Here is a 57671-nt window from a genome sequence, read left to right on the forward strand (position 1 = left end):
TACGGGGATAGCCTGTGGAGATAATGTAAGACGTGTTTTTTGCGCAACTATCTATGAAGCAGGAACCCCGCGACTTTAGTCGTGGGAGGTTCAGGGGGCATATAATTAATGCGTTAAAAATAGCACAGGTCGATAAAAAAGATTTAACAGCGATTGCTGTCAATATTGGGCCGGGGTCTTTTACCGGACTTAGAATCGGTTTGGCAGCAGCCAAGATGATGGCTTATAGCTTAAATATTCCGTTGATAGGTGTGGATATTGGCGAATCTTTGGCATATCATTATCCAATAGAAAATATCTATAGTGCTGTATTTATTGATGCGCAGAAAAATAATGTATATTTTGCTATGTACGAATGGGTAAATGGCAAGATGAATACTGTAAATAATATGCAGGTCTTGTCATTGCAGGAAGCAATAGCGATATGTGCCAATGCACCTAAAACGGTAATTGCTATGGGTGATATTGTACAGAGAAAACAGCAGGTTTTTACTGAATGCAGCAATATACATATTGCACCACCGCATCATATAATGCTGCGGGCAGCTAATACGGCTTATGCGGGGCTGGCTAAATTAGCAGCTGGTGAAACAGCCAATATTATGAATTTGGAACCTTTATATATAAGGCGCTCTGAAGCAGAAGAATTATGGGAAAAACAGCAGAAAGAACAGCAAAAATGACAATATCGTTTAGAAAAATGGAACCTAAAGATGCTGCCGCGGTAGAGCTGGTAGAAAGGGCGTGCTTTGCTATTCCCTGGTCAAGAGAGTCATTTTGGGAAGAGGCTGCTAAAAAAGATGCCTATTACTTATTGGCAGTAGATGATGAAGGAGATAAAGTTATTGGTTATGTTGGGGTATGGTTGATATTTGATGAGGGACATATTACCAATGTGGCACTTATTCCTGATTATCAGGGACAAGGTATTGCTTCAGCAATGATAAAAAATATTATTGCTATAATAAGAGAAAAAGGGATAAATTCCATGACTTTGGAAGTTCGTCCTTCTAATAAGCCCGCCTTAAAATTATATGAAAAATTTGGTTTTAAAAGTGTAGGCCGCAGACCACATTATTATGAAGATAATGATGAAGATGCTGAAATAATGTGGTTGATTTTTAAAGGAAAATGATATTATCTGAATGGAGATGAAGCTGATGCATCAGTATTTATTTTATATTGGAGATTTTCCAGTGCGTTCATATGGGCTGGTATTGTCTTTGAGTATAATTTTGGCAGTCGGTGTGGGTTATTTTTTAGCTAAACAGGATGGCCGCTGGCAGGGTCATGTTGTTGATATGGGTATTTATTGTGGTTTAGCTGGTATTTTAGGTGCGCGGCTTTGGGATGTATTCTTTTTTGACTGGGAATATTATGGCAACCATATCACAGAAATATTTAATGTTTGGCAAGGTGGTATGGCCATACAAGGCGGTATCTTTTTGGGAACAATTACCGGCATAATATATGCCAAAAAACATAAAATAGATGTTTTAGCAATAGCTGATATTTTGGCACCAGCGATGATTTTAGGACAGGCTTTGGGACGTTGTGCTAATTTATTAAATGGTGATGCATTTGGTACGCCTACAGGAACAGGCTATGGCCTTGTTTATCCAGTGACGACACTGGCTCATCATGTTTATGGCAGTCAGCCCTTATGGCCGGCTGAAGTATGGGAGGGACAGCTGGATTTTGTCATTTTTGCGTTATTGTTAATATTTCGTTCCTTTAAGCATGGTCGTGGCCAGGCGTTTACGTTATACATAATGCTTTATTCAGTAGCTCGTTTTTGTTTGGAATTTTTACGCGGTGACTATAGTGAACCGGTATTTGGCTTGTGTACATCAGCACAGATGACCAGTGTGATAGCCTTTATCTTGGCATTTATAGGTTTTATTTATTTTGGCTGGCGTGATCGTAAAACCAATAGTAATAGTGATGGTATAGTGGAACAAATACCAATAAAAACAAAAAAACGCAGACATAAATGAGAATTCTCGGAATAGCAGAGGAGGCGTAAGGATGAGATGTAAAAAAAGTATAATTGCTATATTGTTTTTCATATTGATGCTGGGAAATTCTGTGGTATCAGCTGCAGAAGAGCCAAATATTCGGGTAGGGATATTAACTAATCAAAGCAATGTATATGTTACAGCTAATGAAGATTTTATGATAAAGGATCCGGGAACAAATGATGTTTTTGGTAAATATGCGGCCAATGAGAAAATTCTCATTTCAGAGAAAAATAATCGTATGTACGTGGGGAAATTGCCGATAAATAATCGTACGATAAGTGTAGTAACGTCTGATAAAGATGCCCGTATACAAGTTAATCAGACAAAATATCGTGGCAGTATCTTATTTAAAAATATAAATAATCATATGAGTGTTATCAATGTTTTGCCACTAGAGAAATATTTGTATAGTGTTGTCCCGCAGGAAATGTCATCATCCTGGCCAATGACGGCACTTAAGGCTCAGGCAATAGCTGCGCGGTCCTATGCGTTATATAGTATGCATCGTCATGAAGCGGAAGGGTTTGATGTTTGTTCGACTTCGCATTGTCAGGTTTATGGCGGCAGTGATGCTGAAACCAATATTGCTATTACAGCTGTTGATGAAACTAAAGGGCAGGTGCTGTTATATGACCATAAACCAATAGCTGCAGCTTTTCATGCCAGTGCTGGCGGTAGGACGGAAAGCAGTAAAGATGTTTGGGGAACAGATGTTCCTTATTTGCAGTCAGTTGCTGATTTTGACCAAAAATCACCGGTTTATCATTGGCAGATAAAAATTACGCCGCAAATTCTTAGTGAAAAGTTAGCACATGCAGGATATATGATAGGAAATTTACAGTCAATGGCTTTGTCATCCTTAGATAAGCCGGCGGCTGACAGAACAACTGGCGGTATGGTAAAATCCATTGTATTTACAGGTGATAAAGATACGGCAGTAGTCAGTGGCAGTAAGCTGCGTGCGATATTAGGCTTAAAAAGTGCTAAATTTGCTGTAGCTGTTACAACACCAACACAAAAAACAGTAAAAGTTGTTTTGGATAAAAAGTCTAATTACAGCAAAGATATTGAAGTGGAATTACCGGATCGTAAATATACTAGTTTTTCCGTCGGCAATAAAAATATTTATAAAATAACTGGCGGTATAGGCGAACAAATAATTATCGATGGCTATGGTTCCGGACACCGTGTCGGCATGTCACAATGGGGAGCTAAGGCACTGGCGGAAAAAAATTATACCTACCAGCAGATTTTATATAACTATTATACGGAAGTATCAATTGGGCAATGGTATTAAAATTTATAGTTGCCAGAAAAAAGGAGATTGAACGATAACTTATGTTATTAACAGATTTTGATTATGATTTGCCGGAAGAACTTATTGCTCAAACACCGGCAGAAAAACGTGACCATTCCCGTTTGATGGTTTTAAAAAAGCAGGAACAGACAATTGAACATGAGCATTTTTATGATATAAAAAAACATTTAAAAGCTGGCGATACGTTAGTATTTAATAATACACGGGTTATACCAGCCCGTCTTATCGGACATCGTGATAAAACCGGCGGCAAGGTAGAAGTGTTTTTATTGCGTCGGGTTGAAGGCAATAAATGGGAAGCATTAGTTAAACCAGGTAAGAAAGCTCGTGTTGGTAATATCATAAAATTCGGCGATGAACTTAGCTGTGAAGTATTGGATAATACTGATTTTGGCGGTAGAATTGTTGAATTCAGCTATGATGGAATATGGGAAGAAATACTGGATAGATTGGGGCAAACACCATTACCGCCATATATTCATGAAAAACTCGATGATAAAGAACGTTATCAGACAGTTTATGCTAAGGAAAATGGTTCAGCAGCAGCACCGACAGCTGGTCTGCACTTTACCGAAGGATTATTGCAGGAACTAAAAGATATGGGCGTTAATTTGGAGTTTGTTACGCTTCATGTTGGACTTGGTACCTTTAGACCTGTTAATGAAGATAATATTGAAGACCATGTTATGCATACTGAATATTTTCATATTGATGAAGCAACAGCTCAGCGCATAACAGCAGCAAAAAAACGCGGCGGCAGAATAATTGCCGTGGGAACTACCTCGATACGTACATTGGAATCGGCAGGCTTATCTGATGGAACATTGCCGGCTAAAAGCGGTGAAACAGATATATTTATTTATCCGGGATATAAATTTAATATAGTCGATGGTATTATAACAAATTTCCATCTGCCTAAATCGACACTTATTATGCTTATAAGTGCCTTTGCTGGTCGTGAATTTGTCCTGAAAGCGTATAATACGGCTGTACAGGAAAAATATCGTTTTTTTAGCTTTGGTGATGCCATGTTGATTTTGGATAAATAATTTCTAACATACAAATGACCCTGAACAATTTTGTTCAGGGTCATTTGTATACTAATTCAACAAATAAATAATTTAATTATACTGTCGTTTATTGAACAGTAACTTTAGGTAATTGCTGCCAAAGACGACGAAAAGCACTTTTTTGAACTTCTGGTGTACGGATAATTCTTTGTTCTAACTCTTCTTCGCTTTTTATATTGAACATAGTGACATATAAATCATCTAAATTTTTAAAATCCTGCATCTGTAAGGAGTTTAAATAGGCATATTCAGGAATAGCATCCATTTGTTTTTGCAGGCGGTCGCGGAATGCATCGGCATTAGCATTATGTACCCCATTTACTATTTCTGCTGTTTCTTTCAAATCGAGCATTTCACGCATAGAATCGCTCATCATAACAATATCAAATCCTTTCGCACTTATTAAAATATATACAGTAATTATACAACGTGCATTTATCATCTGCAATGTTTATTGCAAATAAAGTAGCATTTATAATAAACAGATAAAAAAATTAAAAACAGAGCTATTGTTATAATAGCTCTGTAAGCAGATTAAAATTGGGAAATGTTTTAATTTTATTTCATGTTGTTATAAGCGGAGATTACTTTATTGAATAAAGCATCAGCAGGAGTTAATTCGGAATATTTTTCTACAGCTTTTTCAATAGAGTTTTCTTTGATGAAAGCTTGTATTTCTACAGCTTGTTCATCATCCTTGCAGTCAAATAAATAACCGGCAGCGATAGCAGCTGCTAAATGGTCATTTGGCAAATTGTATTCCTGAGCCAATAAAGCTGGTCCGACCAAACGATCTTTATTGTTGAGCTTACGGATAGGTGAACGACCTACGCGAATGACTTCATCATGTAAATCTTCCAAAGAAATACGTTTAAGGATTTTTTGAATAAAAGTTTCTAGTTCTTCCATGCTGAACGGGAATTTTTTTGTCATCATTACAGCGGCTTCACGCATAGCAGCGATAACATTAGCATATATTTCTTTGTCGTTAAGGGCATCAAAGATAGTAGGCAGATTTTTATGATAGCCTAAATAAGCGGTTGCAGCATGACCGCAGTTAAATACGTATAATTTTCTTTCGAGGTACATGCCAAGATTTTCCGCATATTCAGCGCCTTTAATCGGTTGACTTGCCGGGTCGTTCAATTTGTTTTTTTCGATTACTAATTCGAAAGAAGTTTCGATTTGCGGAATACGGATACCATCCTGCTCGGTACTAAGAGCAATACGGTCAACAGCTACGTTAGGGAAACAGCCGATTGCATCAAGGTCAGCTTCACTAACGGCATCCTTGCATTCCATTAGAGTTTTTTTGAGCATATCAGTGGCATAGAAGGCATTTTCACAAGCCATAATATTGACCTTGTCTTTGCCTTGGGAAAGACGTTCTTTTAGGCCTTTAGCCAAGGTGTTGGCAATTTTAGGTAAATTATCAACACAGACCGAAGTGGTAATGATATCGGCAGCAACAATGGCTTCGATGGCTTTTGCTTCATCAGTTATGGGAGAAACAGCACATACATTATCGATAATTTCTTTACGGTAATTATCATTTATGATATAAACATCATAATTATTATTTTTATTAATATAGTCAACAGTTTTTTTGTCGACTTCTACAAAGGTAATTTCAAAGCCGGAATTATGAAGTAGTTCTCCAATAAATCCTCGACCAATATTACCAGCACCAAAATGTACAGCTTTCACTATAAATTCCTCCTATAAGTTTGTGAATATATTAATAACTAAGGCGCGTGTATCAATAAAAGAAAATTTATCAATACACGCGGATTAGTTTGTAAGACTAATTTTTATTTTATATATTATTTAGTAAATAAATCATATATTTCTTGGGCTGATTTAGCATTTTTTAAGATATTAACAGCATTTTCATTTTCATCAAGCATTGTGGCAATATTTGATAAAATAGTTAAATGTTCATTGCCGATGCCAGCAATACCAATTAAGATATAAGCTGTTTCATCGCCAAAATTTATGCCGTTAGGGAACTGCAGTACAGAAAGCCCGGAAGCTTTAATTTCGCCTTTGGCATCATTATCACCATGCGGAATGGCAACACCTTTGCCGATATAGGTGCTGACTTGTTCTTCACGACGCAGCATAGCATCAATATAGCCGCTGTTTACATAGCTGCCATCAACAAGAATTTGACCGGCCATCTTTATGGCATCTTCTTTCGCAATACTATCAAGACCAATTTTAATATTGCTGAGCTTTAAGAGATTGCTGTCGAAAACAGCAGGAGTGTCATCGACAATTTCTTCGGTGGAAATTGCTGATGCAGAGTCATTTTTTATGCGTTCGGAAAGAATATCAAAAACATTGTTTTGCAGGAAATCGGTAACAAAAATATGTTCAGCTTGTGGTGAAGCTTTTTCAGCGCGTTCAGCTAATTTTTCATGTGAAACTACTATTTGGGCATCAGCAGGGATGTTTTCAATAGCACAATTTGTAACAGAAACGTTAGCAAAACCAGCTTTTTTGAATTTATTGCGGAGGGCACTAGCTCCCATAGCGGAAGATCCCATACCAGCATCGCAGGCATAAATAATCTTTCTGATTTCAGAACCTTTGATGGCAGTGGATTGTGCAGTTCCTTTAGCGCGGCTTTTCATAGCTTTCATATCAGCCTGAGCGGTTTCTAATGAAGTATCATCATCTTTGGACGCTTTTAAAATTACTGAGGAAATAGCAAAGGAAACAGCTGTGGCAATAACGACAGCTAAAATATTGGCGAAATAGGCACCTTTAGGTGTCATAGCCAGTACGGCAAATATACTGCCAGGAGAAGCCGGAGCAATAAGACCACCATTTAATACATTTAATGTGAATACGCCGCACATACCAGCCGGAATTACAGCTAAGAGAAGTTTTGGACGCATCAGGATATACGGGAAATAAATTTCATGGATACCGCCTAAGAAATGAATGATTACAGCACCAGGGGCGGAACCTTTAGCAGCGCCCTTGCCAAATAAGCAGTAAGCCAGAAGCATACCAAAACCAGGGCCAGGATTGGCTTCAATAAGGAAGAATAATGATTTGCCAAAGTTTTGGGATTCTTGAATTCCGATAGGAGTGAATATACCATGGTTGATAGCATTGTTTAAGAAAAGAATTTTAGCAGGTTCAACGATAATTGAAACAAGCGGAATTAAATTAATACTAACAAGAACTTCAACCGCATTTTTTAGAACAGTATTTAAGGCAAGTACGATAGGGCCAATAACAACATAGGCCAATACTGCTAAGATGGCGCCTAAGATACCAGCTGAGAAATTATTAACAAGCATTTCAAAGCCAGCGGGAATTTTTTCTTGGAAGGCATCATCAAATTTTTTAATACAGTAACCGCCGAGGGGACCGACAATCATGGCACCTAAAAACATTGGAATATCAGCACCGGCGATAACGCCAGCTGTAGCTATGGCACCGACAACACCGCCGCGATGATCATAGATAGCGCGGCCACCAGTAAAACCAATTAATAATGGTATAAGCCATTGTACCATAGGACCGCTGGCCTTGGCCAGATAAGCATTTGGCAGCCAGCCGGTAGGAATAAATAAGGCCGTTAAAATACCCCAGGCGATAAAAGCACCGATATTTGGCATTACCATTCCACTTAGAAAACGGCCAAATACCTGTACTTTTTCCTGTACACCGTTGGATTGTGCATTTTCGTTCATAATATTATACCTCCATTACATTGAAATTTATAATATTGCTGTAAAAACCACTATTGCTTTAATTTAACAATAGTTTGTGTTTTTCTTTCAAAAATTTTGTTAATATATTTTCTAATATTGTTTGTATTTCAGGGGATGAATTATTAATGATTGTTGTTGCAAAAAGCCAGTTATCAATCAATGATTCGGAAATTGTGCCCATTGTTTCTCGGACTTCATCGGCACAGCTATCAGGGATTATCATGATAACTGCGGCAATAAAATTATTGTGTGTGTCGTCAGAAACTGCAGCAATTCCAGTTTTGCTGCGGATTACAGCAAAATGAGTTTGGGTAACAGCGGCTTGACAGTGTAATAAGATGATTTGTTGTTCATATAAAAGCGTGCTGCCGTATCGTTCCCGTTGTAATAATGCCGCAGCAATATTATTGGCAGTGGTTTTATCAGAACTAATTTTTTTACTTATAAACTCAATAATTTCTGCGATGGATAATGATTTTGCCAAATCATCAAAGATAAAATTATTTAATATCTGAAAAATACTATTTTGATATTGGATAAGATGGGGCAGATTTTCTGTTAATGATGTTTTTGCTATGAGCGGTAAAAAGTCATGATGATTTTTTTGCTTAAATACCGCTAAAAATTTATTTATTATTTCGATGTCGTTATTTTTTAATAACGGATTGATTACAATTACGGGAATTGATGTGGCAGGAATAGGAACGGTAGAGATGATAAAATCAATTTGCTGTTTAATAAGTGTTTCAGCATTGATACGCAGTGCTGAAATAACTGCCGTAATTTCTATATTGGTAAATTCATGCTTCAAACGTGCAGCTAAAAGTTTGGAGGAACCAAGCCCGGTAGGGCAGGCAATTGCTGCATGATAATATGTTTGCTGACGTTTTTTCAGGTTTATATCTTCCAAAGCGGCACCGAGATGCATGGCAATATAGGCTGATTCTGATTCAGGAATAGGTTTATTAACAATGGGACTTAGTACGGCACTGCAGCAGATTTTGCTGAGCTGCATAAGGGGAGCATATTCTTCCTTGATATCATCAAGCAATGGATTACGAATTTCCATACCCATATGCAGACGGCTGATGGAAGGTCCCAGATGATTTACCAGTCCGATAAGAAGTTTATCGTTATGTTCCAGTTTTTGACCTGTCTCAGCTTGGGCGATTTTGATGATCTTTTTGGCAATTTGTACTAATTGAAAATTGGGAATAAAGGGAGTTGCTCCCGTATAGTATAAATTTCTTGTACCCAGTAAATGCATGGTAATATAGCCCATTTCTTCTACGGGTACGTCTAGGTTGAATATTTTTTTAATGCCAGCGGCGATTTTTTTACTGATGGTAAATTCATGTTTGGTAGAAATTTCCTGCAAAAAAGCATCATCAAAAGTAATTTGTTCATGCTGCTGCATACGCTGAATTGCCAAAGCTAAGTGAATTAATAGTGCTACATAAGCGTTGTCGGATAATTTGAATTTATATTCAGTTTCCACATTATGGATAACAATTTCTAATTTTGCCAGTATCTGTGTATCAACCAGATTTAAGAGACGTTTTTCAGACTGTATCTGGGATGAGTTTTCGGCCGTATTATGCGATAAAAGCTCATGCAATACTTCAACCAGATCGGCCTCGTTTATATTTTCATAGATATAATGCAGAATTGCTTTGCGAATATCTTTTTCCCTGCCGGTAATATATACGCCAAGACCAGGTTTTCTTATAAGCGTAAGACTATGGTTGGTAAACCAGGCATCCAGTTTATCAAGATCAGTACTTATTGTGCTTTCTGCTACATTAAGCTGGTTGGAAAGTTCAAATAATTTTATTGGTTCCTGATTTTGCAGTAAACGGGCAATTAAGAAATGGGCACGCTCCTTGGGTTCGTAAGCTATAATTTCAGGAGCATTAGTAAAAGCTTTTTTCAAATTACCAATAGCGGCAGCATTACCTGTGATGCAGATGCCTACACCTTGTTTTTTTTCTAGAAATACATTATATTTTGCTAATAATTTGTCAATTCTTGCAAGTTCACGAGTGATAGTCTTAGTACTTACAGATAATTTATTAGCAATATCACCAACTGTGATAAAGTCTTTTTGCTCGCATAGGATAACAATAATGTTTTTTATGCGGCGGCTTATTTCTCCTCTATGCAATTTTACCCTCCTAATGATCAGTTAGAAGTAACCAGTTAAAAACTTAATTAAGTTACTTTTATTATACGAGATAAATTTATGCTATACAATTAAAAGACATATTGATAAGTACTAATCTATTTAGGACAAAACTGAATAATGCTATTTATTACTTATGGATAAAGAATAAATAGCATTATAAATAAAGGACTTTATGGAATTGTGCTTATAGTATAGAGATGTCTATATCGTTGACATCGTCAACAATTATATCAGTTATGCTAAGATCCTGGATACCGCTGCCGGGATTTTTAAAGCCGATACATTTCATGCCGGCACTTTTAGCAGCGGTAGCGCCGTTATGAGAATCTTCAAGAACAACGCAATCCACAGGAGTAACTGTGAGACGTTTAGCTGCTTCAAGATAAATATCAGGAGCGGGTTTGCCATGTTCTACTTCATCGCCGCTCAAAAGAAATTGGAAATAATGCGTTAAATTCAAATTGTCAATGCTCGCTTCAATGAATTCAATTGGTGAGGATGAGGCAACAGCAGCAGGAATATTGGCTGCCTGCAGCTGCTGCAGTAATTCGGGAATGCCAGATATTGGAACTAATTGATTGGCATGTACATGGGCAACTAATTTGCCATTGTATTTTTTTACAGTATCATTAACCGATATGTCAAGATTGTAGTCACTTTTTATTTTTTCAAAAATATGGTCGATGGTGAGACCGCATAATGAGGCTAAATAAGGTTCTTCAGCCTTAAGACCAAAGAGTGTCATCATTTCTACAATGATTTCATTATGCAGTGGTTCACTGTCCATTATTACGCCGTCCATATCAAAGATAAAAGCTTTCATTAAAAATCCTCCTAAGGATAATAAAAATAAAAGACTGCCGTAGAAAACTGCGGCAGTCTAAAAATAACAAGAAAATTGAGCACATGTAACATTACAAAACAGTTTGATTAAAATATACTAAAAAATATTATCAATTAATATATATAATGAAGTATTTGAACAAAATAGTTTGATTGAATTTTTACGGATATAAAACAATATTATTTTGTACAAATAATATTGATCAATACAATACGATATTAGGCCACATTAATATAGTATTGTTATTTAATTATATTACATCAATATAATATCGTTATTTAGTTATTTTATCAATCCTATTTCGGATAAAAAACGAGATGTTTTTTTATTCCAACCATAATATGATTTTGAATATGACAAAAATAAACTTTTTTTAGTTCTAGTAATTGCTACAAAACAGTTTCGTCGATCTTCTTCCATTTCTCTGCTTGAATTTCCCTTTTTTATACTTTGAAAAGAGGGGAGTTCATCTTCTACTAGACCAATTAAAAAAACATAACAAATAGTTATCTCTATAAGTTTTGCAAAAGGCTATTATTTTGTCTAGATTAATATCTATAGATGTGGTTATCTAATACATATCTTTGGGATTGATACTTAGAGAAATAGCCTGTTGACCTTTTTGTAAAGTGAATGATTTTATCAACTGGTACAATGTAAATATTATTTAATTATTCTATTAGAGAACTGGATTTTTTTCCTGAAGTTGGAACAGAGATTGGATTAGTTCCATTAACCGTAAGGTGACCTGAGATACTAATGGTTTTTGCTACTATTGAACCATTAACCGTTACATTTCCTGTTATTTTTACATTTCCTTTAGGTGCATATATAATTCCATCTATAGTTGTGTTCCCACTAATTGTTATTGCATCATTAGCATTGGACAAAGAATAAATAGCTAACTGCTGTTGGTTAGTGTTATCTGCAGCTGTTAGATTTCCACTAATCGTTATTGTTCCATTTACTAATAATTGACCAGTACTACTAATTGTATTGTTACTACTTATTTTTACATCGTCATTAACATATATTGCCCCAGATAGTGTGCTGTTTTTCCACTTTGGATCTTTCGTATAGGATTGTCCAACTGCTTCTGCATTTGTTTGTATTTCGTTTGCAAAATCTGGCATAGGAATATTAGTTACATTACTACTATTTTGTGTGGATGAACTAACGGTTGAACTACCGGATATTAGAATATTTCCATGGGCAGTTACAGAAGTAACAGAAGAACTACCACCTAATGTTATATTACCAACTGCTTCTGCATTTCCCAAGAGAGATGCATTCCCAGAAATTTCTAAATTTTGATTAGAGTGAGCATTTCCAGTTACATGGGTATTGCCAGATATTGTTAATGGATCAGTTGAACTCCCAGAAAATAAAGAGTAGGCAAATGGTCCTGATGGAATATTTGTCATTTGGGCAGTCGCTCTAGCTGAAATAGTATAAGTGTTAGTACCTGTAAGTAGCTGAATAAAATAAGTTTTAACATTTTTACTAACATTTACAATAATCATTGTACTAGGATCATATGTTGTTCCTGTTTTTTTTATAGTAGTAGGATAAGTAACTGTAATACTTTCATCGGACTTACTGTTTAAATTAATATATTTTTGAGCTTCTGCTTCAGCTTCAATATGATTTGTAGCAGAAACAATATACATTGCACCAGCTGCAGCACCTGCATCAGCCATGTTCTGTAGGTATGATTTTTGATAATATAAATTCCCTAGATCTATAGCTAATCCTGCCATGCCTAATAAAATAGGAAGTGTCAATGCAAATAATACGATCATTTGTCCATTTTTTTGTTTCAAATATTTAAATATATTCATAATATTTACTCCATATAATTAAAAGTTAACTATGTAGGTATATTAATAAAATGTATTTTAACTGCAATATATTTTGTTGCGACCTGAATTTTTTGCTTTATATAAATTTTCATCAGCTATTCTAAGTGCATCTAGTACATTAATAGTTTCATTTTTTAAAATATAACCACCAAAACTAGATGTTATTGATATGATTCCGGCAGAAGTATCAAATTTTTCATTTTCAATAGATTGTCTAATATGCTCAATTAGTGAAGGAATCGATTCTTTTTTTGCATATTTTATACAAATTAAAAATTCTTCGCCACCATATCGTGCAACCCAATCTTGATTTTTACGTGTATTATTAACTAATATATTAGCAAATTTTTTTATAACCTCATCTCCTACTAAATGACCATAATTATCATTTATTTTTTTAAAATAATCAATATCAGTCAAAACTATTGCTAAAGTAAATTTGTTTTTTATGGAATCAAGTATATCTATTGGTAATCTTTCAATGATATATTTTCTGTTATATACTTGAGTAAGCTCATCACGAATAACTATATCATTTAATTTTTCAATAGTTTTTTTTAATGAATAATTTTCCAATGAGCCTATATTTGCAGGAGAAATACTATCTAATAATTTTTGTCCAGTGATATCTTTAACCAATTCTATCACTAATGAAGAATTATCTAATTTTAATGGTATTGCTGTAATGATAAAAATTTTTCCAGAATTTTCTTCGAATTTAATAAGAGAAGTGTCTTCATTAATTGCTCTCATTGATATACAATTTTTGCAAGGGGAATAACTGTTCCAAATTGCATGACATGGTAGTTTATTACTTGAATGTATATCATTTTTATTTTCAATATTATATATTTTTTTTTCCACAGGATTTATTATTCTAACTGTATCAAAATAAAAGTCTAATGTTTTTATGTCATCTAATATTTTTTGAGGTATTTTTATCATAAAATGCTTATCTCCTATCTTTGCATAGAGTTTAAATATATTTAAAATTCTATAAGAAAGCATTAATACCTGCGTAATTTATGTATATATTTAGTTTTCCATTTTTTGTTATTTTCTTTATTTTAGAGGTATATCACTTTTCTTGAAGAAAAAGGATATAAGTAAAAAAAATTAATTGTTTTCTTTAAAAGGGAGAAAATACTTTGAGAAATAATTTTATTGCGCGACAGCCAATTTTTAATAAAAACAAACAGGTTTTTGGATATGAACTATTATTTCGTTCTTCAGCACATTCTCAAAATGATAATATATTTGATAATGATAGAGCAACTTTACAAGTATTAGAAGATAGTTTATTAGGAACAGGGATTACTAGGTTGACTAATAGAAAAATTGCATTTATCAATTTTCCTACTAATATTTTATTGGCTCCATTTATATTAAATTTACCAAAAGATATACTAATAATTGAAATATTAGAAACCGTATTACCTTCTACTGATATTATTATTCAATGTAAAAAATTAAAAATGGCAGGATTCTCTTTGGCATTAGATGATTTTTCTACATTATCAGTAAACACAGAGTTGTTGCCATTCGTTGATTATGTAAAAGTCGATTTTCGAGTTACTAACCGTCATGAACGTAGAGAATTTATAAAAAAATATAAACAGTATAATATTGTTTTTTTAGCAGAAAAAGTTGAAACTTATGATGAATTTAAAGAAGCAATTCATGATGGTTATAGTTTGTTTCAAGGTTATTTTTTCAGTAAACCTGAGGTGCTTATTACTAAAGCAGTTAATTTAATTAGTAAAACTACCTTTCAATTTATGCGTGAGCTAATGATGGAAGAACCGAATTTCAATAAATTAGAATCTATTTTATCTCATGATGTTTCGTTATCCTATAAAATTTTAAGATTTATTAATTCTTCCTATTTTGGGTTTAGTAGAAAAATAACATCTATACGTCAAGCATTAATGCTTTTAGGCAAAGATGGACTTTATAAATGGTCTTCTTTATTTATTCTTAGTAGTTATATAAAAAATAAACCATCGGAATTACTGGTACTTTCATTAGTACGAGCTAGATTTGCGGAATTAATTGCTGAACAATTACAGCAAGAAAATCCAAATGAATTTTTTCTTGCTGGAATGTTTTCACTTTTAGATGCTTTTTTTGATTGTCCTTTAGATGTTATTCTAGAAAATTTGCCAATACATGATGAAGTAAAACAGGGAATAAAATTTAGTAATAATATTATAGGTAAAGTTATGAGTTTAGTAGCTGCTTGTGAAAAGGCAGACTGGAATAAATGTGCTCAGTTGAGTGAGAAATTACATATTCCTTATCCTATTTTACTAAACAAATATAACCAAGCACAGCAATGGAGTTATGTTGACTCTATTGTCTTAAATATTTAACTATATAAAATATAAAAAGGAGAGGTAAAAATGCAACTACCATCACGATTTTCAGGAACCAGCATTGGAGCTCATATAAAGTTGCAAAAAATTTATTTGAAGCAGCATATATTGTAGATAAAGAAGGCACTGTTTTATTTTGGAATGATATGGCTACAGAAGTTACAGGATATGATTATGCTTCAGCAATTGGGAAAAAATGTAAAGATCATTTATTAATGCATTTTGATGAAGATGGCAACTCTTGCTGTGAAAATAAGTGTCCTGCAAAGAAAGCACTAGAAATACAGGATGTATTTCAATCAAACTTTACAATGCATCATCAAGATGGACATGTTATTCCTGTAGAAGTAAGATGTATTCCATTAACGGATGACTCAAATAATATTATTGGCGTTATAGAATTATTTAGGAAACTACAAAGTGCAACATCGACAGTAAAAGATTCTGTTGTAAATGGTTTAGTTCAAATTGCATATACTGATCCAGTTACAAATATTCCTAATAGACAATATATGGATCAAAAATTACGAATGCTTTTATTAGAATCGATAAAATCTACAAAGGACATATCTCTAGGTATATTAATTATTGATATACGAAATCTCGTAGATTTTAATAGTTATGGGGGAATAACTTTAGGAAATTTATTATTAAAAGTTGTAGCTAAATCAATTTTTGAAATAATCCAATTAGAATCTGGTAGTTTTCTTGCTCGTTGGTACGGAGGAACTTTTATAGTATTTATTAATACAAATAAGAACACTATATTAATGAATTGGGCAAATAAATTAAAATTAGCACTTGATCATTCTTTTGTCCCTGCTTGGGAAGATATTCAGATTGATTCACGTATTTATGGGACAATTGTAAATAATGGTGAAACTTTTGAGAAAATAACAACTCGATTGGAAAAACAATGGTCTAAATGTAAAAATAGTACAGAAACGATAAATGTTTTTTAACTGATGAATTATCAAGTTAAGTGCGACAGTTCGTGTAAAAAAGACAGGAATAGGTCTTTTACAACCAAATATTTTCTTGGTTGTGAATTAATTAAAAACATTTTTCTATTAAATCAGAAGTTTCTACTTTATAAAGGCCTGTCTTTTTAGAACATAACGATCATAGTAATTTGTTAGTCTTTTCATTATTAGCAGCTCTTAGGAGTGGTAAGAAACTGCAAAATATATAACAATTCCGAGAGTGTTGTTGAGTTTCTGATGGCAGGTGAATTCCGTGCCGCAAGCTGTTTTAACTGTTTTAAAAGATTACAAAGATAATAATGAACGAATATAAGAAATTGATTTTTGCGTACTATGTTAAGAATCATTTGGTATTTTTAATTAGGTATATTTTTATGGATGCTTTTTTTTCTTTTTTGCCGAAGAATAATCTTCATTTTATATGAAGATTATTCTTTGAGCGTTTTTATTTGTCATACTTTATTTTACAATCTAAGATTCAATAAAATAAACTTATAATTCAAGTCAAAATAATTTATTAAAAAGTCTTTCTTCTTTTTTTTCTATCGTAATATTAGTATGTTTTAAACGGTAACATACTAAATAATTAATTTTTTCTAATTGAGGCCATGTACCTGAATTTATAATAAATTTTTTTATTATATTATGACATATTTTATCCCAATTTAGTAACTGTTTAGATATACACATTAGTGTGGAAATTGATAAGTGTTGGCGTTGTATTTCAATGATAATCGCATTAGTGTTATTTTGGGTTTTTATTTTTCCAATGAGATATTTTCTAGGGGTAACTCCGTCATCAAGCGTACATATTGATCTATAACGCCAATGATTATTTAATACCCCAATATATTGGGTAATACTATCTGTTTTGCTCCGTTTCCCCATTAGCTGTAGCACTGCTTGAATATCTGCAAAATCATCATCTAAATTATCTTGCATTATATGCGCAAATTCCAGTTGAGGAATTGTTTCTAAGCCTCCAAAATCACCTGTTGTTCGCTGATTTGTATCAGAAATGATATTACATTTTGTACTTTTTGATGTCACACATTCTTTATTTATTTTGATTCTGTTGATTTCGGTAAATGTACTATATTCAGAGAGAATATCCTTATCATCTTCAATATCTAGAAAATTATTAGATGCCGTCATATTAGCTATTAAATCTTTTGTATAATCACTAGATAATGTCACTATTTTTCTTTTTGATTTGTTTAATTCTCTGTTTTTACGATCTTCTACTTCTTCATAAGTCGCTAATCTTGGATGAGTAACCTGAATTGCATTACATTTTAATCTTTTTTGTTTACAGGCTATAATCTCTCTGATGTATCTTCGACCATTTCTTTCTTCAAAGCGTATTGTGAGTGTCAAGTCATTAAATAAAAATTCAAATAAAATCCCCTTATTTTCTTTAATATTTTTATAAAGCAGATTCAGCATACTATAAATTTCAGGATTAGAAAGTACCCAGGCGACATGTTTAATTGCCGCATTTTGCTTTACATAGTTGACAGGTACATCCGTACTGAAATTCAGTTCTAACACATCATTTTTTAATGCATGTAAAATTCGAGTATCAATGGAATCAAACTGTGTGATTTGATTTAACCAAAATACATCTGGTGCTAATATAGCCCGCATAATTTCAAAAAGTGAAATTATATAATATTTATAATTTATACTGATCCCAAATGTATAACAATCAAACCTGTGATCCCTTCCATTTTTTAGTAAATATGGTTCAATTGGTTTCCGATGTAACACATCTTCCACTATAGAAATATCGGCTTCGACCCATTTAGACATATCTTGTCGTACCCCATCTATATATACAGCAGCTACTATTAATAAATGCAAATCTCCAAAAGACCGTCGGAGTGTTTTGGGATAATTATGTTCTATGGATAAAAATAATGCATCGACAAACCAGCGGCCTTTTGCGTGATAAGGTTTACTGATTTTTATTAATTTTGCTTTTTCACCTTTTTCAAAAGGCCACTTATTTAACCGGATGATTGACTTTGTCATTTCTTGTAAATATACCACCTTGCGATGAATTCCAATTTAGATAATTTTTAATTAAGTTATAATCTTTGTGCCGTAACCCTGCTTTACGCCATACTTTCCATTCAGGTAAAAATATTCCTTCTGCATGCATTTCTTTAATAATTTGCTGGCATCTTCTAATTTGAAATTGCTGTGTTGTTTCTGTAACTCGTGCAATAAAAGCTTGACTAAGAGGCAACTTGTCTTTTTTTTTGTTTAAAATCGACAATTCTGCAATTTGTTTTCCCAATGAAGATTTACATATGCGAATTATTTTATTCTTCTGAAGCAATATACTATATGCTCTTTGCAACTGTACTAATATCTCTAGGTCGCGTTGTTGCCAATCAATATATCCATTGTTGCCACTCGGCGCCTTAGCAATAGGAAGTATTTTCATTAGCCATGCTTGATCATGCCGGTATAAAAACATATATTCTTTTGGACAAATTTTACGAATTTCAGTGCGTGATAATTCTGGTTGTTCTCTCATTATTTGTTGGAATCGTTGTTTATAAGATTTGTGATACTGAGTCGCTTGTTTTTGTAAGATGTCTAGTGGTGTATGCCCTTCCTTCATAGTTTCGTTTTTCATGCTAGCTTCGAATTTCTGAACGGTTTTAACATCACATCCCAAGATTCTTGCCATTTTGCGATAGCTTAAATCATTTTTCTGGAGTAATTCGCGTAATTTTCTTTCCCAAACGGCACCAAATACTTTTATGCGTCCCTTACGGTATCGATCTTTCTCTGATTGATCTGGACCAGTACGTGAATAGCAATATCCGCATTTACAAGTAAAGGTACCAACAGGTCTTCTTGTTTTCGAATCTGCTGTAATAATAACCTGTTCAATCATAGCTTGCTGATAATGTTCAGCTGCTTGGTTTAAACATGGCCAAGGACCAGCGCCAAAAGGATTATAACTTGTTGACATTCCCCTAAAAAAATTGTCCATATTACCAGATAGCAAAAGAATGAGCAATATATGTCGTAGTGGATGTACGGTTCTTTTTATATCTCGCGTGACAATACGTAACCAATTGTATTCATTATGCCGATCTATATTTGATTCGAGAAACATCAATAACGGTTTTCCATAATGTCCAACTACAAAGTCATGTAAATTCGCTTGCCGAACTCGCATCCCATTCGTCAGTAAATCTTTTTGATACAATAAGTTTTTATATCGAGCTAGTACATTCTTTTTTTCGATGTTCGAAAAATGATGTGTCAATAAATAATAAGCTGCTTTTGCTATACGCCATAAAAGCCCATTAAATTTTTTTTTATAACAATAAGTACTTGATAGATCAATTCGATTTTCTTCTAGGCGGACATACTCAATCCGACTACAATCATTTGTTGTTATGTCATACGCTTTCAAATCACAGCTATGATGAGGACAGACTACTACTCCCTGCAATTGATGCTCACGATGAATGTAGGGTTCACCCACTGTTGCAATCTCTGTACTTGCACACATGGGGCAATAATATATCGCTTTTTTAACACAAATACTCCCTGCAATAATTCCTAATTTGTTATACACGCCTTGTCCATTTCCCAATGTTATAGCCTTTCGAATATCAACTTGTCTGTATTGTGGCAGGAATGGTGCATAAAAAGGAAAAATTGTATGTTGTTGAATCAATGATTTTGGTGTATACGAATTACCTAATTCATTACAGAAAAATTGCAAGTAATTTCCCATTTCAAAAGTAGGAATTATGGTTTTTTTGCCAAATAGCTCCATTAACGTATCTTTAAAAACAATATTGCCAGAATAAAAATGATATCTGGCAAACGCAGAATATAATAACTCATCAGGATAAGGATCTGTGAAGAAGGATAGCATAGTATCACTCCACTTTTGTAAATTCCTCAAATGGATTTTTTATAAGCCCTTTTTTCTTAAATAACTCATAGGGATGTTCTTTTTTGCGAATTGCCTCATCATAGATTTTTAAAAGACTGAAAGTTTTATTAGGAATAGCCTGTTGTTTTTTCTTTTGTTGCTGTTGATTTTTAGTTTCAGCAAAAATACGTTGCATAACTAGCATTTTTAGCTCATCTTCTGGAATATTACTATCTGTAGTACTAACAACTGTGTCAATAATATTTCGAAGGACATCTTGAGTGAAATTTGGAAAAATATTGGATGAACAAATACTAAAATATAAGGCATCATGGGATGCTTGGCGTTTATTTTTCATTTCTTGCCGTTTATTAGCAATGGCTTCATTAACACGATCTTCCATCTCAATATCATGCTGTAAATTTCGCCAAATGATTTCTTCATTAATAGATATATCATCAAATTCAGCAATTTTTAGAGGATCACCTGAGCGTAGTGCTGTAATCATCGGTTGTGTAAATTTCAAATCATGCTCTGTAGCTTCTTTAATTATCGCAGGTGTCATTTTATTCACATTATGGAGCAAAGCACGGCTTTGGGCACACATAAATAGCATTACAGCTAATGAAATAACTCCTTGGCATTGATCATAAAAGAAATCCTTTATCGTTTGAGTTAGTTCAGTATCTTCATCCAACACATTAAATTCCCATAAGGACTCTAACAGAGTATCCCACTCAGCACTATTTTGTTTTAAAGGACCCATTTCAATATAACCACCAGATTGCACTCGACGAGCTAACCTGAAATTATGCTGAAAAAGACTACGTGATTTACTAGTCCCAATAAAAATAAGGGGAACCGAAAACATATTTGTAAGTGTGACCAAAAAATCCAGCATATCAGCTGCTTCTTTTTTCAATTTACTCAAATGTTGAATTTCATCAATGACTAGAACACCAACATTATAATTAATCAATAAGGTGGTCATATGCATCAGCATTGTAGATGTAGAACGAGTTAAATAACCATACTTTTCTAACCATCGTTCATTTGTTAAACGATCAATTTCTGCAAATATAGACCGGCATAATGTTGCAAAGTTGCCATCATAAGGGCAGTCTATTTTTAACCAAACAATCTGTGTCCTAGTAAGTGGTTGTCCTTTATAAGAGAAATGTTTGATTACCTGCGGATATAAGTGCAATGTGCGATTGATAGCTGTTGTCTTTCCTGCACCAGAAACGCCATTTATCATGACACATTCTGCGGTTGTGTTTCCAACTTGATAATTGGTTTCCAACTCTTCAGTCGTACACTCTTTTAAATTTTTCATTTGATTTAGTATCTGCATCTTATGCTTGTATTGAGCATCTAGTGGATTTCTTGATTGATAAGAATGACGAATCAATGTTGAAATAATAGATTCCAAACGAATATGAGCAGGCAGAGGTTGCAAAAAGCTTTTTACACGCCATAAGATATGTGACTTTATACGGGGACTCAATCTCTTTTCCTCTTCACTGATTATTGGAAAATGATAAAAGGCATCAATAACCTCTTCTTCTGTCTCTAAAATTGGTGGCAGAGCTTCAATTAAAGGATTGCCATCATAATCACTAATTTTTTGTGCGCGATAAACAGCGGATTCATATGCAGAATAACTATTACTATGATTTTGATTTTTCATGCTTAGCCTTCTCCTTCCGCTGTCTGATCTTTTTCATCATTTGGGCATTATAATCCAAGTTTTTATTATCTTGATCTTGGAAGTCCATTGGGGATTGTTCTATAGGAAAGGGGACGATTCCTCCTGAGTTATCATTACATGGCATAAATGCTTCGATTTTACGATTTCGTTCTTTTTCTTCGGCACGATTATTTCCAATATTTTTTAACCGCTTTGTCTTAGAAATGTTTGCATTTATATCTGTATTAGTTTTTTTCCTAGCATGCTTTGCAATCTTTAAGATCCTTTGATCTAGTTCCGTTTCCTGTTGTAATTGTGACTTACGTGCCTCATGACGTAAGGAGGCTGCTTTTTTATGAGTTGCAATTACATCTTCTAAATACATATCTTTAAAATGACGACTTTTATCTAGTAAATTCAGAGTGATATACTGATGTCCGTCTTCTTTAAGCCAGTAAATTTGTTCCATATTGCGCGGATCATAGACAATTTCTACAGTTTTAATTTTATGTTGTTTATATATATGTTCATTTAACAACTCAGTCGCACCATAGGAAAGATTTTTAAAAACAATAGTTCCTCGGCTAATTGTACCTTTGCCTCGTGGCATAATGTTAAGCCTGAATATCTGCCGATCGACTTTTCGTAAGATCCCCTTTTTATGTGCTGTGCCCCAATTCCACAAATCTAACGGAACAGGTTTCACATTATCTTTAATCATTGCGGGTGTTAATGGATATTTTTCAATTTCGTGGATATTATGCAAAAGAACGCTGCGAAGAATAATTTCGGTAATTTCTTTTAACGTAAGTTTTGAGTCTAACCGATAATCTGGATCGCCACGTTTGCGATAATCTTTCATTATGGCTCCGGGTAAAAAGCTTTTAATCCGGGCATTTACTGTACGAAAGAATCGTTCAACAATCCCTTTATAGTCACCACGATAGGGCGAGGTGTTTTCGATGGTTATATTCAAATTATTAATTAAATTTTTTACGCCATATCCCTCTAATTCACCGCGATCAGCAATAATTGTTTTCGGCAAAAAACAGCAGGGCCAATCTTCTGATTCAATTTGTATATTGTATTTTCTACATAATTCTACTTTATCTGCCACCATCGAATCGAGTACCATCATTGCACCATTCCAAGAAGGCGATTCTAAGCCGACATAACATCCTGTTATCATACGTGAAAAAACATCAATTATAATATACACAGTTGGTCTACCAATAATTTTACTACGATCAACTTCACTAACAATATAAAGATCTGCTACTGTAGCATCAATTTGAAAGCGAAAACCTGGACCAGGGGATTCTATCGTCGAGTTACTTAACAGAGAACGATGTTTTAATTCAAATTCTTTTTCTCCCTTACGCATCTTAATATCTAATTCCGTGTTTTCATTTTTTTTGAACCAATAATAGTATTGGCGAAAGGTGGGAATCATCCCTTCATCACGTATAATTTTTTCAATCTCATTATTTTTTTTCACAGTAATAGAATAAAAATCAGCAAGAATTAATCGATATACTTGTCGCAATGATTTTTGCTGATTTGTCCGCCAATACTTGTTAGTCCCTGCTTCAAATTGTTTTTTTATACACTCAGAAATAATAATACCATTTGCTTTATTATTGCTATATATACGACGGCGTCCATTCTTTTCTTTTAAAATTCGTTCTTGCCCTTTTCCGCCTGATTTTGCATAATCAGGTAGCAGAGCGTTGCGATTCATACCTCGTTGCCAAAAGCGGCTAAAAATGCGACGTACTCTAACCATAGGGATATTTTCAATTCTGCTTATTTCTTTAAATATTGCAGTTCTTGTATGTTTTGTTAAAATTGCCATTTTTTTATTATCCCAATATACTTCTATGATTCTCCAGGCTTCATCTCTTTTTGCAATTTCTGAAGCCTTCAAGTTTTTATCTGACTTAATCATAAAGTATGGATCAGCGATTTCAACAATATCTGCATTATCAGATTTTATTTGCATGTCGTTAATACTTCCCATTATAGGCATACTAAAAGCTTGCTCAAGATATACATATAGGCAAATATCAGATGTTACATCTAAATGAATAATTCGCATTCGTTTTCCGTCATTTACAAATTGATACACACTATTAAAATTTATCATGATATCCCCATTCCTAACATCCTTGATTTTTTCAGTAATTCAACACGAATATACTGATCTATATTTAATGGTTGCAACAAATCAATTGTAATATACTTCTGTGCTATAAGATGTTTAAAAAGAGCTATACCTGCACCTTTCGGCAGATGAACATCTTGCTCAAACATGCGGGATATTTGTCGTACTGTTTTATCAGAAACAAGTAGTCGTTTTAAAAATTCAATAACAAGATCTTCTTTCTCATCTTCGTCTATATCAGAAAGTCCTGCGTAATCTGATAAATCATAATATGCTAAAGCATCGGCAATATTTTGGCTATAAATTTTATCTATTTCAACTTCGGTAACTATACCCCAATTAATTTCTTTACGATGCCAATATGTTTTTTCAATTTGGAATTTTTCAATAACCCTACGCGATAATAAATCTTGTTTATACTTTGTTGTACGGATAATATCTTCCGTTGTATCTCCTTTTTTTAGAGTAATACAAAAATCTGACGTCATTGTAATTGGTTTTTTAGTTATTGGATGTATCGGATGCTTAATGCCTAACTCTTCAGCTATTAACAAGGTTTCTTTTAACTCCAATGGAAATTGTTCACGTATATCAACAACAAAGGCAGAAAATTCTAATAATATAAAGTAGTTTCGCTCTAAGTCAGAGAGAAATTCATGTTGTCGTCCTGTTTTTATACCACGTAATCTTGATGAACGTCCTAATGATGGTACATCTTGAATAAGAATAAATGGCTTATATGCGTTACCATGAGGAATAAGATTATAATTTTCTTCATTTCCGCGATGGATGTTAATTCTGTTTCGTTTTGCCATAAAAAACCACCTCCCGCAATAAGTATATTACGAGAGGTGGTTTTAATCAATTTTTATTGAATGGTTTAATCAAACTGTTTTGTCTTTGATCAAACTTATTTATAAATGATCAAACTATTTTGTAATGCTACAGCAGTCTGAAAATAACAAGAAAATTGAGCACAGTAAAATTAAGAAATATATTATTCAACTGTTACTGATTTAGCTAAATTACGAGGTTTATCAACATCGCAGCCGCGGGTAATAGCGGCATAATAAGCAAGCATCTGTAAAGGAACAACAGTTAGAAGCGGTATTAATAATTCATCAGTAGCTGGAACTTTAATAACATGGTCAACGTATTTAATCAGTTCATTGTCAGTTTCAGCAGCAATACCAATAACTACCGCATCACGTGCTTTGATTTCTTTGATGTTACTGATAGTTTTTTCATAAACACTTTTCTGGGTAGCAAGGGCAATAACTGGAACTCCCTTAACGATAAGAGCCAGGGTGCCATGTTTTAATTCGCCAGCAGCATACGCTTCAGCGTGAATGTAGGAGATTTCCTTTAATTTTAAAGACCCTTCAAGGGCAACATTATAATCAAGGGAACGACCGATGAAGAATACATCTTCATTAAAACCATATTGTTTGGCAAAGGTTTTAATCGGTTCGGTATCTTCTAAAGTGCGGCTGATTTGATCAGGCAGCGCACGCAGCTGTGTTAAAAGATCTTTTGTTCGTTCAGGAGCAATAGTCTTTTTGATGCCAGCCATGTACATAGCCAGCAGGAACATTGTTACTAGCTGGGTAGTATAAGCTTTAGTAGAAGCTACAGCTATTTCCGGACCAGCCCAGGTATAGATAACTTCATCAGCGTCACGGGCAATGGAAGAACCTACAACATTAGTTATAGCTAGTGTTTTGCCGCCAAGACGTTTGGTTTCCTTTAAAGCAGCTAATGTATCACTGGTTTCACCTGATTGGCTTACAATGATGACTAATGTATGTTCATCGACAATTGGATTGCGATAACGGAATTCTGATGCAATATCAAGTTCAACTGGTATGCGGGCCAGTTTTTCAATATAATATTTGCCGACAAGACCAGCATGATAAGCTGTACCACAGGCAACAATGAAGATTTTATGGAATGATTCAAGATATTCTTTATTCCATTTTAATTCATCGAGAATAACGCTGGAATTATCTTTAGCAAGACGCGGCATTACAGTGTCACGGACAGCTTTTGGCTGTTCATGGATTTCTTTAAGCATGAAGTGTTCATAGCCGCCTTTTTCAGCAGCTTCAGCATTCCAGTTAACTTCAAAAACTTTTTTGGTTACAGGAATACCTTCGTGATTGGTTATCCAAATGGAATCTTTTTTAACAACAGCCATTTCACCGTCATTGATTATATAATTACGGCGAGTATAACCGATGATAGCCGGTATGTCGGATGCGATGAAGTTTTCACCATCTCCAAGACCGATTACCAATGGATTGTCTTTTTTAGTGCAGATTAATTTATCAGGATCTCTGCGTGACATGAATAATAATGAGTAAGAACCTTCGATGCGTTTTAATACTTCGCGAACAGCTCCTTCGAAATCACCATCATATAAATCTTCTAATAAATGGACAACAACTTCTGTATCTGTTTCGGAAAGAAATTTATGACCTTTTTCGATAAGGTCTTCTTTAAGGCTCATATAGTTTTCGATTATGCCATTATGAACGATAGCAAAATCACCTTTGCAGTCCATATGAGGATGAGCATTTAAATCGGAAGGTCCGCCATGAGTAGCCCAACGGGTATGACCGATACCGATGCTTCCTTTAGGTTCATGACCTTTAATCTTGTCTTTCAATGCATCGAGGCGACCAACGCATTTTTCTAAATTAATTTTATCACCATCAAATACCGCGATACCTGAAGAATCATAACCACGATATTCGAGCTTAGTCAGGCCGTCAATCAAAAAAGACTGAGCCTGCTTATTTCCAATATAACCAACAATACCACACATAATGAGATACCTCCAAAATAAATAATTATTAAAGATGTATCTGCCAATCCTTACTCTTTGTATTGTGTCCTGGGTTGCCCCAAGGTTTTGACAAATTTTATCGACCGGATTACAGCCGAGAGGCATCCGCTGATTACTCGACAACCTCTTCCTCGTCCTCTTATAAAGAGCCAGCGCTAAGCAATATGCTTTTCAGTAAAATAATCTATCCTCCTTTTTTCTATCTTGGTTATGGCAGATTATAACGGATAGACTATAGTATACAAAATGATTATTTCGCATCCTCCATATTCTAATATATACTTGCCATTTGGTCAAGTTATTTATGTAATTGTTATTGTAATGAAAAAATACGACGAATTTTGTTTTCATCGTATTTTAATAAAGCTTATTAAATTAATGATGTGGCTGACAAAGTAAAGCAAGAAGTTTATCATCATGAAAATCTAAATTGTTATTGATGCCGCTGCCAAGTTTTATGTCTGGTTTAACTTTTTCACCATGAAAATCGCTGCCACCAGTTATTAATAATGAGTGTTTTTGGGCTAACGCTAATGATAGCTCAGTATCCTGCGGCGTGTTTTCACTATGATAACATTCAATGCCGGCAAGCCCTAATTTTTTAAGTGGAATAATAAAAGTATCTAGTTCAGCATACGCTTTTCCCTGCTGCATAGGATGGGCTAAAACAGGAATACCCTGCATTTGTTTTATCATTACAATAGCTTCCTCAACTGTTGGGCGAGGCTCTTTTATTTGACGGAATTCTGGGGTATCAAGATATTTATCAAAGGCTTCCTTGATAGAGCCAACGTATTTATGTTCGAGCATGGCTCGGGCAAAATGTGGTCGGGCATAAATTTTATGCAGGGCATATTTGTCAATATCTTTCCATGTCAGATGAATAGCACGTTGTTTGAGAAATGCAAAAATCAATTCTGCTCTTTTTTGGCGCAGCTGCTTATTGTTTTCGCATATTTGCAGGGCAGTATCTGATTTATAATCAACATTATAGCCAAGGACATGGACATTTTTGCCGAGGGCATTTATTTCAATACCGGGAATAAATTGTATGTTTGCTTGCTTGGCGGCTTGAGCGCCTTCGTCTAAGGCATCTATAGTATCATGGTCAGTTATGGAAAGTGCAGTCAGGCCAATGCTTTTAGCCATTGCTACAATTTCAGTGGCAGTATATTGACCATCAGAAGCGAATGTATGGCAGTGTAAATCCATCATATTTATCACCTTGCTTATATTATTTTATGGTTATATCGTGTTGTGTTAGTTAATAAAATAGGGTGGTTTTTAAAGCCGTCCCTTTAGGGAAGGTGGCTTGACGAAGTCAAGTCGGAAGGGTTGGTTTATAACCCCTCAGGCAGCTTCACTGCCAGCTCCACTGCCAGCTCCACGCACAATGTGTACTATATTTCTAAGCGCTAAAGCGCAAAGAACTATAGTATACAAGGGAGTCTTTCAGACAGGTAAGATTCAACTAGCACAATATGAAGTAATATATATTTTTAATTGTAACGAAAAAATAAAAATACAGCAAGTATAATAAAAGTCCACACCAAAGGCATGGACTTTTACAAGAGTGTATTAAAATTTATAGTGATTATTTATCGCAATTGCCGTTTTCTTCACAGAATAAAACTTTTTCACCATCAAGAATTTTATTAGTCGTTCTGACTGCACACATTTTGCCGCACATTGAGCAGGTATGTCTTTCTGCAGGAGGAGTGCTCTCATAATAACGACGTGCTTTTTCTGGATCAATAGCAGCGTCAAACATTGCATCCCAGTCGAGTTTATGACGAGCATCAGCCATACGGTTATCCTGCGTGCGGGCACCAGGCAGTTTATTGGCAATATCGGCGGCATGCGCAGCGATTTTAGTAGCAATGATACCATTGCGGACATCATCTAAATCAGGCAGTCTTAAATGTTCAGCCGGGGTTACATAACAAAGAAAATTAGCACCACTCGATGCGGCAATAGCGCCGCCAATTGCTGACGTTATATGGTCATAGCCTGGGGCAATATCGGTAACAAGCGGGCCGAGTACATAAAATGGAGCGTTGTGGCAAAGGCGTTTTTGTAGTTTCATATTAGCAGCGATCTCATCAATTGCCATATGCCCCGGACCCTCGACCAAAACCTGAACATCGGCTTTCCAGGCACGTTCAGTCAGATTGCCTATTTCGATGAGTTCACCAATTTGTCCGGCATCAGAAGCATCATCAAGACAGCCGGGACGCAATGAATCGCCAATAGAAATAGTGACATCATGTTCGCGTAGTATTTCCAGTACCTTATCATAATGTTCGAAAAATGGGTTTTCATTACCGGTCATTTCCATCCAGGCAAAAAGTAACGAGCCGCCACGGGAAACAATATTCATGCGTCGGCCGGAGCGCTTAAAGCCTTCAACAGCACGGCGGTTCAAGCCGGCGTGGATGGTCATGAAATCCACACCTTCTTTAGCATGCGCCTCTAATACAGATAGAAAATCATCAGCAGTCATCTTTAATAAATCTTTTTCCAAATAGCCTAAGGCATCGTACATGGGGACAGTACCAATCATCGCTGGTGAATAATCAATAAGTTTTTTTCGGAATTCATGGGTTTTACCATAATTGGATAGATCCATGATTGATTCGGCACCCATATCAATAGCCATTTTTACCTTATTCATTTCTAAATCGTAATTTTTGGCATCGCCGGATATGCCAAGATTGACATTAATTTTGATTTTTAGCCCGTCACCGATACCTTCTGCCGATAAGGCGCTGTGATGAATATTGGTGGGAATAGCAATAGTGCCCTTGGCAACATTATCTCTTATCCATTCTGGTGTGCGATTTTCTTTTTGGGCAACAAGTGACATTTGATCAGTAATGATACCTTGTTTGGCAGCAGCAATTTGTGTTTTATAGGCCATATACATCCTCTTTTCTTCCTCATTAGGAATAAATAATAAACAGGCCAATAAAAAAAAGCCTGCTTTTATGGGAAAGCAGACTTGAAAATTTTTTATCAGCTTCCCTACGCTGGTATTAACCAACAGGTTCAAAGGGTTGGACAAATAGTCCTCTCAGCTAGAAAAGCACCCCTGCTGAGATTCAGTCTAGCAAAATGAGACTATCCTGTCAAGTAAATGATTTAAGAAAATTATAAATATTACAAGGTTATTTTTAGCAAATAGAGAATTATATAAATAATAAATAGTAAAGAGGGTGGCATTATGAGAGAATTTAAATCGATATTAGTTCCTATTGATGGTTCGGCACATTCTGAGCATGCTTTACAGCAGGCTAAATATATTGCTGGTTTAAGTAATGCAGCATTAACTATTTTATATGTTATTGATTTAAACACGGCAGTTACTGCTTTTGAAAGACTTAGCATGAATACGTACATCCCTGATGATATTGATGCTCAAGGAAAAGAGGTTTTGGAGAAGGCGAAGGGAATTATTGGTGATTTGCCAAATACTGACTATGAATTGCGGGTTGGCGATCCGGCAAAAATAATTTTATCATATTCCAAAGATAAGAATATGGACTTAATTGTAATGGGCAGCCGCGGACTTGGTGCGATTAAACAGATAATTATGGGAAGTGTCAGTCAATACTTGGCAACGCATGCTGAGTGTCCAGTACTGGTAGTTAGATAATAAAAAAGACTCAATACTTAATAAAAAGTATTGAGCCTTTTTTATTATTCCGCAGTGAACGGTAATAATGCGATATTACGAGCACGTTTAATAGCAAGTGTAACTTGACGCTGATGGCGTGCACAGTTGCCGGAAATACGACGAGGTAAGATTTTACCGCGTTCTGTAATAAAACGGCGTAATTTAGCAACATCTTTATAATCGATAGATTCTACTTTATCTGCGCAGAAACTGCAAACTTTTCTTTTTGGTCTTCTGCCTCTATCACGTTTAACCAATGGAATACCCTCCTAAATTAAAATGGAATTTCTTCGTCAGGGGGTAATTCTGACCCAAAAGAATTAGCTGAACTATTGTCAGCAGATTGAGCAGAATTGGAATAATCATTACCGGCATGAGCTGGACGTGAGCCCATAAACTCAACTTCGTTGGCAATGACTTCAGTTACATAACGTTTAGAACCATCCTGAGCATCATAGCTGCGTACCTGTAAACGACCTTCGATAAGGACTTGGCTGCCTTTTACTAAATTATTGCCGCATATTTCAGCAAGTTTCTGCCAAGCAACAATACTAAAGAAATCAGCAGTATTTTCTTCCTCACGAGAAAAACGCCTGTTTACAGCTAAGCGAAATGAAGCTACGGCTTTACCTGATTGGGTATAACGCACTTCAGGATCAACGGCTAATCGTCCCGCTAAAATAACTTTGTTCATAAATTTCCCCCCGCAACGAATTATTTTTCGTCTAATCTAATGATCATGTGTTTTAGTATTTCGTCATTAAGTTTCATTACACGATCAACTTCATCAGTACAGGTTGATTCAGCACTGATATTGAGCAAGCAATAATAACCGTCCATGCAATCATTGATTTCATAAGCAAGACGTTTTTTGCCCCAACGATCTTCTTTATCGATGGTACCGCCGTTATCAGTGATGATTTTGGAATATTTTTCGATTACGGCATTGGTTTGTTCTTCTTCCATTGGTCTAACAATGAAAACTACTTCATATTTTCTCAAGAAATTACCTCCCTCTCTGGACTATCGGCCCGTTTAACGGGCAGGGGATTCAAAATAAAATTTTGAAACCAGTCTAAATAATTATTAACTAGAAAATTATATCATTATAATGTACATATTACAAGCATATTTTATTTGTTTTTTTTGCCACGAGCCAGTGAACAGAAAATTCCCAGACAGCAGGTTAAAGCTAAAACAAAGAAAATCATCTTTATACCAGTCAATAAATTACTGTGATATTGGACATACGGTGAATTGACGGTATACATTGATAATAATAAAGTTACGATAGCCATACTCGTAGCCTGTCCGAACATGCGCATGGCCGATACGATAGAAGAAGCGATACCGTAATATTTTTTTTCAACAGAACCCATTATGGCATTATTATTCGGCGAAGAAAATAATGCAAAACCAATGCCGATAAATAATAAAACACTTCCAATATAATATAAAGAGGAAAAAGCTGTTAAACGCGATAACAAAAACAGGCCAACAGCAGTGATACTCATACCGCCGGAGGCAATAATACGTGGCTCATATTTATCAGAGAGGGCACCAGCTAGCGGCGATAAAATTGCCATCATCACGGGCTGTAATAATAGCAGCATGCCGGCGTTTAAAGGTGCAAAACCGCGGATTACCTGTAAATATAGTGACATCACAAAGGCAATGCCGAAAGTGGCGCTGTAGTTAATAAGGGTTGCCAAATTGGACATGGCAAAAATTGTGTTTTTAAATAAGGAAAGATCTAATAATGGATGGTCAATGATACGCTGGCGCTGAATGAAAATAATACCAACAATAATACCGCAAAGTATCAGCCACTTCATTATCGGGTGATGCAAGTATGAGGAAAGACCATAAAGAATACTGGAAGATGAAATAGCATATAAGGCAGCGCTTACAATATCAAATTTATCGTTTTTATCACCGAACCAGTCTTTATGTACAGAAATTAGCAGACTGAGACTAAAAATAAGGCCGATAGCTGTGAAAAAAAAGATCGAGCGCCAGCCTAAAAATTCTGTAAGCGCACCACCGATAACCGGACCTAATGATAGTCCCATATAGACACAGGAAGCAGAGTAGCCAATTACCCGGCCACGCCGTGCTTTAGGATAACAGGCAATAAGCATGGCGATTCCTGTAGAAAAATTCATAGCCATGCATACCCCTTGGCTGAACCGTAAAAATAATAAAAACTGTAATGATGGGGCAAAAATACAGGCTAATGTAGTTATAATTACACCAGTACAACCGTACTGATAAATTTTTCGCCGTCCTTTTATGTCGGCATATTTTCCCCAGGGAATTAAAAATGAGACAGCACCCAACAAAAATAAGGTCAATACCCAGGTTAAATCCTCAGCCAGTAAGTGGTATTCCAAAGCCATGGAAGGAATTGCGACATTTACAGAACTGGCCATGAACGGACCGAAAAAAGAGGTAATAAGTACAGAATAAAAAATTCGTTTTTCAGCCATAATAATTGTATATCCTTTCATTGTTAGCTTATTTGTATAATTCGACATTATACAAGCAGAATACTCTTAAATAGGAAGAAGTTTATAAAACATAATTTATACATTACTACAATAGTAGGGTATTGACTTTGCTGTTTTAGGGTGTTATAGTATAAACAATAAGTGAAAGAGTTGATTATGAGCTTTAATAAAAGCAGTAGTGACTAGATTTAGCTTATAAGAAATATGCAGGCTGATTAGAAATCTAAAGGCTTGGTTCTATGAGAAATTTATAGGGCCAAGCCTTTGTGTTTTTAGGAGGAAATTTTGCGATGAAAAATGAATATAATCAAATAAACAGATTGCTTAGCAGGCGATGTTGAAGATCCATAACCACTAATGAATATTATTGACAAGCTGGAAATTCATAAGTATTATTATCACAAAATATAATTATTTAACAGGGGGATTTTATTATGTCAAAAATTTATAATGATATGACTGAACTTATAGGGAAAACACCATTGCTGCGAGCTAGCAATTATATAAAAAAATATGCATTAAAGGCAGATGTTTTAGCAAAATTGGAATATTTCAATCCGGCCGGCAGTGCTAAGGATCGTATAGCTAAATCAATGATTGAAGACGCTGAAAAAAAAGGTATTTTAACGAACGAGTCAGTTATTATAGAGCCAACAAGTGGAAATACAGGTATCGGACTAGCGGCAATTGCAGCAGCACGCGGCTATAAAACCATTATAACTATGCCAGAGACTATGAGCGCAGAACGCCGTACTTTATTGAAAGCTTATGGTGCGCAAATAGTCCTTACCGATGGAAAAACTGGGATGAAGGGGGCTATTGCCAAAGCTGAAGAATTGGCTAAAGAAATACCACATGCGTTTATTCCATCACAATTTACAAATCCGGCCAATCCACAGGCACATTTTGCAACTACCGGCCCGGAAATATGGCAGGATACTGATGGCAAAGTTGATATCTTAGTCGCTGGTGTAGGTACAGGTGGAACTTTATCTGGGGCTGGTAAATATTTAAAAGAGCAAAATCCAGATGTTAAAGTTTATGCGGTAGAACCAGAAACTTCACCAGTATTGAGTAAGGGGGAAGCTGGTGCCCATAAAATTCAAGGAATTGGTGCAGGCTTTGTACCGGAAACGTTAGATACAAAAATATATGATGAAGTAATAACCATATCCAATGAAGATGCCTTTACATATGGACGTGAGTTTTCACAAAGTGAGGGCGTATTGGTCGGTATATCATCGGGCGCTGCTTTTGCTGCTGCCGTGCAATTGGCACAAAAAAAAGAAAATGAGGGAAAAATAATAGTAGCAATTTTGCCGGATACAGGAGAAAGATATTTATCAACAGCATTATTTGCGGAGTAAAGATAGAGTATAGCTGTTTAAAGCCGTCGGTATTTTATAAATGAAATACTGACGGCTTTTAAAATATTTAAGGCTTTTGATGATAAAAATTAATAATTATACACTATTAATGGCCAAAAAAATAATTAGTTACATTATTATGAATTTACTGTAATACTATTAAAACTTATTGCAAATTTGTTAGGCATCCAGTATAATAGAGGTGGATTTATAACAAATGGTAATGAAAGGGATGTTCAGAATGGATATGAATATTGCTGCTATGTCGGTGAATATGAGCCAGACTCAGGTTCAGCAGGACGTAGGCATTTCTGCCCTTAAGAAGGTTTATGACCAAATGGAATCCTCTACAGATATGCTTTCGGAACTATCGGCAGGTGTTTCTGATAGCGTAGGCGTCAATGTTGATCTTAGTGTATGATTATACGGTATATACCGTAAATTTTATATAAGCTAATTTGTTCATTTTTGCACAGCGATCATTGGGCAACGGGGGCGAACGGGCTTTACATGTGAGGAGAATTTACAGATGGATTATCAAGACAAGACTTTAGTGTGTAAAGATTGTGGAAATGAGTTCGTATTTACTGCTGGTGAACAAGAATTTTATGCCGAAAAAGGATTTCAAAATGAACCTAGCCGTTGTCATGAATGTCGTGCAGCTAAAAAACATGGTCGTGGCAATGGTGGGGATTCTTCTCGGAAAATGTATGAAGTGAAATGTGCTCAGTGCGGTAAAACAACGCAGGTTCCATTCGAGCCCAAAACAGATCGCCCAGTATATTGTCGTGATTGTTTTAGTGCGCGTCGCGATAGAAATGAGTAAGGATATATTTATTTAATGCCGGCAAGGGAGCACGGAATTTCCGTGCTCTTTTTTACATAAAGTAAGAAAATGATATTTTATTGAAGCAAATATAAAATATTATGATATATTTTAAAATAATATTTTAATTTTATAGGAGGAATTTTTTGTGAAGAAGATTTTATTGTTATGTATGGCTCTTATTGGTTCACTTTTATTAGTTGCAGGCTGCGGCGGCAATACTGCCAGCAAAGATGGTGGCAGTGACAAAGCTAAAGTATTAAAAGTAGCAACCAACGCTGATTTTGCACCGTTTGAATTTCAAGGCGCTGATGGCAAAGAATATCAAGGTTTTGATATGGACTTAATACGAGCACTTGGTAAGGAAATGGGAATGCAGGTAAAAATAGATAATATCAGCTTTGATGGTTTGATTCCAGCATTGCAGACGGGCAATATTGATGTTGCTATTTCTGGTATGTCCATAAATGATGATCGTAAAAAGAAAGTAGCTTTCTCTGATCCATATTATGAAGCAGGTCTTACTATTATGGTGAAAGCTGATAATAATAACATAAAATCATTTAAAGATTTACAGGGCAAAAAAATTGCCGTTCAGATTGGTACAACTTCAGCTACTGAAGCCAAGAAAATTCCTAATGCTGAGGTAAAGGAATTAAACAGCTCGGCAGATACGTTCTTGGAATTAAAAGCAGGTAATGTAGATGCGGTTATAAATGACAAACCAGTAAATGACTACTATAAAGTAAAAAATAGCGATGATAGCGTAAAAAGAATCGGTGAAAAACTCACCTTAGAAAATTATGGTATTGCCATGAACAAAGATAATACTGAATTAGTAAAAAATCTTAATGAAGCTTTGAAAAAACTCAAAGCAAACGGTGAATACAATAAAATCTATAAAAAATGGTTCGGTACAGATGCACCTGCCGCTACATAAACAGCATTAAATAAGCTGTTTATGTAATAAACTGAAAAATTATTCGATTAGGGACGTAGAGTTTTACCTTAATCGAATAGTTTTCTTTTATGTTCAGGAATAGTTGCGACAGACTTTCCTAACAGAGTTAATAAAAAGTGAAGAGTATAGGATGTTGACTAAATGAGTTTTGATTTTAATTTAGTTATTAATTCGTTTCCGCTTCTGCTGGCAGGGGCTTTGGTGACGATAAAAATAACGCTTATAAGTGTGGCAATGGGGATTGTCATAGGGATGTTTGTGGGGATTGCCCGCGTTGTTCATATCAAGCCGATAAAATGGCTGGCAGCGATTTATGTTGATTTTATACGTGGTACGCCGCTGTTAGTACAAATATTTATAATTTATTTTGCTTTGCCACTGGTAATAGGTATTCATATGGACCCGTTTTTGGCTGCAATTACAGCTTGCAGCATAAATAGTGGTGCTTATGTTGCGGAAATTTTTCGTGCCGGCATACAGGCTGTTGATGAAGGTCAAATGGAAGCTGGACGCTCATTGGGACTTACTTGGCCGCAAACGATGCGCTATATAATAATTCCTCAGGCTTTTAAAAGTGTGATACCGCCATTAGGTAATGAATTTATTGCTTTACTCAAGGATTCGTCATTGGTTTCGGTTATTGGCTTTGAGGAACTTACCCGTAGAGGGCAGCTGATAATTGCCAGGACTTATGGGTCGCTGGAAATATGGCTCAGTGTAGCATTTATTTATCTGATAATGACAGTCACAATATCTCGCTTGGTCGCTTATTTAGAACGGAGGTTTGATGTAAAAAAATGATAGATATAAAAGATTTGCATAAATCATTTGGGGAAGCCGAAGTTTTAAAAGGGATAGATTTAAATGTGGAAAAAGGTGAAGTCGTTGTTATAATTGGGCCATCAGGCTCTGGGAAATCAACTTTGCTGCGCTGTATGAATTATTTGGAAGTACCAACTGGCGGACAGGTGCTTGTTGATGGAATGGATTTACAGAGCGCTGATATTAATAAAATACGCTCGGAAATTGGTATGGTTTTTCAGCGGTTTAATTTATTTCCGCATATGACGGTACTTGATAATATCGTGTTGGCACCGATGAAAGTGCGTTCAATTACTCGCAGCGAAGCTGAAAAAGAGGCAATGGATTTACTGACGAGAGTAGGACTGGCAAATAAGGCCCAATCATATCCAACACAGCTTTCTGGCGGACAGCAGCAGCGCGTTGCTATTGCCAGGGCACTGGCGATGAAACCTAAAGTGATGTTATTTGATGAGCCGACTTCAGCCCTTGATCCAGAAATGGTTGGCGAAGTTTTAGATGTAATGCGCAGCTTAGCTAAAGACGGCATGACGATGGTTGTTGTTACTCATGAAATGGGTTTTGCCCGTGAGGTGGGGACTCGACTGCTGTTTGTTGATGATGGGAAAATAATTGAACAGGGTATACCTAAAGATGTCTTTGAAGCACCGCAGGAAGACAGAACAAAATTATTTTTGTCAAAAGTATTATAATATAGAAGATAATATAAAAATACACAAAAAATAAAAGTCTTGCTTAAACTTAAGATAGAAAAGAGCTGGTAAATGGATAAAATTTGCCAGTTTTTTATTGCTTAAAATTAATTTTTAATTTTTTTTTTGGAAGAAACTGATATTAATGCTTTAATATGATGAAAACCCTTGTAGAATAAGGGGTCCCGAGGTTTGAAAATATGAAAAATTAAATTTATGACACGCTAGGATGCGTGTAGATGCAGATACTTATAAAATAAGTGTTGACATTGTTTTTTAAGCATGGTAAGATATACGAGTGTCAAAAACTGCGATAATGTTACGGGAGTGATATTGATGCTGGAAGAACTAAAAAATGCAAAACGAGTTATTGGAATGAAACAAGTTACTAAAGCTATTAATAACGGTTTCGCACAATGTGTTTTTTTAGCTATCGACGCAGATGACAGGATTTTGGAACCGTTAAAAACTTTATGTGCTGACAGAAAAATTAAAGTGGTTACAGAATCTACGATGGCAGAACTTGGCAAAGCCTGCTCAATTGAAGTCGGCGCTGCAGCAGCAGCTATTATAAACAAGTAATTGCCGATATGCCCGTTATGGGTCTTATCTTTTAGGAAGGAGGTGCATGTATGCCTACAATTAATCAGTTGATCAGAAAAAGCAGACAGAGCATGCAGGAAAAATCTACGGCTCCGGCACTTAAAAACTGCCCGCAGAAACGTGGCGTTTGCACCAGGGTTTATACAACAACCCCGAAAAAGCCTAACTCCGCATTGCGTAAAGTTGCCCGTGTCCGTTTAACCAATAGTATCGAAGTTACAGCATACATTCCTGGTATTGGACATAATCTTCAAGAACATAGTGTGGTATTAATCCGTGGAGGTCGTGTAAAAGATTTACCAGGGGTTCGTTACCATATTATTCGCGGCTCACTCGATACAGCAGGAGTTCAGGATCGTGCGCAGGGAAGAAGCAAGTACGGTGCTAAACGTGCTAAAAAGAAATAATAAATTCTAGATTATAATGTTTAAGACAAGGAGGGACGTAAATGCCAAGAAAAGGTCCTGTACCTAAACGTGATGTATTACCAGATCCGGTATACAAATCAAAAAAGGTAACTAAATTCATCAATAAAGTAATGCTTTCAGGCAAAAAAAGCGTCGCAGAACAAGTAGTATATGATGCTTTTGATCGCATTAAAGATAAAACTGGCAAAGATCCATTGGAAGTATTTGAAACAGCACTTAACAATGTAATGCCTGTTTTAGAAGTACGTGCACGTCGTGTTGGTGGTGCTAACTATCAAGTTCCAATCGAAGTTCGCCCCGATCGCCGTATGACACTCGGTATTCGCTGGATTGTAGGATATGCTCGCTTACGTGGTGAAAGAACCATGAATGAAAGATTGTCCGCTGAGCTTATGGATGCAGCTAATAATACTGGAGCAGCAATCAAGAAAAAAGAAGATACTCATAAAATGGCGGAAGCTAATAAAGCATTCGCACATTATCGTTGGTAATTTAATTAGAGCGAGGAGCGATACAAGTGGGCAGAGAGTTTTCTCTTGAAAAAACTCGTAATATCGGTATCATAGCGCATATCGATGCTGGGAAGACAACTACGACTGAACGTATTTTGTTCTATTCTGGTATTGTTCACAAGATCGGGGAAGTTCATGATGGCGCAGCTACCATGGACTGGATGGCTCAAGAACAAGAAAGAGGTATAACAATTACCTCTGCGGCAACTACTTGTCATTGGAAAGACCATCGTATCAACATTATAGATACACCCGGACACGTGGACTTCACAGTAGAAGTTGAACGTTCATTAAAAGTACTAGACGGTGCAGTAACAGTTCTTTCTGGTAAAAGTGGTGTTGAACCACAGTCCGAAACAGTTTGGCGTCAGGCTGAACGTTATCATGTACCACGTATGGTATATGTTAATAAAATGGACATCGTTGGTGCGGACTATTATAGTGTGCTTCAACAAATGGTTGATCGTTTACATGCTAATCCAGTTGCTATTCAGATTCCTATCGGGGCTGAAGATGACTTCCTTGGTATGATCGACTTAGTTAAAATGGAAGCTATTCTTTATGAAGATAAAGAAGGCAAAGTAGAAACATTTGGACCTATTCCAGCGGAATTACAAGAAAAAGCTGAAGAATATCGTCAAAAAATGCTTGATGCTGTCGCAGAAACTGATGACGAGCTTATGATGAAATACCTTGAAGGTGAAGAAATCACCCAGGAAGAAATCAAAGCAGCAATCAGAAAAGCTACTGTAGCTTGCGAAATTTGCCCGGTAATCTGCGGTTCTTCTTATAAAAATAAAGGTATACAGCCAATGCTCGATGCAGTACTTGACTATATGCCAGCTCCAGTAGACATACCTGCTATTAAAGGTGTAACTCCTGACGGCGAAGAAGATGTTCGTAAAGCTAGCGATGAAGAACCATTTGCAGCACTTGCATTCAAAATCATGGCTGATCCATTCGTTGGTAAATTAGCATTCTTCCGTGTATATTCAGGAACATTATCTGCTGGATCTTATGTATATAACTCCACAAAAGATAAAAAAGAACGTATCGGTCGTGTATTGCAGATGCATGCTAACCATCGTAAAGAACTTGATGTTGTTTACAGTGGAGATATCGCAGCTGCAGTCGGCCTTAAAGATACAACTACTGGTGATACTCTCTGCGATGAAAAGAACCCTATCGTTCTTGAATCCATGGAATTCCCGGATCCAGTTATTTCAGTTGCTGTAGAACCAGAAACTAAAGCTGACCAGGAAAAAATGGGTATTGCTCTACAGAAACTAGCTGAAGAAGATCCAACTTTCCGTGTCAAAACTGATCATGAAACTGGACAGACAATTATCTCCGGTATGGGTGAACTTCACTTGGATATCATTGTTGACCGTATGCTTCGTGAATTCAAAGTTAAATGCGCAGTTGGTAAACCTCAGGTTGCTTACCGTGAAACGATTAAGAAAACTGTTAAGGCTGAAGGTAAATTTATTCGTCAGTCCGGTGGTAAAGGTCAATATGGTCATTGCTGGCTTGAAATCATTCCACAGGAACCTGGAGAAGGCTTCTCCTTTGAAAGTAAAATCGTTGGTGGGGCTATTCCAAAAGAATATATCAACCCTATCGAAAACGGTATTAAAGAAGCTATGGCTAACGGTGTTGTTGCTGGTTATCCGATGGTTGACATTAAGACTATCGTTTACGATGGTTCTTATCATGATGTCGATTCATCTGAAATGGCATTTAAAATTGCTGGTTCCATGGCATTCAAAAGTGGTGCACAAAAAGCCGATCCAGTGCTTTTAGAACCATATGTAAAAGTTGAAGTAACTGTTCCAGAAGAATATATGGGCGACGTAATCGGCGATTTGAATTCTCGTCGTGGCCGCATCGAAGGTATGGAACCACGTAATGGCGTACAAGTTATTAATGGTATGGTACCGCTTTCTGAAATGTTCGGTTATGCAACTGACCTGCGTTCTAGAACACAGGGTCGTGGGAATTATTCAATGGAAGTATCCCATTATGAAGAAGTTCCTAGAAACATTGCTGAAGATATTGTTACAAAAAACAAAGGTTAATAAGGGAGGAAATTACTCACAATGGCTAAACAAAAGTTTGAAAGAACTAAACCACATGTTAATATTGGTACAATCGGTCACGTTGACCATGGTAAAACAACTCTTACCGCAGCTATCACAAAAGTTCTCTCCGAAAAAGGCTATGCTAAATTCGAAGATTACAGCATGATTGATAAAGCTCCGGAAGAACGCGAACGCGGTATTACAATCAACACCGCTCACGTTGAATATGAAACTGACAACAGACATTACGCTCACGTTGACTGCCCGGGCCATGCTGATTACGTTAAAAACATGATCACTGGTGCTGCACAGATGGATGGCGGTATCTTAGTTGTTAGTGCTGCTGATGGCCCTATGCCTCAGACACGCGAACATATCTTGCTTGCTCGTCAGGTTGGCGTTCCTGCTATGGTTGTTTTCCTTAACAAATCAGATCAGGTTGACGATCCTGAATTATTAGAACTCGTAGAAATGGAAGTTCGTGAACTTCTTTCTTCTTACGATTTCCCTGGTGATGACATTCCAGTTATTACTGGTTCTGCTTTAAAAGCTCTTGAAGGCGACGAAGAAGCTAAAAAGAAAATTCTTGAACTCATGGACGCTGTAGATGATTATATCCCTACCCCTGTTCGTGATACAGATAAACCTTTCTTAATGCCAGTCGAAGATGTATTCACCATTACTGGTCGTGGTACTGTTGCTACCGGCCGTGTTGAACGTGGTGAAGTTAAATTAAATGACGTGGTTGAAATGGTTGGTCTTTCTGAAGAAAAGAAACAAACAACTGTAACTGGTATCGAAATGTTCCGTAAAAGCATGGATAGCGCTGTTGCAGGCGATAACATCGGTGCTCTTTTACGTGGTATTGACCGTACTGAAATCGAACGTGGTCAGGTTCTTGCTAAACCAGGTTCAATTCATCCGCATACCAAATTCATGGCTCAGGTTTATGTATTAACTAAAGATGAAGGTGGCCGTCATACTCCATTCTTCTCTAACTACCGTCCTCAGTTCTACTTCCGTACAACTGATGTTACTGGTGTTTGCACATTACCTGAAGGTACCGAAATGGTTATGCCTGGTGATAACATCGAAATGGATATCGAACTCATTACCCCAATCGCTATCGAAAAAGGTTTGCGTTTCGCTATTCGTGAAGGTGGTCACACCGTTGGTGCTGGTCGCGTAATTGAAATTGCAGAGTAATTTCTAAAAACTATAAAGTTTATATAAGGGCGGCGCTTCGCCGCCCTTATATAAGGCTTTTTTTTGTCCCATGCGATGATGTGTTAGATTGCTCGCATTTGGCGAGGTAACTAGTGCAGAGAAGTGTCTGGATCTAGAACCCGGGCGATAAGGAGGAAAATATTTTGTCCAAACAACAAAAAATACGTATTCGTTTAAAAGCATATGATCATAAAGCACTTGACCAGAGCGCTGTTAAAATAGTTGACACCGCTAAAAGAACAGGTGCAATGGTATCAGGTCCTATACCTTTACCTACCGAAAAAAATATCTATACAATTTTAAGATCTCCACATGTCAATAAAGATTCTCGTGAACAATTCGAAATGAGAACCCATAAACGTCTTATCGATATTTTACAACCTACATCCAAAACAGTAGATGCATTAATGCGTTTAGACTTACCGGCTGGTGTGGATATCGAAATTAAATTGTAATAGGAGGTGGTAAAAGTGACAAAAGCAATTTTAGGTAAAAAACTCGGCATGACTCAGATTTTTACCGAAGAAGGCGGAGTAATCCCGGTTACTGTAGTCGAATCTGGTAATAATGTCGTGCTTCAAAATAGAACCATTGAAAATGATGGTTATAATGCAGTTCAGATTGGTTTTGGTAGCATTAAAGAAAAACAGGTTACCAAACCTATGAAAGGCCATTTTTCCAAGGCTGGCGTAGATCCGGTTAAAGTTATCCGTGAAATCCGTTTAGCTGATGCTTCTGAATATAACGTCGGCGATAAAATCGGCGTTGATATATTTGCTGAAGGTGATGTAGTAGATGTTGTTGGTACTTCCAAAGGTAAAGGTTTTGCCGGTGGAATTAAACGCCACAACTTCGCTTGCGGACCAATGGCACATGGTTCCAAATCACATCGTGAACCAGGTTCAACTGGTGCAATGATCAGTGGTCATGGTGGACGTGTATTAAAAGGTAAAAAACTGCCAGGTCGTATGGGGGCAGATCAAGTAACTGTACAACGTTTAACTGTTGCTCGCGTTGATGGAGATCGCAATCTTTTACTTATAAAAGGTGCAATTCCAGGCGCAAAGAACAGCTTTGTAATGATAAAAGAAACAGTTAAACCTAAGAAATAATAACTGGAAGGAGGATAAAAGGTAATATGCCTGAAGTAAAAGTATTTAACATGGCCGGACAAGAAGTAGAATCTATGCAATTAGATGAAACTGTATTCGGTGTTGAAATAAATGAAGGTCTTGTTCATCAAGCTGTAGTTATGCAGCTCGCATCTCAGCGTTTAGGAACACATGCTACTAAAACCAGAGGTTTGGTTCGTGGTGGCGGACGTAAACCTTGGCGTCAAAAAGGCACAGGTCGTGCAAGAAGTGGTAGCACCCGTTCTCCAATATGGGTTGGCGGTGGTACCGTATTCGGACCGCAACCTCGTTCTTACTCATTCTCAATGCCTCGTAAACAGCGTCGTTTAGCAATAAAATGCGCTCTTACTGATAAAGTTAACAGCAATGATTTTATCGTAGTAGATAACATTGAGTTTGCAGCACCCAAAACAAAAGACGTTGTAAAAATGCTGAATGATTTCAGTGTTGATAATAAGGCTCTTATTATAACAGCTGATTTTGCTGAAAACGTGGAAAAATCTTCCCGTAATATCCCGGGTGTAAAAGCAATAAATTCTAATGGATTGAATGTTTATGATATCTTAAATCATAATAAACTCTTCATAACGAAAGATGCTGTTACCCGTATTGAGGAGGTATTGGCATAATGGAAGCAAGAGACATTATCATCAAGCCGTTAGTAACTGAAAGAACAACTGACCTTATGGCTCAGGGTAAATATGTTTTTAAAGTTGACAAACGTGCTAACAAAATTGAAATCGGTAAAGCTATTGAAGAAATCTTCAAAGTTAAAGTTGCTGATGTAAACACCAGTAATGTTACCGGTAAAATGAAACGTATGGGCCGTACCATGGGTAGACGCCCAAGCTATAAAAAAGCAATCGTAAAACTCGCTGTTGGAGAAACAATCGAATTCTTCGAAGCGTAACTCAGGGAAAAGGAGGTAAACTAACGTGGCAATAAAAAAATTCAAACCATATTCCCCAGGTAGAAGATTTATGACTGTTTCTGCTTTTGAGGAAATTACAACTGATAAACCAGAAAAATCTTTAACCGAAAGCTTAATGAAAAAAGGCGGCCGTAATATGCAGGGTCGTTTAACAGTAAGACATCAAGGCGGCGGACATAAACGTCTTTATCGTATAATTGATTTTAAACGTAATAAAGATTCCGTTCCAGCACGTGTAACTACAATCGAATACGATCCTAACCGTAGTGCTCGTATTGCGTTACTTAGCTATGCTGATGGTGAAAAACGCTATATTTTAGCTCCTAATGGCTTAAAAGTAGGCGATACTGTAGTATCAGGTCCTGATGCTGATATCAAGACAGGTAATGCTCTTCCATTGGTAAACATTCCTGTAGGTGTAATGATTCATAACATCGAACTTAAAATCGGTAAAGGCGGACAGTTAGTTCGTTCCGCAGGAACTTCTGCACAGCTTATGGCTAAAGAAGGCAACTATGCACTTTTACGTATGCCGTCAGGAGAACTTCGTAAAGTTCATGTAAACTGCCGTGCTACAATTGGTCAGATTGGTAACCTTGATCATGAAAACATTTCTATTGGTAAAGCAGGTCGTTCCCGCTGGCTTGGTATTCGCCCAGCTAACCGTGGTGTTGTAATGAATCCTTGCGATCATCCACATGGTGGTGGTGAAGGTAAAAGCCCAGTCGGCCGTAAACATCCTGTTACTAAATGGGGTAAATGTGCAATGGGTGCTAAAACACGTCGTAAGAAGCCTTCTGATAAACTTATTGTTAGACGTCGTGCAAATCGTCGCCAGAAATAATAAACTGTAATAGGTATTAGATGGCTGAAAGGAGGATTTATCTTGTCAAGATCCATAAAAAAAGGACCTTACGTCCATGAAAGCATCGTTAAAAAAATTGGTGCAATGAACGAAGCTAATGAAAAGAAAGTTATTAAAACCTGGTCAAGAAGCTCAACAATCCTGCCAGACTTTTTAGGACATACAATTGCTGTGCATGATGGTCGCAAACATGTGCCAGTATTTATAACTGAAGATATGGTTGGTCATAAATTAGGCGAATTCGCACCTACACGTACCTTTAAAGGTCATGGCGGCGAAGAACGCAAAACCAGCTTAAAATAATTGCCGAAAGGAGGAACTTTAGTGGAAGCTAAGGCAGTAGCGAAATATATTCGAATTGCTCCGCGCAAAGCTCGTGTGGTTATTGACCTCATTCGCGGCAAAAATGTGGCGGAAGCCTTTGCAATTTTAAAATTTACACCGAAAGCAGGAGCTGACGTAGTAAATAAAGTTTTAAAATCAGCTGTAGCAAATGCTGAAAACAACTTTGACATGAATGGTGATGCACTTTATGTAGCAGAAGCATTTGTAGATCAGGGACCTACATTAAAAAGAATCCATCCGCGTTCTCGTGGACAGGCATTCAAAATTTTAAAACGTACCTCACATGTTACAGTTGTAGTAAAAGAAAGATAAAAAGGAGGCAATAGATTTGGGTCAGAAAGTTAATCCACATGGTATACGTCTTGGCATAGTTAAAACATGGGATGCAAAATGGTATGCTGACAAAGATTACGCAGCTAACTTATACGAAGATATAAAAATTCGTGAATTTCTACAACAGAGCCTTCAACAATCGGGTGTATCACGAATTGAAACTGAACGTTCTAAAAATCGCCTTAAATTGACAATTCATACAGCTAAACCAGGTATGGTAATTGGTCGCGGTGGTTCAGGAATTGAACAGATTAAAAAAGATTTGAAGAAATTCACATCTAAGCATGTTGATATCAACATTGCTGAAATTAAACAACCAGATATGGATGCAACACTTGTTGCTCAAAATATCGCATCACAGCTTGAACGTCGTATAGCTTTCCGCCGTGCAATGAAACAAGCTGTAGGTCGCACAATTCGCTTTGGAGCTAAAGGTATAAAAATTACCGTTGGCGGTCGTCTTGGCGGCGCTGAAATCGCTAGAAGTGAATCTTGTCGTGAAGGAAGTATTCCACTTCACACTTTAAGAGCTGATATCGATTATGGAACAGCAGAAGCTCATACTACTTATGGTCGTATCGGCGTAAAAGTATGGATCTTCAAAGGCGAAATCCTTCCAGAAAAGAAACAGCTGGTAAAAGCTGTGGCTGAAGGGAGCGAAGCTTAATGTTAATTCCAAAAAGAACAAAATTCCGTAAACAGTTTCGTGGCAGAATGAAGGGCCAAGCAAATCGCGGCAATAAAGTATCACATGGTGAATTCGGCCTTCAGGCTCTTGAACCATCATGGATTACCAACCGTCAGATCGAAGCTGCTCGTATTGCTATGACTCGTTATATCAAACGTGGTGGTCAGGTTTGGATTAAAATATTCCCTGATAAACCAGTAACTGCAAAACCTGCTGAAACTCGTATGGGTAAAGGTAAAGGGGCTCCAGAATACTGGGTAGCAGTAGTAAAACCTGGTCGTATCATGTTTGAAATGGGCGGTGTGACTGAAGAAGTAGCTAAAGAAGCTATGCGTCTTGCAGCTCATAAATTGCCTATTAAAACAAAATTTGTAAAACGTGAACAAAAGCAAGAAGGCGGTGAAGTAAATGAAGGTTAATGACATACGTGATATGAGTGACGGCGAACTTAACCAGAAACTTGCTTCACTTAAAGAAGAGCTCTTCAATTTAAGATTTCAGCTTGCCACTGGCCAGCTAGAAAATCCTATGCGTATCAAGGATATAAAGAAAACAATCGCTCGGATTAAAACAATTCAGCGCGAACAAGAATTAAAAGCTAATGCTTGATAAAGATATGCATAAGGAAGGAGGCTCTTTTATGAGTGAAAGAAATGAACGCAAGACTAAAATTGGTAAAGTCGTAAGTGATAAAATGGACAAAACTGTTGTAGTTGCTGTAGAAGATTTGGAACAGCATCCACTTTACAAAAAACTTGTAAAAAAGACAGTAAAATTTAAAGCTCATGATGAAAACAACGATGCCCATATCGGCGATACCGTTTCTCTCATGGAAACACGCCCGTTATCTAAAGATAAACGTTGGAGAGTCGTTAAAATTCTTGAAAGAGCAAAATGATTTAAAGCCCAAGGATTTTAATAAAGGAGGTAAAGCAATTGATCCAACAACAGACTATGCTAAATGTTGGTGATAACACTGGCGCAAAGGAAATTATGTGCATACGTGTTATGGGTGGTTCTTATCGTAAATATGCCAATGTTGGCGATATTATCGTAGCTGCGGTAAAAGCTGCTTCTCCCGGTGGAATGGTCAAAAAGGGTGAAGTTGTAAAAGCTGTAGTTGTACGTACTAAAAAAGGCTCAAGAAGACAGGATGGATCTTATATCCGTTTTGATGAAAATGCAGCTGTAATTATAAAAGATGATAAAACCCCAAAAGGCACTCGTATTTTTGGGCCTGTAGCCAGAGAACTGCGTGACAAATCATTCATGAAGATCATCTCATTGGCTCCAGAAGTACTCTAACGGATAGGAGGTGCAAATTTTGTCACAATATAAATTAAAAATTAAAAAAGATGATACAGTTGTTGTATTATCTGGTAAAGACAAAGGCAAACAAGGTAAAGTTTTAAAAGCAATGCCTAAAAAAGATAAGGTTATCGTTGAAGGTATGAACAAAGTAAAACGTCATACTAAACCTAATCAAAATGCTCCTAAAGGCGGTATTATTCCTAAAGAAGCACCTATGTATGCAGCTAAAGTTATGGTTGTATGCCCGGCATGCTCCAAACCGACCCGTGTTGCTAAAAAAGACGTAAACGGTAAAATGGTTCGTGTTTGCAAAAAATGCGGCGAACTTTTAGACCAAGCAAAATAATAAGGGAAGGAGGAAATATTGGTGGATAGATTGCAGGAAAAATATTTAAAAGAAGTAGTTCCGGCTTTAACCGAAAAATTCGGTTATAAAAATGTTATGCAATTACCTAAAGTTGAAAAGATCATCATCAACATGGGTGTAGGCGAAGCTGTTGGTAACTCCAAAGCTCTTGATGCCGCAGTTAAAGACATGACTATAATTGCAGGACAAAAACCTATATTAACAAAAGCTAAAAAATCTTTGGCAGCATGGAAATTACGTGCTGGTATGCCGATTGGCTGTAAAGTTACATTACGTGGTTCACGTATGCAGCAGTTTTTGGATAAATTCATGAATATCGCATTACCGCGTGTTCGCGATTTCCGTGGTGTAAATGGAAATGCATTTGATGGACGTGGTAATTATTCCATAGGATTAAAAGAACAATTAATTTTCCCGGAAATTGAATTTGATGAAATTGATAAAGTCCGTGGTATGAATATTATTGTTGTAACAACGGCTAAGACTGACGAAGAGGCTAAAGAACTTCTCCGCCTTTTGGGAATGCCGTTCAGTGCATAAAAAGAGGAGGTAAGTTTTTAATGGCCAAAAAGGCATTGATTGAAAAATGGAGTCAAGAACCTAAATACAAAGTTCGTAGTTATAATAGATGTAAAATTTGTGGCCGTCCACACGGTTATATGCGTAAATTTGATATGTGCCGTATTTGTTTTAGAGAACAAGCTTACAAAGGCGCAATCCCTGGCATAACTAAAGCCAGCTGGTAACTTAGAAAGAAAGGAGGATATCGATTTTATGGGAATGACTGATCCGATTGCAGATATGCTTACACGTTTGCGCAATGCAAACTCTGTTTTACATGATAAAGTTGAGATCCCTGGTTCTAATATCAAAAGAGCTATTGCTGACGTTTTAAAAGAAGAAGGGTTCATTAAAGACTATAATTTCACTAAAGATAGTAAACAAGGTGTTATCACTATCAAATTGAAATATGGCGCTAATGATGAACAAGTAATCACTGGTTTAAAACGTATCTCCCGTCCTGGTCTTCGTGCTTATGTTAACAAAGATCAGATACCTCGCGTGTTAGGTGGTCTTGGTATCGCTATAATATCTACTTCTAAAGGTATTATGAGTGATAAAAAGGCTCGCAGCGCTGGTGTTGGCGGCGAAGTATTAGCTTATGTATGGTAATCTTTAGAACTAGGAGGTGTACAAATGTCAAGAATAGGTAGAGCACCTATCGAGCTTCCTGCTGGCGTTACAGTTACAGTTGATGAAAAAAATCACGTAGTTGTAAAAGGACCAAAAGGCGAATTAGCTCGTACGTGCCATGAAGATATAAAAATAGTAGTTGAAGGAAATGTTGTCACTGTACAGCGCCCTTCTGACGATAAAAAACATAGAGCATTACACGGCCTTACCCGCAGTCTTGTAAATAACATGGTTGTTGGCGTAACCGATGGTTTCACAAAAAATCTTGAAATCAATGGTGTTGGTTATAGAGCAACACAGCAGGGCAAAAATCTTAATCTCGCATTAGGTTTTTCACATCCTGTAGTTGTTGAGCCACCAGCAGGTATAACCATTACTGCTCCAGCTCCGAACAAAATCGTTGTTTCCGGCATCGATAAAGAAATGGTCGGCGAAGTAGCTGCGAAAATTCGCGCTTACAGAGAACCTGAACCTTATAAAGGTAAGGGTATTAAATATGAAAATGAACATATTCGTCGCAAAGTCGGTAAAGCCGGCAAAGCTAAATGATTTTTTAAGAGAAAGGAGCAATTGACGTGTTTAACAAGCAGGATAAAAACAAAGCTCGTCAAAAGCGTCATTTACGTGTGCGCAATCATGTGGCCGGTACGGCAGAAAGACCACGCTTGAATGTGTTCCGCAGCCTTAGCAATATTTATGCTCAGGTAATTGATGACGTTAATGGTATTACAATTGCAGCAGCTAGTACAAAAGATAAATCTTTTGAAGGATACGGCGGAAACGTTGCAGCTGCTAAAATAGTAGGAACTGCAGTAGCAAAAGCTGCTGTTGAAAAAGGTATCACAGAAGTTGTGTTTGATCGCGGTGGTTATTTATATCATGGTCGTATTGCAGCCTTGGCTGACGCAGCTCGTGAAGCAGGACTTAAATTCTAATATATGGAACAGGAGGTTAATTAATGGCCAGAATAGATGCTAATGCGCTTGAATTACAAGAAAAAGTCGTATATATAAATCGCGTAGCTAAAGTTGTAAAAGGCGGTCGTCGTTTTTCTTTTAGTGCTTTGGTTGTTGTCGGTGACAAGAACGGTCATGTTGGTGCAGGACTTGGTAAAGCCAGCGAAGTACCAGAAGCAATCAGAAAAGGCATTGAAGATGCAAAGAAAAATTTAATAGAAGTATCATTAGTTGAAAAAACTATACCGCATCAGATTACAGGTATTTTTGGTGCAGGTAAAGTTCTTTTAAAACCAGCAGCAAAAGGTACTGGTGTTATTGCCGGCGGACCTGCTCGTGCAGTATTAGAATTAAGCGGTATCGGTGATATCTTAACAAAATCACTTGGTTCTTCTAATCCTAACAATATGGTACGTGCTACAATTCGTGGCTTGAGCCAGCTTAAAAAAGCAGAAACAGTTGCTCAATTACGTGGCAAAACTGTTCAGGAACTTTTGGGTTAAGGAGGTTATTTCAATGGCAAAACTGAAAGTTACTCTTACCCGCAGTCTTATTGGTTATCCGCAGGATCAACGCGATACCGTTAAGGCTTTAGGCTTGAAGAAAACAAATTCTGTAGTAGAAAAAGAAGACAATCCAGCTATTCGCGGAATGCTTCATAAAATAGAACATCTCGTAACAGTAGAAGAAATAAACGCATAATAAAGAAGGGGGTGCCAGTTGACGATGAAATTACATGAATTGGCTCCGGCTCCGGGATCGAAAAAAACACGTACACGTGTAGGACGCGGTCTTGGTTCTGGTTTAGGCAAAACTTCTGGACGTGGTCAAAAAGGTCAGAACTCCCGCTCCGGCGGCGGCGTTCGTACCGGTTTTGAAGGCGGTCAGATGCCATTATATCGCAGATTACCAAAACGCGGTTTCAAAAATATTTATGCTAAAGAATATGCAGAAGTTAATGTTTGTATGCTTGATCGTTTTGAAGACGGCAGCGTAGTTGATGCAGTTGCTTTAGTAGAATCCGGTATATTGAAAAACGTGCGCGATGGTATCCGTATTCTTGGTAATGGTGAAGTAACCAAAAAATTAACAGTTAAAGCTCAAGGCTTTACAAAAACTGCTGAAGAAAAAATTAAAGCAGCAGGCGGACAAATTGAGGTGATCTGAGTTGATTTCAGCCCTTGGGAACATATTTAAAATTCCTGAATTACGGCAGAAAATCATCTTCACCTTAATAATGTTTGCAGTGTTCAGACTGGGAACGCATATCCCGGTACCTGGAGTAAATCCAGATACACTTGAACATCTTTTTAATAGTGGTAATTTATTTGGACTATTGGATTTGTTTTCCGGTGGTGCACTCAGTAAATTTTCCATATTTGCAATGAGTATAACGCCTTATATCAATGCTTCGATCATAATGCAGCTGTTGGCTGTCGTTATTCCTACTTTGGAAGATTGGTCCAAAGAAGGCGAAGAAGGTCAGAAAAAAACGACTAAGGTCACCCGTTATTTAACGGTTGTCCTTGCGTTTTTGCAGGCCATTGGTATGTCAATAGGCTTGAAAGCTGCTATAATAAATCCAAATCCAATATCCATCTTAATTATTGCAATCACATTAACAGCAGGAACTGTTTTTTTAATGTGGGTTGGTGAACAGATAACAGCCAATGGTATAGGAAATGGTATTTCATTAATAATCTTTGCCGGCATCGTGGCAGCTTTGCCGCGTTCGTTGGGAACGATGTATAAATATCTTCAGGCAGGAACAATAAATTATTTCAATGTAGTGTTGTTTATTATAATAGCACTTGCTATGGTAGTTTTTGTAATTGCTATCCAAGAGGGGCAACGCAGAGTGCCTATCTCTTATACTAAAAGAGTTGTTGGAAATAGAACTTATGGTGGCAGATCTTCTTATATACCACTTAAGGTCAATCAGGCAGGAGTAATTCCAATTATCTTTGCCTCATCATTATTGATGTTCCCGGCAACTATTGGACAGTTTGTGAGTGTTGGTTGGGTAAAAACCATTGCATCTTATTTTCAATGGGGTACACTTACTCATGCCATAACATATACCCTGCTAATAATTTTCTTCACATATTTTTATACAGCTGTTACGTTTAAAATTCCAGATTTAGCTGATAATCTTAAAAAATATGGTGGCTTTGTTCCAGGAATAAGACCGGGACAAGATACGGCTGCTTATTTTGATAAGATTATGACCAGAATTACACTCGCTGGGGCAGTGTTCTTAGCTTTTATAGCAATATTGCCAATGGCAATTGGACATGCCACCCAGATTCAGGGGATATATTTTGGAGGAACGGCACTGCTTATCGTAGTAGGGGTTGCACTCGACACGATGAAACAGATTGAATCAATGGTAGTTATGCGTCACTATGAAGGCTTTATAAAGTAAGGAGAAATTATTATGCATATATTGTTAATGGGACCTCCTGGTGCTGGTAAAGGCACACAGGCGGCAAAATTAGTAGAAGAATTTCAGATACCACATATTTCTACAGGTGACATGTTTAGGGCAGCAGTCAAAAATCAGACTGAACTTGGTAAAAAAGCAAAAGCTTGTATGGACCAAGGGCAGCTAGTGCCAGATGATGTAACAATTGGAATAGTAAAGGAACGCTTGTCAGAATCTGACTGTAAAACAGGCTTTATTCTTGATGGTTTTCCTCGCACTGTGGAACAGGCTAAAGCGCTTGACAATATTGTTGCAGAATTAGGACTGGATCTTAACTGTGCATTAAATATAAATGTACCATCAGCTGATCTTATTGAGAGAGCTGTGGGACGTCGTATTTGTAAAGCATGTGGTGCTACTTATCATATAAAATTTAAAGCGCCGACAAAAGACGGCGTGTGCGATGCTTGTGGTGGCGAGCTTTATCAGCGTGCTGATGACAGCGAAGAAACTATGAAAAGTCGTTTGTCTGTTTATGATGGGCAGACTAAACCGCTTATTGAGTACTATAAAAATGCTGGTTTATATAAAGAAGTTGACGGCAGACAGTCTATGGATAAGGTGTATAGTGATGTTGTGGCTGTACTGCGCGGCTGATAAAATGAAAAAATTTGTGCCGGGCAGTACTATACTGCAAGGACTATTCATTGCAATAATGTTGGGCAAGGACGGTTCCTTGGAAAAAAGGTTGCCAGAATTTATATTTAGCCCAACCTTCATTTGAAAGGGAGCAGTTTCATGTCTAAACAAGATGTAATTGAAGTTGAAGGTAAAGTGCTTGAAGCATTACCAAACGCAATGTTTCAGGTAGAACTGGAAAACGGCCATGTCGTTTTAGCTCATGTATCTGGGAAAATACGTATGAACTTCATACGCATATTGCCTGGAGATAAAGTTACAATAGAGCTTACGCCGTACGATCTCACGAGAGGTCGCATAACATATAGATTTAAATAAGCGGCTTATCAGAGATTAAGGAATATTGCCGAAAGGAGTAATTGCAATGAAAGTACGACCATCAGTAAAGAAAATTTGTGAAAAATGTAAAATTATAAAACGTAAAGGGCGCGTAATGGTCATTTGCGAAAACCCTAAACATAAACAAAAACAAGGATAATAGGAGGTGTGTTGATATATGGCACGTATTGCTGGTGTAGATTTACCACGCGATAAACGAATGGAAGTTGCTTTGACTTATATTTTTGGTATTGGTCCAAAAACTTCCAATGACATTTTAGCTGTAACAGGAATCAATCCTGATACACGTTCTCGTGATTTAACTGAAGATGAAGTAGCTAAATTACGTGAAGTTATTGAAAAAGACTATGTGGTAGAAGGTGACCTTCGTCGTGAAGTAGCACTTAATATCAAACGTCTAGTAGAAATCGGCTGCTATCGTGGCAGACGTCATCGTTTCGGACTTCCTGTACGCGGACAGAACACTAAAAACAATGCTCGTACAAGAAAAGGTCCTAAGAAAACAATCATGGGCAAAAAGAAAGACGCATAAGGAGGGTTAGAATTGCCAAGTAAATCTCGTCCAAAGAAAAAAGAACGTAAAAATATCGAATTTGGCGTAGCTCATATTCGTTCAACATTTAATAATACAATTGTTACTATTGCTGATAGAAATGGTAATGCACTTTCTTGGGCAAGTGCTGGTGGCCTTGGTTTCAGAGGTTCCCGTAAAAGCACTCCATTTGCAGCTCAAATGGCAGCAGAAGTAGCAGCAAAAGCAGCTATGGAGCATGGTCTTAAACAAGTAGAAGTTTTTGTAAAAGGTCCTGGCGCTGGTCGTGAAGCAGCTATTCGTTCACTCCAAGCTACTGGTCTTGAAGTAAACATGATTAAAGACGTTACACCTATTCCACATAATGGATGTCGTCCACCAAAACGTAGAAGAGTCTAATAGGAGGGAAGAATAGATATATGGCAATTGATAGAACACCATCGCTTAAAAGATGCCGTTCATTAGGTATTGAACCAGCTGTTGTTGGTCTTGGCAAAAGCTCCAAGCGCCAAATTAACCGCAGAACACGCAAAGTAAGCGAATACGGTATGCAGCTTAAAGAAAAACAAAAAGCAAAATTCATTTATGGCGTATTAGAAAAACAATTCCGTCGTTATTATGATACAGCTAAAAAAATGCAGGGTGTTACCGGTGAAAATCTTTTGATTTTACTGGAAAGACGTCTTGATAATGTAGTATACCGTTTAGGTCTTGCTAACACTCGTCGTCAGGCAAGACAATTAGTATCTCATGGACATATTACCGTTAACGGTAAACGTCTTGATATACCTTCTGCATTAGTAAAAGCAACTGATGTTATCGGTGTAAGAGAATCCAGCCGTTCCAGCGAAGTTTTCAAAGCTATTGCTGAATCTGGCAACAACTTAAGCGTTCCAGCATGGATCAGCGCTGCTGAATTAAGCGGTACAGTTACAAGATTCCCTAATCGCGATGAAATCGATGTTCCAGTAGACGAACAGGCTATCGTCGAATTGTACTCCAGATAATAATATGTCACATTGGGCGTATGGTAGCACTTTTTGTGCATAGAATAAAGGAGGGGAACCTTAGTGATTGAAATCGAAAAACCGAAAATAGAAATTGTAGAAATAAGTGAAGACCAAAAATATGGTAAATTCATTTGTGAACCACTAGAACGCGGCTATGGTACTACTTTAGGAAATTCCTTACGTCGTATTTTATTGTCTTCTTTAACAGGTGCAGCTATAACATCAATCAAAATTGATGGAGTGCTTCATGAATTCTCTACAATACCTGGTGTGCGTGATGATGTTACTAATATCATTTTGAATCTCAAATCTTTGTGTCTCAAAATGTATAATGACGAACCGCATACTATCAGTATAGATGTTACTGGCGAAAAGGAAATTACCGCTGCTGATATCAAAACGGACGCCGACATTGAAATATTAAATCCCGATCTGCATATTGCAACTGTCGACGAAAGTGGTTCACTCAAAATGGAAATGACTGTTGAACGCGGCCGTGGCTATGTCCCTGCTGATAAGAATAAAAAAGCCGATCAGCCTATCGGTGTTATTCCAATTGACTCAATCTTTTCCCCTATCCAGAGAGTGAATTATACTGTATCGGATACTCGTGTAGGAAATGTTACAGATTATGATAAGCTGGTTTTGGAAGTTTGGACTAATGGTTCACTTCGTCCAGAAGAAGCTATAAGCAAATCTGCCAGCATTTTGATTGCACATTTTAAACTCTTCCAAAGCATGGCAGGTTGTTCTGAAGAAGAAAATGAATCGGAAAGCACTTTCATGGAAAATGAAGAGGATGAAACAAATAAAATTATGGAAATGACAATCGAAGATCTCGATTTGTCAGTGCGTTCTTTTAATTGTTTGAAACGCGCCGAAATAAATACAGTAGCTGACCTTGTTGAAAAATCAGAAGATGATATGATGAAGGTTAGAAACTTGGGCAGAAAATCACTTGATGAAGTGAGAAACAAATTGAAAGAATTAGGGCTTATGCTCACCCATAATGAGGAATAGGAGGAGACAAATTGAGAAAGTTAGGTCGTAACAGCAGTGCACGTCGTGCTCTTTTTCGCAGCGTTTTAACAGCATTGTTCACGCAAGAGCGCATTGAAACAACTGAAGCTAAAGCAAAAGAAATCAGTGGTCTTGCTGAAAAAATGATTACTTTGGCAAAACGCAACGATTTACATGCACGTCGTCAAGTTATTGCTGACTTACAGGACGAAGCAGTTGCTAGAAAATTATTTGACGAAATAGCACCTGGATATAGCGAACGTCAAGGTGGCTATACTCGTATTCTTAAACTTGGACCTCGTCGCGGTGATGCCGCTCCGATGGTTATTCTTGAATTAGTTAAATAAATTTATGCGGGTGATGCCTGTTATAAATTAAATATTTGATAAGAACTGTCTTATGGCGGTTCTTATTTTGCTAAAATAAATAAGGGATAAGCAATTGCTTATCCCTTATTTGCGTTATAAACATTTATTTTATAACATAATGAATATTTACATCCTTTAGTGTTGGTAGATTTAAAACAGTGCCATTATCAAGCTGTACAATAGATTTTGATGGCTTATCACGATTTATAAAGACCACACGACCTTCTTGTTTATTGCTCAGCATTACACGGTGACCAGATAAAAAATTCATCATATGATCTCTAAAGATTAGGCTTATCTTGGGATCAAAGCAGTATAATCTATCACGGATATTGTCTAGACTGGCATATGGACTGGTAGCACCAGGAAAATCACAATTAATGGTCAATGATTCATCAAATAAATCAGCTACAGCGATAATTTTAGCGTAAGGATGGATATCATCAGCA

The 57671-nt window shown here is 36.6% G+C and carries 70 protein-coding genes and 1 riboswitch (1 of these 71 running past the window's edge); of the genes, 49 read left to right on the top strand and 21 right to left on the bottom strand.

Annotated elements, in window-relative coordinates; all coding sequences use genetic code 11:
• Positions 1 to 53: 53 nt before the first annotated feature.
• Genes tsaB through queA form a run of 5 tightly spaced genes read left to right on the top strand, consistent with a single transcriptional unit; the run spans position 54 to position 4388 of the window.
• On the top strand, positions 54 to 683 hold the full coding sequence (gene tsaB / locus HNR32_RS04140) for a tRNA (adenosine(37)-N6)-threonylcarbamoyltransferase complex dimerization subunit type 1 TsaB (protein WP_183859970.1): 630 nt from the start codon (positions 54 to 56) through the stop codon (positions 681 to 683).
• Positions 680 to 1135, top strand: coding sequence for a ribosomal protein S18-alanine N-acetyltransferase (gene rimI / locus HNR32_RS04145; protein WP_183860150.1), 456 nt, complete (start codon positions 680 to 682; stop codon positions 1133 to 1135). The genes tsaB and rimI overlap by 4 nt, the downstream gene beginning before the upstream one ends.
• 25 nt (positions 1136 to 1160) lie before the next feature.
• Complete coding sequence (lgt, locus tag HNR32_RS04150; protein ID WP_183859972.1) at positions 1161 to 1997, top strand: prolipoprotein diacylglyceryl transferase; 837 nt, start codon at positions 1161 to 1163, stop codon at positions 1995 to 1997.
• 31 nt (positions 1998 to 2028) lie between these two features.
• Positions 2029 to 3318 (top strand): SpoIID/LytB domain-containing protein, encoded by a 1290-nt coding sequence (locus HNR32_RS04155; protein ID WP_183859974.1) that lies wholly within the window; start codon positions 2029 to 2031, stop codon positions 3316 to 3318.
• A gap of 41 nt (positions 3319 to 3359) precedes the next feature.
• The gene (queA, locus tag HNR32_RS04160; protein WP_183859976.1) at positions 3360 to 4388 is read left to right on the top strand and encodes a tRNA preQ1(34) S-adenosylmethionine ribosyltransferase-isomerase QueA; all 1029 of its coding nucleotides are present in this window, start codon (positions 3360 to 3362) and stop codon (positions 4386 to 4388) included.
• Positions 4389 to 4476: 88 nt separating this feature from the next.
• On the opposite strand, the gene HNR32_RS04165 is transcribed toward queA, so the two are convergent.
• From HNR32_RS04165 to HNR32_RS04200, 8 genes are all read right to left on the bottom strand, one after another.
• Positions 4477 to 4785, bottom strand: coding sequence for a hypothetical protein (locus HNR32_RS04165; RefSeq protein ID WP_183859978.1), 309 nt, complete (start codon positions 4783 to 4785; stop codon positions 4477 to 4479).
• 182 nt (positions 4786 to 4967) lie between these two features.
• A complete protein-coding gene (locus tag HNR32_RS14340) occupies positions 4968 to 6116 on the bottom strand; it encodes a mannitol-1-phosphate 5-dehydrogenase (RefSeq protein WP_183859980.1) in 1149 nt (382 codons plus the stop codon).
• Positions 6117 to 6232: 116 nt separating this feature from the next.
• Complete coding sequence (locus HNR32_RS04175; protein WP_183859982.1) at positions 6233 to 8119, bottom strand: PTS mannitol transporter subunit IICBA; 1887 nt, start codon at positions 8117 to 8119, stop codon at positions 6233 to 6235.
• 58 nt (positions 8120 to 8177) lie between these two features.
• Positions 8178 to 10304: a BglG family transcription antiterminator gene (locus HNR32_RS04180; protein WP_183859984.1), complete on the bottom strand. Its 2127-nt coding sequence runs from the start codon at positions 10302 to 10304 to the stop codon at positions 8178 to 8180.
• 205 nt (positions 10305 to 10509) lie between these two features.
• Positions 10510 to 11148, bottom strand: a complete 639-nt coding sequence (locus HNR32_RS04185; protein WP_183859986.1) for an HAD family hydrolase — start codon at positions 11146 to 11148, stop codon at positions 10510 to 10512.
• A gap of 303 nt (positions 11149 to 11451) precedes the next feature.
• The gene (locus HNR32_RS14435) at positions 11452 to 11685 is read right to left on the bottom strand and encodes a 3'-5' exonuclease (protein ID WP_183860152.1); all 234 of its coding nucleotides are present in this window, start codon (positions 11683 to 11685) and stop codon (positions 11452 to 11454) included.
• Positions 11686 to 11840: 155 nt separating this feature from the next.
• Positions 11841 to 13010: a DUF7305 domain-containing protein gene (locus tag HNR32_RS04195; RefSeq protein WP_183859988.1), complete on the bottom strand. Its 1170-nt coding sequence runs from the start codon at positions 13008 to 13010 to the stop codon at positions 11841 to 11843.
• Between the two features lie 57 nt (positions 13011 to 13067).
• Positions 13068 to 13976: a GGDEF domain-containing protein gene (locus HNR32_RS04200; protein WP_183859990.1), complete on the bottom strand. Its 909-nt coding sequence runs from the start codon at positions 13974 to 13976 to the stop codon at positions 13068 to 13070.
• A gap of 203 nt (positions 13977 to 14179) precedes the next feature.
• Between HNR32_RS04200 and HNR32_RS04205 the strand changes: the two genes are divergently transcribed.
• Together HNR32_RS04205 and HNR32_RS04210 are read left to right on the top strand one after the other, a co-directional pair.
• Entirely contained in the window at positions 14180 to 15403 is a 1224-nt protein-coding gene (locus HNR32_RS04205; RefSeq protein ID WP_183859992.1) for an EAL and HDOD domain-containing protein, read from the top strand.
• A 110-nt stretch (positions 15404 to 15513) separates the two neighbouring features.
• Positions 15514 to 16368 (top strand): sensor domain-containing diguanylate cyclase, encoded by an 855-nt coding sequence (locus HNR32_RS04210; protein ID WP_311636449.1) that lies wholly within the window; start codon positions 15514 to 15516, stop codon positions 16366 to 16368.
• 525 nt (positions 16369 to 16893) lie between these two features.
• Here the strand turns inward: HNR32_RS04210 and HNR32_RS04215 are convergent.
• The 8 genes from HNR32_RS04215 to thiC form a co-directional block, all read right to left on the bottom strand.
• Positions 16894 to 18423: a Tn7-like element transposition protein TnsE gene (locus HNR32_RS04215; RefSeq protein WP_183859996.1), complete on the bottom strand. Its 1530-nt coding sequence runs from the start codon at positions 18421 to 18423 to the stop codon at positions 16894 to 16896.
• On the bottom strand, positions 18395 to 20299 hold the full coding sequence (locus HNR32_RS04220) for a TnsD family Tn7-like transposition protein (RefSeq protein WP_196611139.1): 1905 nt from the start codon (positions 20297 to 20299) through the stop codon (positions 18395 to 18397). Before HNR32_RS04220 ends, HNR32_RS04215 begins: the two co-directional genes overlap by 29 nt.
• 4 nt (positions 20300 to 20303) lie before the next feature.
• A complete protein-coding gene (locus tag HNR32_RS04225) occupies positions 20304 to 21989 on the bottom strand; it encodes an ATP-binding protein (protein ID WP_183860000.1) in 1686 nt (561 codons plus the stop codon).
• Positions 21970 to 24135 (bottom strand): TnsB C-terminal domain-containing protein, encoded by a 2166-nt coding sequence (locus HNR32_RS04230; RefSeq protein ID WP_183860002.1) that lies wholly within the window; start codon positions 24133 to 24135, stop codon positions 21970 to 21972. Before HNR32_RS04230 ends, HNR32_RS04225 begins: the two co-directional genes overlap by 20 nt.
• On the bottom strand, positions 24132 to 24968 hold the full coding sequence (locus tag HNR32_RS04235; protein ID WP_183860004.1) for a TnsA endonuclease N-terminal domain-containing protein: 837 nt from the start codon (positions 24966 to 24968) through the stop codon (positions 24132 to 24134). The genes HNR32_RS04230 and HNR32_RS04235 overlap by 4 nt, the downstream gene beginning before the upstream one ends.
• A gap of 182 nt (positions 24969 to 25150) precedes the next feature.
• A complete protein-coding gene (gene glmS / locus HNR32_RS04240) occupies positions 25151 to 26980 on the bottom strand; it encodes a glutamine--fructose-6-phosphate transaminase (isomerizing) (RefSeq protein WP_183860006.1) in 1830 nt (609 codons plus the stop codon).
• Positions 26981 to 27376: 396 nt separating this feature from the next.
• Positions 27377 to 28216: a PHP domain-containing protein gene (locus HNR32_RS04245; RefSeq protein ID WP_183860008.1), complete on the bottom strand. Its 840-nt coding sequence runs from the start codon at positions 28214 to 28216 to the stop codon at positions 27377 to 27379.
• A gap of 379 nt (positions 28217 to 28595) precedes the next feature.
• The gene (gene thiC, locus HNR32_RS04250) at positions 28596 to 29921 is read right to left on the bottom strand and encodes a phosphomethylpyrimidine synthase ThiC (RefSeq protein ID WP_183860010.1); all 1326 of its coding nucleotides are present in this window, start codon (positions 29919 to 29921) and stop codon (positions 28596 to 28598) included.
• 83 nt (positions 29922 to 30004) lie between these two features.
• Positions 30005 to 30104: riboswitch (TPP riboswitch) on the bottom strand.
• Positions 30105 to 30224: 120 nt separating this feature from the next.
• Between thiC and HNR32_RS04255 the strand changes: the two genes are divergently transcribed.
• On the top strand, positions 30225 to 30656 hold the full coding sequence (locus HNR32_RS04255) for a universal stress protein (protein WP_183860012.1): 432 nt from the start codon (positions 30225 to 30227) through the stop codon (positions 30654 to 30656).
• Positions 30657 to 30700: 44 nt separating this feature from the next.
• Here HNR32_RS04255 and rpsR read toward each other — a convergent pair whose 3' ends face one another.
• From rpsR to HNR32_RS04275, 4 genes are all read right to left on the bottom strand, one after another.
• Positions 30701 to 30934 carry a 30S ribosomal protein S18 gene (gene rpsR, locus HNR32_RS04260; protein WP_183860014.1) on the bottom strand — a complete coding sequence of 78 codons (234 nt, stop codon included), beginning with the start codon at positions 30932 to 30934 and terminating at the stop codon, positions 30701 to 30703.
• A 17-nt stretch (positions 30935 to 30951) separates the two neighbouring features.
• Positions 30952 to 31371 (bottom strand): single-stranded DNA-binding protein, encoded by a 420-nt coding sequence (locus HNR32_RS04265; RefSeq protein WP_183860016.1) that lies wholly within the window; start codon positions 31369 to 31371, stop codon positions 30952 to 30954.
• A gap of 20 nt (positions 31372 to 31391) precedes the next feature.
• On the bottom strand, positions 31392 to 31679 hold the full coding sequence (rpsF, locus tag HNR32_RS04270; RefSeq protein ID WP_183860018.1) for a 30S ribosomal protein S6: 288 nt from the start codon (positions 31677 to 31679) through the stop codon (positions 31392 to 31394).
• A gap of 131 nt (positions 31680 to 31810) precedes the next feature.
• A complete protein-coding gene (locus HNR32_RS04275) occupies positions 31811 to 33187 on the bottom strand; it encodes an MFS transporter (RefSeq protein WP_260162440.1) in 1377 nt (458 codons plus the stop codon).
• A 434-nt stretch (positions 33188 to 33621) separates the two neighbouring features.
• Here HNR32_RS04275 and cysK point away from each other — a divergent pair, with 434 nt between their 5' ends.
• The 41 genes from cysK to rplQ all read left to right on the top strand — a co-directional run bounded on the left by cysK (position 33622) and on the right by rplQ (position 57201).
• Positions 33622 to 34554 (top strand): cysteine synthase A, encoded by a 933-nt coding sequence (gene cysK, locus HNR32_RS04280; RefSeq protein ID WP_183860020.1) that lies wholly within the window; start codon positions 33622 to 33624, stop codon positions 34552 to 34554.
• Between the two features lie 217 nt (positions 34555 to 34771).
• Positions 34772 to 34975 carry a YjfB family protein gene (locus tag HNR32_RS04285; RefSeq protein ID WP_231038138.1) on the top strand — a complete coding sequence of 68 codons (204 nt, stop codon included), beginning with the start codon at positions 34772 to 34774 and terminating at the stop codon, positions 34973 to 34975.
• 108 nt (positions 34976 to 35083) lie between these two features.
• Positions 35084 to 35380, top strand: coding sequence for a zinc-ribbon domain containing protein (locus HNR32_RS04290; RefSeq protein WP_183860022.1), 297 nt, complete (start codon positions 35084 to 35086; stop codon positions 35378 to 35380).
• A gap of 172 nt (positions 35381 to 35552) precedes the next feature.
• Positions 35553 to 36320: a basic amino acid ABC transporter substrate-binding protein gene (locus HNR32_RS04295; RefSeq protein ID WP_183860158.1), complete on the top strand. Its 768-nt coding sequence runs from the start codon at positions 35553 to 35555 to the stop codon at positions 36318 to 36320.
• A 162-nt stretch (positions 36321 to 36482) separates the two neighbouring features.
• Positions 36483 to 37142: an amino acid ABC transporter permease gene (locus tag HNR32_RS04300; protein WP_183860024.1), complete on the top strand. Its 660-nt coding sequence runs from the start codon at positions 36483 to 36485 to the stop codon at positions 37140 to 37142.
• The gene (locus HNR32_RS04305) at positions 37139 to 37855 is read left to right on the top strand and encodes an amino acid ABC transporter ATP-binding protein (RefSeq protein WP_183860026.1); all 717 of its coding nucleotides are present in this window, start codon (positions 37139 to 37141) and stop codon (positions 37853 to 37855) included. The genes HNR32_RS04300 and HNR32_RS04305 overlap by 4 nt, the downstream gene beginning before the upstream one ends.
• Before the next feature lie 336 nt (positions 37856 to 38191).
• Entirely contained in the window at positions 38192 to 38437 is a 246-nt protein-coding gene (locus HNR32_RS04310) for a L7Ae/L30e/S12e/Gadd45 family ribosomal protein (RefSeq protein WP_183860028.1), read from the top strand.
• 50 nt (positions 38438 to 38487) lie between these two features.
• On the top strand, positions 38488 to 38865 hold the full coding sequence (rpsL, locus tag HNR32_RS04315) for a 30S ribosomal protein S12 (protein ID WP_183860030.1): 378 nt from the start codon (positions 38488 to 38490) through the stop codon (positions 38863 to 38865).
• A 41-nt stretch (positions 38866 to 38906) separates the two neighbouring features.
• Positions 38907 to 39377, top strand: a complete 471-nt coding sequence (gene rpsG / locus HNR32_RS04320) for a 30S ribosomal protein S7 (protein ID WP_183860032.1) — start codon at positions 38907 to 38909, stop codon at positions 39375 to 39377.
• A gap of 26 nt (positions 39378 to 39403) precedes the next feature.
• The gene (fusA, locus tag HNR32_RS04325; RefSeq protein WP_183860034.1) at positions 39404 to 41476 is read left to right on the top strand and encodes an elongation factor G; all 2073 of its coding nucleotides are present in this window, start codon (positions 39404 to 39406) and stop codon (positions 41474 to 41476) included.
• Between the two features lie 21 nt (positions 41477 to 41497).
• The gene (gene tuf / locus HNR32_RS04330) at positions 41498 to 42685 is read left to right on the top strand and encodes an elongation factor Tu (RefSeq protein ID WP_183860036.1); all 1188 of its coding nucleotides are present in this window, start codon (positions 41498 to 41500) and stop codon (positions 42683 to 42685) included.
• 164 nt (positions 42686 to 42849) lie between these two features.
• Positions 42850 to 43161 (top strand): 30S ribosomal protein S10, encoded by a 312-nt coding sequence (gene rpsJ / locus HNR32_RS04335; RefSeq protein ID WP_183860038.1) that lies wholly within the window; start codon positions 42850 to 42852, stop codon positions 43159 to 43161.
• Positions 43162 to 43176: 15 nt separating this feature from the next.
• On the top strand, positions 43177 to 43818 hold the full coding sequence (gene rplC / locus HNR32_RS04340; protein WP_183860040.1) for a 50S ribosomal protein L3: 642 nt from the start codon (positions 43177 to 43179) through the stop codon (positions 43816 to 43818).
• 50 nt (positions 43819 to 43868) lie between these two features.
• The gene (gene rplD, locus HNR32_RS04345; protein ID WP_446430391.1) at positions 43869 to 44468 is read left to right on the top strand and encodes a 50S ribosomal protein L4; all 600 of its coding nucleotides are present in this window, start codon (positions 43869 to 43871) and stop codon (positions 44466 to 44468) included.
• Positions 44468 to 44749, top strand: coding sequence for a 50S ribosomal protein L23 (gene rplW / locus HNR32_RS04350; RefSeq protein WP_183860044.1), 282 nt, complete (start codon positions 44468 to 44470; stop codon positions 44747 to 44749). The genes rplD and rplW overlap by 1 nt, the downstream gene beginning before the upstream one ends.
• Positions 44750 to 44774: 25 nt before the next feature.
• Positions 44775 to 45614 carry a 50S ribosomal protein L2 gene (gene rplB / locus HNR32_RS04355; protein ID WP_183860046.1) on the top strand — a complete coding sequence of 280 codons (840 nt, stop codon included), beginning with the start codon at positions 44775 to 44777 and terminating at the stop codon, positions 45612 to 45614.
• 42 nt (positions 45615 to 45656) lie between these two features.
• Positions 45657 to 45938 (top strand): 30S ribosomal protein S19, encoded by a 282-nt coding sequence (gene rpsS / locus HNR32_RS04360; protein ID WP_183860048.1) that lies wholly within the window; start codon positions 45657 to 45659, stop codon positions 45936 to 45938.
• A gap of 21 nt (positions 45939 to 45959) precedes the next feature.
• Entirely contained in the window at positions 45960 to 46292 is a 333-nt protein-coding gene (gene rplV, locus HNR32_RS04365) for a 50S ribosomal protein L22 (protein WP_183860050.1), read from the top strand.
• 16 nt (positions 46293 to 46308) lie between these two features.
• Positions 46309 to 46980, top strand: a complete 672-nt coding sequence (gene rpsC, locus HNR32_RS04370; protein WP_183860052.1) for a 30S ribosomal protein S3 — start codon at positions 46309 to 46311, stop codon at positions 46978 to 46980.
• Positions 46980 to 47420: a 50S ribosomal protein L16 gene (rplP, locus tag HNR32_RS04375; RefSeq protein WP_183860054.1), complete on the top strand. Its 441-nt coding sequence runs from the start codon at positions 46980 to 46982 to the stop codon at positions 47418 to 47420. Before rpsC ends, rplP begins: the two co-directional genes overlap by 1 nt.
• A complete protein-coding gene (rpmC, locus tag HNR32_RS04380) occupies positions 47410 to 47610 on the top strand; it encodes a 50S ribosomal protein L29 (protein WP_183860056.1) in 201 nt (66 codons plus the stop codon). Before rplP ends, rpmC begins: the two co-directional genes overlap by 11 nt.
• A 31-nt stretch (positions 47611 to 47641) precedes the next feature.
• Positions 47642 to 47899: a 30S ribosomal protein S17 gene (rpsQ, locus tag HNR32_RS04385; protein ID WP_183860058.1), complete on the top strand. Its 258-nt coding sequence runs from the start codon at positions 47642 to 47644 to the stop codon at positions 47897 to 47899.
• 38 nt (positions 47900 to 47937) lie between these two features.
• Positions 47938 to 48306, top strand: coding sequence for a 50S ribosomal protein L14 (rplN, locus tag HNR32_RS04390; protein WP_183860060.1), 369 nt, complete (start codon positions 47938 to 47940; stop codon positions 48304 to 48306).
• Between the two features lie 19 nt (positions 48307 to 48325).
• The gene (gene rplX, locus HNR32_RS04395) at positions 48326 to 48658 is read left to right on the top strand and encodes a 50S ribosomal protein L24 (protein WP_183860062.1); all 333 of its coding nucleotides are present in this window, start codon (positions 48326 to 48328) and stop codon (positions 48656 to 48658) included.
• A 21-nt stretch (positions 48659 to 48679) separates the two neighbouring features.
• Positions 48680 to 49219 carry a 50S ribosomal protein L5 gene (rplE, locus tag HNR32_RS04400; protein WP_183860064.1) on the top strand — a complete coding sequence of 180 codons (540 nt, stop codon included), beginning with the start codon at positions 48680 to 48682 and terminating at the stop codon, positions 49217 to 49219.
• Positions 49220 to 49239: 20 nt separating this feature from the next.
• Positions 49240 to 49425, top strand: a complete 186-nt coding sequence (locus HNR32_RS04405; RefSeq protein ID WP_183860066.1) for a type Z 30S ribosomal protein S14 — start codon at positions 49240 to 49242, stop codon at positions 49423 to 49425.
• A gap of 28 nt (positions 49426 to 49453) precedes the next feature.
• Positions 49454 to 49852: a 30S ribosomal protein S8 gene (gene rpsH, locus HNR32_RS04410; RefSeq protein WP_183860068.1), complete on the top strand. Its 399-nt coding sequence runs from the start codon at positions 49454 to 49456 to the stop codon at positions 49850 to 49852.
• A gap of 24 nt (positions 49853 to 49876) precedes the next feature.
• A complete protein-coding gene (gene rplF, locus HNR32_RS04415) occupies positions 49877 to 50422 on the top strand; it encodes a 50S ribosomal protein L6 (RefSeq protein ID WP_183860070.1) in 546 nt (181 codons plus the stop codon).
• Between the two features lie 26 nt (positions 50423 to 50448).
• Positions 50449 to 50808 carry a 50S ribosomal protein L18 gene (rplR, locus tag HNR32_RS04420; RefSeq protein WP_183860072.1) on the top strand — a complete coding sequence of 120 codons (360 nt, stop codon included), beginning with the start codon at positions 50449 to 50451 and terminating at the stop codon, positions 50806 to 50808.
• A 23-nt stretch (positions 50809 to 50831) separates the two neighbouring features.
• A complete protein-coding gene (rpsE, locus tag HNR32_RS04425) occupies positions 50832 to 51332 on the top strand; it encodes a 30S ribosomal protein S5 (RefSeq protein ID WP_183860074.1) in 501 nt (166 codons plus the stop codon).
• A 13-nt stretch (positions 51333 to 51345) separates the two neighbouring features.
• Positions 51346 to 51531, top strand: a complete 186-nt coding sequence (gene rpmD, locus HNR32_RS04430) for a 50S ribosomal protein L30 (RefSeq protein WP_183860076.1) — start codon at positions 51346 to 51348, stop codon at positions 51529 to 51531.
• Between the two features lie 24 nt (positions 51532 to 51555).
• Positions 51556 to 51996, top strand: coding sequence for a 50S ribosomal protein L15 (gene rplO, locus HNR32_RS04435; RefSeq protein ID WP_183860160.1), 441 nt, complete (start codon positions 51556 to 51558; stop codon positions 51994 to 51996).
• A gap of 1 nt (position 51997) precedes the next feature.
• The gene (secY, locus tag HNR32_RS04440; protein WP_183860078.1) at positions 51998 to 53254 is read left to right on the top strand and encodes a preprotein translocase subunit SecY; all 1257 of its coding nucleotides are present in this window, start codon (positions 51998 to 52000) and stop codon (positions 53252 to 53254) included.
• A 12-nt stretch (positions 53255 to 53266) separates the two neighbouring features.
• Positions 53267 to 53911, top strand: a complete 645-nt coding sequence (locus HNR32_RS04445; RefSeq protein WP_183860080.1) for an adenylate kinase — start codon at positions 53267 to 53269, stop codon at positions 53909 to 53911.
• A 141-nt stretch (positions 53912 to 54052) separates the two neighbouring features.
• A complete protein-coding gene (infA, locus tag HNR32_RS04450) occupies positions 54053 to 54271 on the top strand; it encodes a translation initiation factor IF-1 (RefSeq protein ID WP_009645081.1) in 219 nt (72 codons plus the stop codon).
• A gap of 46 nt (positions 54272 to 54317) precedes the next feature.
• Positions 54318 to 54431: a 50S ribosomal protein L36 gene (gene rpmJ / locus HNR32_RS04455; protein ID WP_006555676.1), complete on the top strand. Its 114-nt coding sequence runs from the start codon at positions 54318 to 54320 to the stop codon at positions 54429 to 54431.
• Between the two features lie 18 nt (positions 54432 to 54449).
• The gene (gene rpsM / locus HNR32_RS04460; protein WP_183860081.1) at positions 54450 to 54824 is read left to right on the top strand and encodes a 30S ribosomal protein S13; all 375 of its coding nucleotides are present in this window, start codon (positions 54450 to 54452) and stop codon (positions 54822 to 54824) included.
• Positions 54825 to 54836: 12 nt separating this feature from the next.
• Positions 54837 to 55223, top strand: a complete 387-nt coding sequence (gene rpsK, locus HNR32_RS04465; protein ID WP_183860083.1) for a 30S ribosomal protein S11 — start codon at positions 54837 to 54839, stop codon at positions 55221 to 55223.
• A 20-nt stretch (positions 55224 to 55243) separates the two neighbouring features.
• Entirely contained in the window at positions 55244 to 55831 is a 588-nt protein-coding gene (rpsD, locus tag HNR32_RS04470) for a 30S ribosomal protein S4 (RefSeq protein WP_183860085.1), read from the top strand.
• Positions 55832 to 55894: 63 nt separating this feature from the next.
• A complete protein-coding gene (locus HNR32_RS04475; protein ID WP_183860087.1) occupies positions 55895 to 56854 on the top strand; it encodes a DNA-directed RNA polymerase subunit alpha in 960 nt (319 codons plus the stop codon).
• 11 nt (positions 56855 to 56865) lie between these two features.
• A complete protein-coding gene (rplQ, locus tag HNR32_RS04480) occupies positions 56866 to 57201 on the top strand; it encodes a 50S ribosomal protein L17 (RefSeq protein ID WP_183860089.1) in 336 nt (111 codons plus the stop codon).
• A 124-nt stretch (positions 57202 to 57325) separates the two neighbouring features.
• Here the strand turns inward: rplQ and HNR32_RS04485 are convergent, their stop codons facing one another.
• A protein-coding gene (locus HNR32_RS04485; RefSeq protein ID WP_183860092.1) for an HD-GYP domain-containing protein crosses the window boundary here: on the bottom strand, positions 57326 to 57671 show its 3' portion. Its footprint extends 734 nt past the window's final position; the window shows 346 of its 1080 coding nt (coding positions 735–1080); its start codon lies off the right edge, out of view; it ends in the stop codon at positions 57326 to 57328.

The sequence above is a fragment of the Pectinatus brassicae genome (assembly GCF_014201835.1).
GTDB classification, from domain to species: domain Bacteria; phylum Bacillota; class Negativicutes; order Selenomonadales; family Selenomonadaceae; genus Pectinatus; species Pectinatus brassicae.

Bases quoted from the DNA above. Each gene is read 5' to 3' on its own strand.
- tsaB (WP_183859970.1), top strand. From the start codon at position 54: ATGAAGCAGGAACCCCGCGACTTTAGTCGTGGGAGGTTCAGGGGGCAT.
- rimI (WP_183860150.1), top strand. From the start codon at position 680: ATGACAATATCGTTTAGAAAAATGGAACCTAAAGATGCTGCCGCGGTA.
- lgt (WP_183859972.1), top strand. From the start codon at position 1,161: ATGCATCAGTATTTATTTTATATTGGAGATTTTCCAGTGCGTTCATAT.
- HNR32_RS04155 (WP_183859974.1), top strand. From the start codon at position 2,029: ATGAGATGTAAAAAAAGTATAATTGCTATATTGTTTTTCATATTGATG.
- queA (WP_183859976.1), top strand. From the start codon at position 3,360: ATGTTATTAACAGATTTTGATTATGATTTGCCGGAAGAACTTATTGCT.
- HNR32_RS04165 (WP_183859978.1), bottom strand. From the start codon at position 4,785: ATGATGAGCGATTCTATGCGTGAAATGCTCGATTTGAAAGAAACAGCA.
- HNR32_RS04175 (WP_183859982.1), bottom strand. From the start codon at position 8,119: ATGAACGAAAATGCACAATCCAACGGTGTACAGGAAAAAGTACAGGTA.
- HNR32_RS04185 (WP_183859986.1), bottom strand. From the start codon at position 11,148: ATGAAAGCTTTTATCTTTGATATGGACGGCGTAATAATGGACAGTGAA.
- HNR32_RS04195 (WP_183859988.1), bottom strand. From the start codon at position 13,010: ATGAATATATTTAAATATTTGAAACAAAAAAATGGACAAATGATCGTA.
- HNR32_RS04200 (WP_183859990.1), bottom strand. From the start codon at position 13,976: ATGATAAAAATACCTCAAAAAATATTAGATGACATAAAAACATTAGAC.
- HNR32_RS04215 (WP_183859996.1), bottom strand. From the start codon at position 18,423: ATGACAAAGTCAATCATCCGGTTAAATAAGTGGCCTTTTGAAAAAGGT.
- HNR32_RS04220 (WP_196611139.1), bottom strand. From the start codon at position 20,299: ATGCTATCCTTCTTCACAGATCCTTATCCTGATGAGTTATTATATTCT.
- HNR32_RS04225 (WP_183860000.1), bottom strand. From the start codon at position 21,989: ATGAAAAATCAAAATCATAGTAATAGTTATTCTGCATATGAATCCGCT.
- HNR32_RS04230 (WP_183860002.1), bottom strand. From the start codon at position 24,135: ATGATAAATTTTAATAGTGTGTATCAATTTGTAAATGACGGAAAACGA.
- HNR32_RS04235 (WP_183860004.1), bottom strand. From the start codon at position 24,968: ATGGCAAAACGAAACAGAATTAACATCCATCGCGGAAATGAAGAAAAT.
- glmS (WP_183860006.1), bottom strand. From the start codon at position 26,980: ATGTGTGGTATTGTTGGTTATATTGGAAATAAGCAGGCTCAGTCTTTT.
- HNR32_RS04245 (WP_183860008.1), bottom strand. From the start codon at position 28,216: ATGATGGATTTACACTGCCATACATTCGCTTCTGATGGTCAATATACT.
- thiC (WP_183860010.1), bottom strand. From the start codon at position 29,921: ATGGCCTATAAAACACAAATTGCTGCTGCCAAACAAGGTATCATTACT.
- HNR32_RS04255 (WP_183860012.1), top strand. From the start codon at position 30,225: ATGAGAGAATTTAAATCGATATTAGTTCCTATTGATGGTTCGGCACAT.
- HNR32_RS04265 (WP_183860016.1), bottom strand. From the start codon at position 31,371: ATGAACAAAGTTATTTTAGCGGGACGATTAGCCGTTGATCCTGAAGTG.
- HNR32_RS04275 (WP_260162440.1), bottom strand. From the start codon at position 33,187: ATGAAAGGATATACAATTATTATGGCTGAAAAACGAATTTTTTATTCT.
- cysK (WP_183860020.1), top strand. From the start codon at position 33,622: ATGTCAAAAATTTATAATGATATGACTGAACTTATAGGGAAAACACCA.
- HNR32_RS04285 (WP_231038138.1), top strand. From the start codon at position 34,772: ATGGTAATGAAAGGGATGTTCAGAATGGATATGAATATTGCTGCTATG.
- HNR32_RS04290 (WP_183860022.1), top strand. From the start codon at position 35,084: ATGGATTATCAAGACAAGACTTTAGTGTGTAAAGATTGTGGAAATGAG.
- HNR32_RS04295 (WP_183860158.1), top strand. From the start codon at position 35,553: ATGGCTCTTATTGGTTCACTTTTATTAGTTGCAGGCTGCGGCGGCAAT.
- HNR32_RS04300 (WP_183860024.1), top strand. From the start codon at position 36,483: ATGAGTTTTGATTTTAATTTAGTTATTAATTCGTTTCCGCTTCTGCTG.
- HNR32_RS04305 (WP_183860026.1), top strand. From the start codon at position 37,139: ATGATAGATATAAAAGATTTGCATAAATCATTTGGGGAAGCCGAAGTT.
- HNR32_RS04310 (WP_183860028.1), top strand. From the start codon at position 38,192: ATGCTGGAAGAACTAAAAAATGCAAAACGAGTTATTGGAATGAAACAA.
- rpsL (WP_183860030.1), top strand. From the start codon at position 38,488: ATGCCTACAATTAATCAGTTGATCAGAAAAAGCAGACAGAGCATGCAG.
- rpsG (WP_183860032.1), top strand. From the start codon at position 38,907: ATGCCAAGAAAAGGTCCTGTACCTAAACGTGATGTATTACCAGATCCG.
- tuf (WP_183860036.1), top strand. From the start codon at position 41,498: ATGGCTAAACAAAAGTTTGAAAGAACTAAACCACATGTTAATATTGGT.
- rplD (WP_446430391.1), top strand. From the start codon at position 43,869: ATGGCCGGACAAGAAGTAGAATCTATGCAATTAGATGAAACTGTATTC.
- rplW (WP_183860044.1), top strand. From the start codon at position 44,468: ATGGAAGCAAGAGACATTATCATCAAGCCGTTAGTAACTGAAAGAACA.
- rplP (WP_183860054.1), top strand. From the start codon at position 46,980: ATGTTAATTCCAAAAAGAACAAAATTCCGTAAACAGTTTCGTGGCAGA.
- rpmC (WP_183860056.1), top strand. From the start codon at position 47,410: ATGAAGGTTAATGACATACGTGATATGAGTGACGGCGAACTTAACCAG.
- rpsQ (WP_183860058.1), top strand. From the start codon at position 47,642: ATGAGTGAAAGAAATGAACGCAAGACTAAAATTGGTAAAGTCGTAAGT.
- HNR32_RS04405 (WP_183860066.1), top strand. From the start codon at position 49,240: ATGGCCAAAAAGGCATTGATTGAAAAATGGAGTCAAGAACCTAAATAC.
- rpsH (WP_183860068.1), top strand. From the start codon at position 49,454: ATGGGAATGACTGATCCGATTGCAGATATGCTTACACGTTTGCGCAAT.
- rplF (WP_183860070.1), top strand. From the start codon at position 49,877: ATGTCAAGAATAGGTAGAGCACCTATCGAGCTTCCTGCTGGCGTTACA.
- rpsE (WP_183860074.1), top strand. From the start codon at position 50,832: ATGGCCAGAATAGATGCTAATGCGCTTGAATTACAAGAAAAAGTCGTA.
- rpmD (WP_183860076.1), top strand. From the start codon at position 51,346: ATGGCAAAACTGAAAGTTACTCTTACCCGCAGTCTTATTGGTTATCCG.
- rplO (WP_183860160.1), top strand. From the start codon at position 51,556: ATGAAATTACATGAATTGGCTCCGGCTCCGGGATCGAAAAAAACACGT.
- HNR32_RS04445 (WP_183860080.1), top strand. From the start codon at position 53,267: ATGCATATATTGTTAATGGGACCTCCTGGTGCTGGTAAAGGCACACAG.
- infA (WP_009645081.1), top strand. From the start codon at position 54,053: ATGTCTAAACAAGATGTAATTGAAGTTGAAGGTAAAGTGCTTGAAGCA.
- rpmJ (WP_006555676.1), top strand. From the start codon at position 54,318: ATGAAAGTACGACCATCAGTAAAGAAAATTTGTGAAAAATGTAAAATT.
- rpsM (WP_183860081.1), top strand. From the start codon at position 54,450: ATGGCACGTATTGCTGGTGTAGATTTACCACGCGATAAACGAATGGAA.
- rpsD (WP_183860085.1), top strand. From the start codon at position 55,244: ATGGCAATTGATAGAACACCATCGCTTAAAAGATGCCGTTCATTAGGT.